78 protein-coding genes and 1 rRNA gene are annotated in these 49,128 nt (G+C 41.9%); 68 read left to right on the plus strand and 11 right to left on the minus strand.

Annotated elements, in window-relative coordinates:
* Both rrf and CSV76_RS14710 read left to right on the plus strand, forming a co-directional pair.
* Positions 1-96 (plus strand): 5S ribosomal RNA (gene rrf / locus CSV76_RS14705); the annotation flags it as partial.
* A gap of 595 nt (positions 97-691) precedes the next feature.
* Positions 692-1,723 (plus strand): YqgU-like beta propeller domain-containing protein, encoded by a 1,032-nt coding sequence (locus CSV76_RS14710; RefSeq protein ID WP_085426059.1) that lies wholly within the window; start codon positions 692-694, stop codon positions 1,721-1,723.
* A gap of 112 nt (positions 1,724-1,835) precedes the next feature.
* On the opposite strand, the gene CSV76_RS14715 is transcribed toward CSV76_RS14710, so the two are convergent.
* Entirely contained in the window at positions 1,836-2,018 is a 183-nt protein-coding gene (locus CSV76_RS14715; RefSeq protein WP_029054522.1) for a DUF2759 family protein, read from the minus strand.
* Positions 2,019-2,176: 158 nt separating this feature from the next.
* Between CSV76_RS14715 and CSV76_RS14720 the strand changes: the two genes are divergently transcribed.
* On the plus strand, positions 2,177-2,812 hold the full coding sequence (locus CSV76_RS14720; protein ID WP_099626034.1) for an MBL fold metallo-hydrolase: 636 nt from the start codon (positions 2,177-2,179) through the stop codon (positions 2,810-2,812).
* 62 nt (positions 2,813-2,874) lie between these two features.
* On the opposite strand, the gene CSV76_RS14725 is transcribed toward CSV76_RS14720, so the two are convergent.
* A complete protein-coding gene (locus CSV76_RS14725) occupies positions 2,875-3,117 on the minus strand; it encodes a DUF2626 domain-containing protein (protein ID WP_085426061.1) in 243 nt (80 codons plus the stop codon).
* A 343-nt stretch (positions 3,118-3,460) separates the two neighbouring features.
* On the opposite strand from CSV76_RS14725, the gene comGA reads away from it, so the two are divergent.
* From comGA to CSV76_RS17160, 3 genes are read left to right on the plus strand one after another with little or no spacing between them, the layout of a single operon-like run.
* Positions 3,461-4,465, plus strand: coding sequence for a competence type IV pilus ATPase ComGA (comGA, locus tag CSV76_RS14730; protein ID WP_085426062.1), 1,005 nt, complete (start codon positions 3,461-3,463; stop codon positions 4,463-4,465).
* Positions 4,452-5,504, plus strand: a complete 1,053-nt coding sequence (gene comGB / locus CSV76_RS14735) for a competence type IV pilus assembly protein ComGB (RefSeq protein WP_158232697.1) — start codon at positions 4,452-4,454, stop codon at positions 5,502-5,504. Before comGA ends, comGB begins: the two co-directional genes overlap by 14 nt.
* 14 nt (positions 5,505-5,518) lie before the next feature.
* Entirely contained in the window at positions 5,519-5,638 is a 120-nt protein-coding gene (locus CSV76_RS17160; RefSeq protein ID WP_143560376.1) for a prepilin-type N-terminal cleavage/methylation domain-containing protein, read from the plus strand.
* A gap of 31 nt (positions 5,639-5,669) precedes the next feature.
* Here CSV76_RS17160 and CSV76_RS14740 read toward each other — a convergent pair whose 3' ends face one another.
* The 7 genes from CSV76_RS14740 to CSV76_RS14770 all read right to left on the minus strand — a co-directional run bounded on the left by CSV76_RS14740 (position 5,670) and on the right by CSV76_RS14770 (position 10,927).
* A complete protein-coding gene (locus tag CSV76_RS14740) occupies positions 5,670-6,824 on the minus strand; it encodes a site-specific integrase (protein WP_158232818.1) in 1,155 nt (384 codons plus the stop codon).
* 81 nt (positions 6,825-6,905) lie between these two features.
* On the minus strand, positions 6,906-7,412 hold the full coding sequence (locus CSV76_RS14745; protein ID WP_158232819.1) for a hypothetical protein: 507 nt from the start codon (positions 7,410-7,412) through the stop codon (positions 6,906-6,908).
* Between the two features lie 41 nt (positions 7,413-7,453).
* Positions 7,454-8,083: a hypothetical protein gene (locus CSV76_RS14750; RefSeq protein WP_099626037.1), complete on the minus strand. Its 630-nt coding sequence runs from the start codon at positions 8,081-8,083 to the stop codon at positions 7,454-7,456.
* A complete protein-coding gene (locus CSV76_RS14755) occupies positions 8,043-9,203 on the minus strand; it encodes a hypothetical protein (RefSeq protein WP_099626038.1) in 1,161 nt (386 codons plus the stop codon). Before CSV76_RS14755 ends, CSV76_RS14750 begins: the two co-directional genes overlap by 41 nt.
* 16 nt (positions 9,204-9,219) lie before the next feature.
* Positions 9,220-9,792 (minus strand): ImmA/IrrE family metallo-endopeptidase, encoded by a 573-nt coding sequence (locus CSV76_RS14760; RefSeq protein ID WP_099626039.1) that lies wholly within the window; start codon positions 9,790-9,792, stop codon positions 9,220-9,222.
* Between the two features lie 13 nt (positions 9,793-9,805).
* On the minus strand, positions 9,806-10,393 hold the full coding sequence (locus tag CSV76_RS14765) for a hypothetical protein (protein WP_099626040.1): 588 nt from the start codon (positions 10,391-10,393) through the stop codon (positions 9,806-9,808).
* Between the two features lie 108 nt (positions 10,394-10,501).
* The gene (locus CSV76_RS14770; RefSeq protein WP_099626041.1) at positions 10,502-10,927 is read right to left on the minus strand and encodes a helix-turn-helix domain-containing protein; all 426 of its coding nucleotides are present in this window, start codon (positions 10,925-10,927) and stop codon (positions 10,502-10,504) included.
* 169 nt (positions 10,928-11,096) lie between these two features.
* Here CSV76_RS14770 and CSV76_RS14775 point away from each other — a divergent pair, with 169 nt between their 5' ends.
* From CSV76_RS14775 to CSV76_RS14785, 3 genes are all read left to right on the plus strand, one after another.
* Entirely contained in the window at positions 11,097-11,339 is a 243-nt protein-coding gene (locus tag CSV76_RS14775) for a helix-turn-helix domain-containing protein (protein WP_099626042.1), read from the plus strand.
* A 146-nt stretch (positions 11,340-11,485) separates the two neighbouring features.
* Complete coding sequence (locus CSV76_RS14780) at positions 11,486-11,776, plus strand: helix-turn-helix domain-containing protein (protein WP_099626043.1); 291 nt, start codon at positions 11,486-11,488, stop codon at positions 11,774-11,776.
* A 38-nt stretch (positions 11,777-11,814) separates the two neighbouring features.
* Positions 11,815-12,012, plus strand: a complete 198-nt coding sequence (locus CSV76_RS14785; RefSeq protein ID WP_099626044.1) for a hypothetical protein — start codon at positions 11,815-11,817, stop codon at positions 12,010-12,012.
* Here the strand turns inward: CSV76_RS14785 and CSV76_RS14790 are convergent.
* Positions 11,978-12,220 (minus strand): hypothetical protein, encoded by a 243-nt coding sequence (locus CSV76_RS14790; RefSeq protein WP_099626045.1) that lies wholly within the window; start codon positions 12,218-12,220, stop codon positions 11,978-11,980. The two genes, CSV76_RS14785 and CSV76_RS14790, sit on opposite strands and share 35 nt — an antisense overlap.
* Before the next feature lie 71 nt (positions 12,221-12,291).
* On the opposite strand from CSV76_RS14790, the gene CSV76_RS14795 reads away from it, so the two are divergent.
* The 19 genes from CSV76_RS14795 to CSV76_RS14870 all read left to right on the plus strand — a co-directional run bounded on the left by CSV76_RS14795 (position 12,292) and on the right by CSV76_RS14870 (position 22,473).
* Positions 12,292-13,053 carry a phage antirepressor gene (locus CSV76_RS14795; protein ID WP_099626046.1) on the plus strand — a complete coding sequence of 254 codons (762 nt, stop codon included), beginning with the start codon at positions 12,292-12,294 and terminating at the stop codon, positions 13,051-13,053.
* Between the two features lie 144 nt (positions 13,054-13,197).
* On the plus strand, positions 13,198-13,479 hold the full coding sequence (locus CSV76_RS14800) for a helix-turn-helix domain-containing protein (RefSeq protein WP_158232820.1): 282 nt from the start codon (positions 13,198-13,200) through the stop codon (positions 13,477-13,479).
* A 9-nt stretch (positions 13,480-13,488) separates the two neighbouring features.
* The gene (locus CSV76_RS14805) at positions 13,489-13,767 is read left to right on the plus strand and encodes a hypothetical protein (RefSeq protein ID WP_099626048.1); all 279 of its coding nucleotides are present in this window, start codon (positions 13,489-13,491) and stop codon (positions 13,765-13,767) included.
* 191 nt (positions 13,768-13,958) lie between these two features.
* The gene (locus tag CSV76_RS17400; protein ID WP_158232821.1) at positions 13,959-14,141 is read left to right on the plus strand and encodes a hypothetical protein; all 183 of its coding nucleotides are present in this window, start codon (positions 13,959-13,961) and stop codon (positions 14,139-14,141) included.
* Complete coding sequence (locus CSV76_RS17900; protein WP_255406953.1) at positions 14,131-14,253, plus strand: hypothetical protein; 123 nt, start codon at positions 14,131-14,133, stop codon at positions 14,251-14,253. Before CSV76_RS17400 ends, CSV76_RS17900 begins: the two co-directional genes overlap by 11 nt.
* A complete protein-coding gene (locus CSV76_RS17590) occupies positions 14,253-14,399 on the plus strand; it encodes a hypothetical protein (protein ID WP_199173076.1) in 147 nt (48 codons plus the stop codon). Before CSV76_RS17900 ends, CSV76_RS17590 begins: the two co-directional genes overlap by 1 nt.
* A 94-nt stretch (positions 14,400-14,493) precedes the next feature.
* Positions 14,494-16,476 carry an AAA family ATPase gene (locus CSV76_RS14815; protein WP_099626050.1) on the plus strand — a complete coding sequence of 661 codons (1,983 nt, stop codon included), beginning with the start codon at positions 14,494-14,496 and terminating at the stop codon, positions 16,474-16,476.
* Position 16,477: 1 nt separating this feature from the next.
* Positions 16,478-17,389, plus strand: coding sequence for a recombinase RecT (locus CSV76_RS14820; protein ID WP_099626051.1), 912 nt, complete (start codon positions 16,478-16,480; stop codon positions 17,387-17,389).
* Complete coding sequence (locus CSV76_RS14825) at positions 17,389-18,090, plus strand: MBL fold metallo-hydrolase (protein ID WP_099626052.1); 702 nt, start codon at positions 17,389-17,391, stop codon at positions 18,088-18,090. The genes CSV76_RS14820 and CSV76_RS14825 overlap by 1 nt, the downstream gene beginning before the upstream one ends.
* Before the next feature lie 16 nt (positions 18,091-18,106).
* Positions 18,107-18,955 (plus strand): phage replisome organizer N-terminal domain-containing protein, encoded by an 849-nt coding sequence (locus CSV76_RS14830; protein WP_099626053.1) that lies wholly within the window; start codon positions 18,107-18,109, stop codon positions 18,953-18,955.
* Positions 18,879-19,739: an ATP-binding protein gene (locus CSV76_RS14835; protein WP_099626054.1), complete on the plus strand. Its 861-nt coding sequence runs from the start codon at positions 18,879-18,881 to the stop codon at positions 19,737-19,739. The genes CSV76_RS14830 and CSV76_RS14835 overlap by 77 nt, the downstream gene beginning before the upstream one ends.
* 11 nt (positions 19,740-19,750) lie before the next feature.
* Complete coding sequence (locus CSV76_RS14840) at positions 19,751-19,900, plus strand: pilus assembly protein PilO (RefSeq protein WP_099626055.1); 150 nt, start codon at positions 19,751-19,753, stop codon at positions 19,898-19,900.
* Positions 19,897-20,124, plus strand: coding sequence for a hypothetical protein (locus tag CSV76_RS14845; RefSeq protein WP_199173077.1), 228 nt, complete (start codon positions 19,897-19,899; stop codon positions 20,122-20,124). Before CSV76_RS14840 ends, CSV76_RS14845 begins: the two co-directional genes overlap by 4 nt.
* Positions 20,121-20,588 (plus strand): single-stranded DNA-binding protein, encoded by a 468-nt coding sequence (locus CSV76_RS14850; protein WP_099626056.1) that lies wholly within the window; start codon positions 20,121-20,123, stop codon positions 20,586-20,588. Before CSV76_RS14845 ends, CSV76_RS14850 begins: the two co-directional genes overlap by 4 nt.
* A 189-nt stretch (positions 20,589-20,777) precedes the next feature.
* A complete protein-coding gene (locus tag CSV76_RS14855; RefSeq protein WP_369823347.1) occupies positions 20,778-21,140 on the plus strand; it encodes a MazG-like family protein in 363 nt (120 codons plus the stop codon).
* A 180-nt stretch (positions 21,141-21,320) separates the two neighbouring features.
* Positions 21,321-21,488, plus strand: coding sequence for a DUF6011 domain-containing protein (locus CSV76_RS17595; protein ID WP_199173078.1), 168 nt, complete (start codon positions 21,321-21,323; stop codon positions 21,486-21,488).
* Positions 21,488-21,997, plus strand: a complete 510-nt coding sequence (locus CSV76_RS14860; RefSeq protein ID WP_158232822.1) for a Holliday junction resolvase RecU — start codon at positions 21,488-21,490, stop codon at positions 21,995-21,997. Before CSV76_RS17595 ends, CSV76_RS14860 begins: the two co-directional genes overlap by 1 nt.
* On the plus strand, positions 21,994-22,179 hold the full coding sequence (locus tag CSV76_RS14865) for a hypothetical protein (protein ID WP_099626059.1): 186 nt from the start codon (positions 21,994-21,996) through the stop codon (positions 22,177-22,179). The genes CSV76_RS14860 and CSV76_RS14865 overlap by 4 nt, the downstream gene beginning before the upstream one ends.
* A gap of 111 nt (positions 22,180-22,290) precedes the next feature.
* Positions 22,291-22,473, plus strand: coding sequence for a DUF7336 domain-containing protein (locus CSV76_RS14870; protein ID WP_099626060.1), 183 nt, complete (start codon positions 22,291-22,293; stop codon positions 22,471-22,473).
* A gap of 130 nt (positions 22,474-22,603) precedes the next feature.
* On the opposite strand, the gene CSV76_RS14875 is transcribed toward CSV76_RS14870, so the two are convergent.
* Positions 22,604-23,029, minus strand: a complete 426-nt coding sequence (locus CSV76_RS14875; protein WP_099626061.1) for an NUMOD3 domain-containing DNA-binding protein — start codon at positions 23,027-23,029, stop codon at positions 22,604-22,606.
* Between the two features lie 87 nt (positions 23,030-23,116).
* On the opposite strand from CSV76_RS14875, the gene CSV76_RS14880 reads away from it, so the two are divergent.
* The 40 genes from CSV76_RS14880 (at position 23,117) to CSV76_RS15060 (ending at position 49,096) form a co-directional block, all read left to right on the plus strand.
* Positions 23,117-23,299: a DUF6877 family protein gene (locus tag CSV76_RS14880; protein ID WP_099626062.1), complete on the plus strand. Its 183-nt coding sequence runs from the start codon at positions 23,117-23,119 to the stop codon at positions 23,297-23,299.
* Positions 23,292-23,483, plus strand: a complete 192-nt coding sequence (locus CSV76_RS14885; protein WP_099626063.1) for a hypothetical protein — start codon at positions 23,292-23,294, stop codon at positions 23,481-23,483. The genes CSV76_RS14880 and CSV76_RS14885 overlap by 8 nt, the downstream gene beginning before the upstream one ends.
* The gene (locus CSV76_RS14890) at positions 23,473-23,790 is read left to right on the plus strand and encodes a hypothetical protein (protein ID WP_099626064.1); all 318 of its coding nucleotides are present in this window, start codon (positions 23,473-23,475) and stop codon (positions 23,788-23,790) included. Before CSV76_RS14885 ends, CSV76_RS14890 begins: the two co-directional genes overlap by 11 nt.
* Before the next feature lie 79 nt (positions 23,791-23,869).
* Positions 23,870-24,103, plus strand: coding sequence for a hypothetical protein (locus tag CSV76_RS14895; RefSeq protein WP_099626065.1), 234 nt, complete (start codon positions 23,870-23,872; stop codon positions 24,101-24,103).
* 17 nt (positions 24,104-24,120) lie between these two features.
* Complete coding sequence (locus CSV76_RS17405) at positions 24,121-24,294, plus strand: hypothetical protein (protein WP_158232823.1); 174 nt, start codon at positions 24,121-24,123, stop codon at positions 24,292-24,294.
* Between the two features lie 69 nt (positions 24,295-24,363).
* The gene (locus CSV76_RS14900) at positions 24,364-24,555 is read left to right on the plus strand and encodes an XtrA/YqaO family protein (RefSeq protein ID WP_369823350.1); all 192 of its coding nucleotides are present in this window, start codon (positions 24,364-24,366) and stop codon (positions 24,553-24,555) included.
* Between the two features lie 16 nt (positions 24,556-24,571).
* The gene (locus CSV76_RS14905; RefSeq protein ID WP_158232824.1) at positions 24,572-25,135 is read left to right on the plus strand and encodes a hypothetical protein; all 564 of its coding nucleotides are present in this window, start codon (positions 24,572-24,574) and stop codon (positions 25,133-25,135) included.
* Positions 25,135-25,491 (plus strand): hypothetical protein, encoded by a 357-nt coding sequence (locus CSV76_RS14910; protein ID WP_099626067.1) that lies wholly within the window; start codon positions 25,135-25,137, stop codon positions 25,489-25,491. The genes CSV76_RS14905 and CSV76_RS14910 overlap by 1 nt, the downstream gene beginning before the upstream one ends.
* Positions 25,492-25,635: 144 nt before the next feature.
* Positions 25,636-26,598 carry a DUF4238 domain-containing protein gene (locus CSV76_RS14915; RefSeq protein WP_099626068.1) on the plus strand — a complete coding sequence of 321 codons (963 nt, stop codon included), beginning with the start codon at positions 25,636-25,638 and terminating at the stop codon, positions 26,596-26,598.
* Between the two features lie 96 nt (positions 26,599-26,694).
* Positions 26,695-26,850, plus strand: coding sequence for a hypothetical protein (locus CSV76_RS17410; RefSeq protein ID WP_158232825.1), 156 nt, complete (start codon positions 26,695-26,697; stop codon positions 26,848-26,850).
* Complete coding sequence (locus CSV76_RS14920; RefSeq protein WP_099626069.1) at positions 26,847-27,038, plus strand: hypothetical protein; 192 nt, start codon at positions 26,847-26,849, stop codon at positions 27,036-27,038. The genes CSV76_RS17410 and CSV76_RS14920 overlap by 4 nt, the downstream gene beginning before the upstream one ends.
* 14 nt (positions 27,039-27,052) lie before the next feature.
* Complete coding sequence (locus CSV76_RS14925) at positions 27,053-27,553, plus strand: sigma-70 family RNA polymerase sigma factor (protein WP_099626070.1); 501 nt, start codon at positions 27,053-27,055, stop codon at positions 27,551-27,553.
* A 158-nt stretch (positions 27,554-27,711) separates the two neighbouring features.
* Complete coding sequence (locus CSV76_RS14930) at positions 27,712-28,038, plus strand: hypothetical protein (RefSeq protein ID WP_143560379.1); 327 nt, start codon at positions 27,712-27,714, stop codon at positions 28,036-28,038.
* A 69-nt stretch (positions 28,039-28,107) separates the two neighbouring features.
* Positions 28,108-28,890: a terminase small subunit gene (locus CSV76_RS14935; RefSeq protein WP_099626072.1), complete on the plus strand. Its 783-nt coding sequence runs from the start codon at positions 28,108-28,110 to the stop codon at positions 28,888-28,890.
* 8 nt (positions 28,891-28,898) lie between these two features.
* Complete coding sequence (locus CSV76_RS14940) at positions 28,899-30,200, plus strand: PBSX family phage terminase large subunit (protein ID WP_233204504.1); 1,302 nt, start codon at positions 28,899-28,901, stop codon at positions 30,198-30,200.
* Between the two features lie 3 nt (positions 30,201-30,203).
* Entirely contained in the window at positions 30,204-31,733 is a 1,530-nt protein-coding gene (locus CSV76_RS14945) for a phage portal protein (RefSeq protein ID WP_099626074.1), read from the plus strand.
* Complete coding sequence (locus tag CSV76_RS14950) at positions 31,730-32,644, plus strand: phage minor head protein (protein WP_099626075.1); 915 nt, start codon at positions 31,730-31,732, stop codon at positions 32,642-32,644. Before CSV76_RS14945 ends, CSV76_RS14950 begins: the two co-directional genes overlap by 4 nt.
* 14 nt (positions 32,645-32,658) lie before the next feature.
* Positions 32,659-32,847, plus strand: a complete 189-nt coding sequence (locus tag CSV76_RS14955) for a hypothetical protein (protein WP_099626076.1) — start codon at positions 32,659-32,661, stop codon at positions 32,845-32,847.
* A 7-nt stretch (positions 32,848-32,854) separates the two neighbouring features.
* Complete coding sequence (locus tag CSV76_RS14960; protein ID WP_099626077.1) at positions 32,855-33,961, plus strand: XkdF-like putative serine protease domain-containing protein; 1,107 nt, start codon at positions 32,855-32,857, stop codon at positions 33,959-33,961.
* A gap of 26 nt (positions 33,962-33,987) precedes the next feature.
* Complete coding sequence (locus CSV76_RS14965) at positions 33,988-34,926, plus strand: phage major capsid family protein (protein ID WP_099626096.1); 939 nt, start codon at positions 33,988-33,990, stop codon at positions 34,924-34,926.
* Between the two features lie 16 nt (positions 34,927-34,942).
* Positions 34,943-35,149, plus strand: coding sequence for a hypothetical protein (locus CSV76_RS14970; RefSeq protein ID WP_099626078.1), 207 nt, complete (start codon positions 34,943-34,945; stop codon positions 35,147-35,149).
* 4 nt (positions 35,150-35,153) lie between these two features.
* Positions 35,154-35,531, plus strand: a complete 378-nt coding sequence (yqbG, locus tag CSV76_RS14975) for a protein YqbG (RefSeq protein ID WP_099626079.1) — start codon at positions 35,154-35,156, stop codon at positions 35,529-35,531.
* Positions 35,528-35,881 (plus strand): DUF3599 family protein, encoded by a 354-nt coding sequence (locus CSV76_RS14980; protein ID WP_099626080.1) that lies wholly within the window; start codon positions 35,528-35,530, stop codon positions 35,879-35,881. The genes yqbG and CSV76_RS14980 overlap by 4 nt, the downstream gene beginning before the upstream one ends.
* Positions 35,878-36,378: an HK97 gp10 family phage protein gene (locus CSV76_RS14985; protein ID WP_099626081.1), complete on the plus strand. Its 501-nt coding sequence runs from the start codon at positions 35,878-35,880 to the stop codon at positions 36,376-36,378. The genes CSV76_RS14980 and CSV76_RS14985 overlap by 4 nt, the downstream gene beginning before the upstream one ends.
* A gap of 12 nt (positions 36,379-36,390) precedes the next feature.
* Positions 36,391-36,831, plus strand: coding sequence for a phage portal protein (locus CSV76_RS14990; protein ID WP_099626082.1), 441 nt, complete (start codon positions 36,391-36,393; stop codon positions 36,829-36,831).
* Positions 36,828-37,082 carry a YqzN/YkzM domain-containing protein gene (locus CSV76_RS14995; RefSeq protein WP_099626083.1) on the plus strand — a complete coding sequence of 85 codons (255 nt, stop codon included), beginning with the start codon at positions 36,828-36,830 and terminating at the stop codon, positions 37,080-37,082. The genes CSV76_RS14990 and CSV76_RS14995 overlap by 4 nt, the downstream gene beginning before the upstream one ends.
* Positions 37,079-38,473 carry a phage tail sheath family protein gene (locus CSV76_RS15000; protein WP_099626084.1) on the plus strand — a complete coding sequence of 465 codons (1,395 nt, stop codon included), beginning with the start codon at positions 37,079-37,081 and terminating at the stop codon, positions 38,471-38,473. The genes CSV76_RS14995 and CSV76_RS15000 overlap by 4 nt, the downstream gene beginning before the upstream one ends.
* Before the next feature lie 43 nt (positions 38,474-38,516).
* Positions 38,517-38,969, plus strand: coding sequence for a phage tail tube protein (locus CSV76_RS15005; RefSeq protein ID WP_233192542.1), 453 nt, complete (start codon positions 38,517-38,519; stop codon positions 38,967-38,969).
* A 110-nt stretch (positions 38,970-39,079) separates the two neighbouring features.
* Positions 39,080-39,529 (plus strand): phage tail assembly chaperone, encoded by a 450-nt coding sequence (locus tag CSV76_RS15010; protein ID WP_099626098.1) that lies wholly within the window; start codon positions 39,080-39,082, stop codon positions 39,527-39,529.
* 41 nt (positions 39,530-39,570) lie between these two features.
* Positions 39,571-39,732, plus strand: coding sequence for a hypothetical protein (locus tag CSV76_RS17600; protein ID WP_099626085.1), 162 nt, complete (start codon positions 39,571-39,573; stop codon positions 39,730-39,732).
* Positions 39,732-43,643, plus strand: a complete 3,912-nt coding sequence (locus CSV76_RS15020; protein WP_099626086.1) for a tape measure protein — start codon at positions 39,732-39,734, stop codon at positions 43,641-43,643. Before CSV76_RS17600 ends, CSV76_RS15020 begins: the two co-directional genes overlap by 1 nt.
* Positions 43,636-44,307 carry a LysM peptidoglycan-binding domain-containing protein gene (locus CSV76_RS15025; protein ID WP_099626087.1) on the plus strand — a complete coding sequence of 224 codons (672 nt, stop codon included), beginning with the start codon at positions 43,636-43,638 and terminating at the stop codon, positions 44,305-44,307. Before CSV76_RS15020 ends, CSV76_RS15025 begins: the two co-directional genes overlap by 8 nt.
* Positions 44,304-45,281 carry an XkdQ/YqbQ family protein gene (locus CSV76_RS15030; RefSeq protein WP_099626088.1) on the plus strand — a complete coding sequence of 326 codons (978 nt, stop codon included), beginning with the start codon at positions 44,304-44,306 and terminating at the stop codon, positions 45,279-45,281. Before CSV76_RS15025 ends, CSV76_RS15030 begins: the two co-directional genes overlap by 4 nt.
* A complete protein-coding gene (locus CSV76_RS15035; protein ID WP_099626089.1) occupies positions 45,281-45,664 on the plus strand; it encodes a DUF2577 domain-containing protein in 384 nt (127 codons plus the stop codon). Before CSV76_RS15030 ends, CSV76_RS15035 begins: the two co-directional genes overlap by 1 nt.
* A 14-nt stretch (positions 45,665-45,678) precedes the next feature.
* Positions 45,679-46,095: a DUF2634 domain-containing protein gene (locus CSV76_RS15040; RefSeq protein WP_099626090.1), complete on the plus strand. Its 417-nt coding sequence runs from the start codon at positions 45,679-45,681 to the stop codon at positions 46,093-46,095.
* Complete coding sequence (locus CSV76_RS15045; protein WP_099626091.1) at positions 46,095-47,141, plus strand: baseplate J/gp47 family protein; 1,047 nt, start codon at positions 46,095-46,097, stop codon at positions 47,139-47,141. Before CSV76_RS15040 ends, CSV76_RS15045 begins: the two co-directional genes overlap by 1 nt.
* Complete coding sequence (locus tag CSV76_RS15050; RefSeq protein WP_099626092.1) at positions 47,134-48,153, plus strand: putative phage tail protein; 1,020 nt, start codon at positions 47,134-47,136, stop codon at positions 48,151-48,153. The genes CSV76_RS15045 and CSV76_RS15050 overlap by 8 nt, the downstream gene beginning before the upstream one ends.
* Positions 48,150-48,272 carry a hypothetical protein gene (locus CSV76_RS17905; RefSeq protein ID WP_255406956.1) on the plus strand — a complete coding sequence of 41 codons (123 nt, stop codon included), beginning with the start codon at positions 48,150-48,152 and terminating at the stop codon, positions 48,270-48,272. The genes CSV76_RS15050 and CSV76_RS17905 overlap by 4 nt, the downstream gene beginning before the upstream one ends.
* On the plus strand, positions 48,241-48,624 hold the full coding sequence (locus tag CSV76_RS15055) for a hypothetical protein (protein ID WP_099626093.1): 384 nt from the start codon (positions 48,241-48,243) through the stop codon (positions 48,622-48,624). The genes CSV76_RS17905 and CSV76_RS15055 overlap by 32 nt, the downstream gene beginning before the upstream one ends.
* Positions 48,625-48,646: 22 nt before the next feature.
* Positions 48,647-49,096 carry a hypothetical protein gene (locus tag CSV76_RS15060; RefSeq protein WP_099626094.1) on the plus strand — a complete coding sequence of 150 codons (450 nt, stop codon included), beginning with the start codon at positions 48,647-48,649 and terminating at the stop codon, positions 49,094-49,096.
* The last annotated feature ends 32 nt before the right edge of the window (positions 49,097-49,128 follow it).

Below are 49,128 nucleotides of genomic sequence, written 5' to 3' on the forward strand. Positions count from 1 at the left end.
GGTCACACCCGTTCCCATACCGAACACGGAAGTTAAGCTCTTCAGCGCCGATGGTAGTTGGGGGTTTCCCCCTGTGAGAGTAGGACGTTGCTAGGCACGCGAAGCCATTCCCTTTGGGGAGTGGCTTTTTTGTGGTTTTAGGGGATCATGCATGTTTGCTGTAATAAGTGGATGATTCCTTCATTTCTTGTGTTATCTAGCTAGCTTGATATGATCAATCGTTCTTCGTAAGCGCTCTATCCGTAGCGTTGACCGCTCTATTGATGTTGCTGGGTGCTCTATCCCTCCCCGTGACTGCTCTATCCGCCGTGCTCACCGCTCTATCATCCCCCACAACCGCTCATAGCCTTCAATACGTAGCTAATTTTCACCAATAAATATGTATCGATCAATCTTTCTCCATAAGCGCTCTATCCACCGCGTTGACTGCTCTATTGGCATCGCTAAGTGCTCTATCGCACGCTGCGACCGCTCTATCAGCCGTGCTCACCGCTCTATAGCCTCCCGCAACCGCTCATCGCCCCCAATTTATAAAGTTATTAAAGCTTTCAACTGCTTTGTGGACGAACAAGTGGTATCATGAGTCCGATAGCTGATTGTGATTAATAAATTACAATTGCATATTATTCACTACATTTCAGCGTTTTATGTAGACCCTTTATAAGTATAAATAGTAAAGGAAGTGCAAGAAATGAGGAAAATACTTATACCAATAGCGTGTGCAGGTCTCCTCATAGGCTGTACGCAAACCAAAGATGCTAAAACTGAAATGCAAACAACAGAAAATGAAGTTCCACTAGAGGCACAAGATTTGAAAATATTAACTACTACTGAAGACGAGATTCGATTCGTTGTAGGTTGGTTAAATGAAACAACAATTATGTACGTGGATCATCATGCTGCAGATGATCGTCTTCAATCGTTTGAATTGAAGACTGGAGAAATACATACTATATTTACGAGTTCTTCCATAATCTCTGAGGTAAAAATTCACTCTTCTGTTCCGCAACTACTCGTCAAAACAGCAAAAGACTCAACTGAAGCGATTATACATATACTCGATCATGATGGGAATGCATTAAATGAAGTGTCAGTAGAATCTTCAGAACTTGAGATTCAATGGAATGATATCGATGCTTCGCAAATACTGATTACAGCTTTCGCTGAAGATTGGAGTTATGACATTATACGATATGATGCGAATGACGATACTTTGGTGGCAGTAGAACTTGCTGATCCATTTCCTGGCTGGTTAGGCACCGAAGAGCTGGTATATATGGAAGAGACGGACTTATTGAAAGAATCACTATCAACTGGTGAGAAAACAGTGCTCGCGAAAGATGTCAATCAGTTTTATTCAGCGGGTGGTCGAGTATTGATTGAAACGTTTGACGGTGAGCACATACGGTATTCCGTGCTAGATACAGTGGGAGAAGAGATGAACACATGGCTTGCAGAAGATGATTCTTTTATGATGGACCAAGTGGTGTTTATGGATGAAAATACGCTGATGATGACCGTCACCAATCAAACTGAAATGATGCCGACGAGTTTTCTAGTAGAAATACAGGATGGCAAGGAAGTGAAGCGTCAAGAGCTATCAGAAGGCGGCTCGCTTGATTGTAAAGGTAACAAGTGTCTAACGGGGTACAACTTGGATACGTGGATTGATGTAGAGACTGGTGAGGCTGTGAAGTGGTTGGAGATTGGACCATTGGAATAAAACTAGCTATAAAAGGTAAGTGAGTTTGATCGAAGTATGTGGCTGACGAAGCACTCTCCAACCAAAAAAATAAGGACATCCCCGATAAAGGGGTGTCCTTATTTTTTGGAACTTATTTGTGTAATTGTGGTGGGTATCCTGAATATATAACAGTAGCAATCGTAAATCCTCCGATAACTACAACCGTTACCACATTGAAAACAATACTTAAAAGATTCCGCTCTTTAAAAGCTTGGACCGTTCCAAAGACTGCTAAGATTGCAATCAATCCAAAAATGATGACTAATAAATTCATTGAGTAGACACTCCTTTCAACATTGAAAAAATGAATGCCATAAAGCGATATTCCTCTTCTATTGTACTGTTAATGAAACGTTTTGTCGAGATTAAATAATGAACAATATTTGAAATTTGTGTCCGTATTCATTAATATTAGACAAAGAGGTGAGATAAATGAGAGTACATATACATCCACTAGGTCCAATTCAGACGAATTGTTACATATTGGAAGACGAAAAAAAGAATTGTTTAATTTTTGATCCAGGCGAAGATGGGGAAGCTTTGCTTTCTGAATTGCGAAAGTTATCACTGAAGCCTGTTGCTATTATGCTGACACATGCCCACTTTGATCATATAGGTGCGTTGGAAAAAATTCGTACTGCATATGATATCCCTGTATATTTGCATGTGGCAGAAAAGAAGTGGCTTGCAAATCCCGAGTTAAACGGTTCAGCGAAATATCCGGTACTGCCAGATGTCATTTGTAATCCAGCTGACGTCCTACTTCATGATGAAAAATATTTAGAAGTAGGTCCTTTTAAGATGGAGACGCGTCACGTGCCTGGACACTCTCCTGGAAGCGTTTGCTATATCTTTGAAGAGGATGGATTCGCCATCGTAGGGGATACATTGTTCCAAGGAAGTATCGGTCGTACGGACTTGCCAGGGGGCGACACAGAAACATTGCTTACAGCGATCCATGAACAACTGTTGACACTTGACGATGAAATGTTGATCTATCCAGGACATGGAGCTGCAACGACACCTGGAAACGAAAAAGATCAGAATCCCTACTTGCACGGATTTTGATCAAAAGTAAAATAAACAAAAAACAGCTTTCCATTGAGGAAGCTGTTTTTTGTATGTACGGATTAGTGTCCTCCACCAGGTACGTGAATGAAGATTGAATAGTAACTGAAACCAACCATGAAGATCATCAGGTATGCTCCGAATAAGTAAATATACATACGCTCTGAAAGCTTCAAGTATCCAAGTAGAATAAAGAAGATAGTACCTGCGACCATAAGTAAAGAAGCTGGAATCATATTTCCTACATAGAACATTACAGCAAAAATACCTGACCAGAATCCTAAAAGTTTAAACATATTATCCATCTAAGAATCCCTCCTTCACAACATTACAATAAGCTCTTATCCATTATAATAGAACGTCAGCCTAAAAGTAAACTCCAATCGATTTTACATTGTGACAAAAGAGTGTACTTATGTGTACGGCTTTAGACAGTAGCTAGTTACAGTATAACAGAACATGAACTAAAATAATGTGAAAATTGATTTTTGATAGCAAATTCTTGATAAGAAATAAGTTTTGACTGAATATTGACTATCAAAAATGAATTAACACAAATGTAGTGTGTTTTTAAACAATTTAATTTCCCTATATACTTCTTTTTAAGATGAAAAGTGGTCTTTTGTCGAATGGAGAAAGGAGAAAACTATGGAAATTGATAAGAACCCTATAGAAAAAACATGTTTACAACTGCTTGAGAAAGCGATTGAGTCTGAAGCGACGGATATTCACTTTGTTCCCACGACACAAGGATATGACGTAACCATTCGCAAGCACTCGTACTTTTCAAAGATCGGTGAGTATCCACACACATTAGGTGGCCGTTTAATTTCATTCTTAAAATTTTTATCTTCATTAGATATTAGTGAACAGCGTCGTCCCCAAAGCGGTTCCTTTCATCGATCATTCTTCGACTGTAACTTCTCTTTTCGCATTTCAACAATCCCATCTATTCAATTGAGAGAAAGTGTTGCCATCCGCATTCAAAAACATGACAAGATCGTCCCGCTAAATCAGTTGTGCTTTAATCCTGACTGGACTGAACAATTAGTCGAAGCCGCTGCATGCAAACAGGGGCTGTTTCTTGTCACAGGACCCACTGGTTCAGGTAAAACAACTACACTTTACTCTTTGACATCGCATTGTGTAAGCGAACTTAAGCGTCATGTCATTTCACTAGAAGATCCTGTTGAGAATAATCACAGTCATCTACTGCAAATCCAAGTGAATGAGCGCTCGGGTATTACATATTCTGCGGGATTAAAAGCTATTTTACGACATTCGCCTGACGTTATTATGATCGGTGAAATACGTGATGCAGAGACGGCTAAGATCGCTGTTGAAGCAGCGTTGACTGGACATTTGGTTCTTAGCACCATCCATGCGAAAGATCCTGTCGGTTGCTTGTATCGTTTGCTGGATCTTGGCATTCATATGGAAGAACTTAGACAGACGATTATCGCAATATCCGCTCAACGCTTGATTACCCAACAGTCTGGAGAAACAGCAGCGGTTTTTGAGATATTACAAGAAGCAGAATTGCAATTAGTGACCGAAGCTATGGGTAATGGTCAAAGGTTTATAACGCCATTTGATAAGAAAATCGAAGTACAGCAAGCTTTGTATGAAAAGGTTCCTTATGATTCGGAATAAAATATTCAGTCAGTCTGCCAATAAAAAGTTAATAAAACCAGCCGAGTTTTTAGTGCGACTTTCCGTGTTAATACAAGAAGGCTATACATTCCATGAAGGTCTTATTTTGATCTTACCCTACCACACAAAGGAATATGAAGAGAAACTTCAACAAGTTGAAGAGCAATTAAAGATGGGATATGGGGTTTCACATATTTTGAAGGGTTTAGGATTCGGTAATAGTATTATGCTTCCTATTGTGATTGCGGAAGTAGATGGCAACTTGATACGCGCGTTGAAAGAAGTAGCGGATCGTGTCAATCGTAAAGTGGAGAAGCAAAAACAGATTCGTAAACTATTAGCTTATCCAAGTGTGCTGTTTTCTTTCTTACTACTTTTATTAGTAGCATTCCGACAGTTTTTTCTGCCGAATTTTGAAGCGTTGACTGTAATGCGGGCGAATGAAGAAGGTGGACTCGTTCAATTACTGCCAAAGCTTGTGTCTTCCATACCAGATGTATTGTTAGTGCTAGCAGTTATTTTAGGTGTTGTTTTTTTGTTAAGCCGAATATGGTTGAAAAAGTTGTCCCCATACGAGGCTTTACACTATATTTTGAAAGTTCCTGGGCTGAAGACATTCTATAGTGAAATGAAAACTAGAGATTTTGCGAGTGAACTCGGTAGTTTACTGCAGTCAGGATTATCGATGCAAAGCGCCTTAGCGGTTCTGAATGAACAGACAGAAGACCCTATATTATCTGTTATCACAAACGAACTGAGTCAACAAATTATTTATGGAGAATCTTTGCATGAAGCGATCCGTTTAACTGATGGGCTGTCACCGAGACTTGCAGATTTTGCGAAGCATGGTGCTGATACGGGCTATTTGTCGAAGGAACTTATGCTCTATAGCGAACATACGACGCAACAGCTAGAAGAGCAGGCTAGTAAATGGATTGCGATTCTACAACCCGCTCTATTTGGTGTGCTTGCCGTCTGTATCCTATTATCTTATTTATCTATTCTGCTACCAGTTTATAAAATGATCGACAGTATTTAAGAGGAGGAAAAACATTGCTAAAGAATGAAAGAGGTTTCACGTTAATAGAAATGATGATCATTTCAAACATAAATCAAAAGGAAGGCTATAACCGCAGTATTTTCCTGCGGTATGAGGTGTTGCCAGGAGAGTGAAAATCACAGAAAGACCACATTTATTTTCATTTTAGATAAATTGACGGAAATAGTCGTTGATTTTGTCATCGCTGTTCTGTTGCATTTTCTTAGTGACGTGAGTGTAAATGTCGAGCGTGATATTTATATTGGAATGTCCAACTCGCTCCATAATGACAGGAAGATCCACGCCAGCTTCAACTAACATCGTAATATGTGTGTGACGTAAAATATGCGTTCCGCTCACATCTTTGATTCCATACGCTTTATAGATTTTATTAAACACAGCACCTATCGTCACGGCTCGTACCGGCTGTTCACTTCTTCCAGTAAAGACTAAATCACACCACTCAGACTTGGGATCACGCAAACCTATCAGCTTTTCTTTATTGTATTGCACTTTCATTTTCTTCAGCTCTTCTGCCAGGTCCTTGTTAAACGATACGGTACGATTGGAGTCTTCTGTTTTGGGTGGAACAAATTCGAAACCACCTTCATCAGCCGATTTTTCAAACAAGGTTTTATTCACCACTAGCATGTGCTTGTCCAAGTCTATATCATTCCACGTTAGTGCTAATACCTCCCCGACACGTAAGCCTGTAGAAAGCATGGTGAGCGCCAATGAATAAGCGTTTCTTCTACCCGATGATTTTACACCAACCAGGAAGTTACGGATCTCATCTTTCTCCAGATACTTTTTCTTTGAGTTGCGCATTTGCAGTGATTTCTTATTCGCTTTAGGTATCACTGTATCTTTCACTATATTCTTTTCTACATAACCGTTTTTAAAAGCAAACTCAAACATTAAATTCAAAGCTGTACGAGTACCCGCAATGTGATTTTTCGATATATCTGTATCACGTCGCTCGACCAAAAAGTTCTGTATGTCGTTTATTTGCAGCATGCCAATCAAGTGATTGCCGTGCTTAACAATAAAAGGACGCAGAGCCACCATTCTCACTTTTACGGATGAAGCTTTTACCGTTTCCCTATAAACATTCAACCATTCGTCATATACATCCTGGACGAGCCTTTTTGTCGTTTGTCTTTCTTTAGATAATTCATGAGCTGCCAATTGTGCTCTGCGAACAGCTTCTTTCTTCGTATCTCCTCGACGTGTTACTTGGCGACGTTTGCCAGTCAGTGAATCGGGTGTAGCGTCCATAGTACATGACCACTTACCGTTTTTTAATGTTCTGCAGTACATTTTCATTTCTCCTTTCTTAGATAAATATCACTGGAATGTATGTTCTATTTTTGTTTAAAAAAATAATACTATATAAAAGCATTATTTTTTCTGTAATTCGACTTTAATTCTGGCTTCGACTTCAACACATTTACTATAAGTTTGTTGTATAAAATCGGACGTGTGAGAAAATCCTTGTTTAAGCATCGACATATTGTAATACAAAGTAGATGTTTCATTTAACAAGTCTTGATCAAGATTATGAATAACAATGAAAGAAGCTTGTTTCCATGTATCAATTATTAAATTTTTTTCCATCAATTTAGCAAGATCATCACTCTTGCTTTGAGCAACAGCTACATCCAAGACCTGTTTATTAAATTGAATTTCATGGGATAGCAATTGTAGAGCGCTTAGATACTCCAACTTTCTTTTCGTCTCAGAATCCTGAGCTTGGTGATTAAGTTGAAGACGAGCTACATAATACGCTACAGACGCTGCCAATACAGAAGAGATTATACTTGTTAATGAAGTAATGACGACATCAATAATAGGTTTATCGGACAAGTCTCTTATATTGAACAGCAATATTGTCGTTATTACTATCATAGAAAACAATATAATAGCCATAATAAAGTTCATTTTTAATTTCATGTTATTTTAAAATCCATCATACTTCGAGATAAACGCTCATCCAGCTCAGAGAGCGGTTTCGAAATAGCTTCTTTCTTAGACGTTGTGTTTAATGTCGTCAATGTATCTAGTGGAATTCCCGCTATATTCTTTTTCATTTCATCTTGGGCTATAGATGGGGATTGGAAAATAGCGGGAGATGGCTTTAAACCACTATCACTTCTTGTTAATATGTCATAGGTACAAGTTGGAGGTTTAGTAATAAAAAATTCGTCATTTTTTATAAACTTAACTTTAACCATTCTCATTATATCTTCTTTTAAATATTGTTCAGCACAATGTAAACAGGCAATATAATCATGCGACTGCCATTCATCTAGATAGATTGGTGATTTACAGTCAAGCTCCTGACAATCAACATACATCAACATATTTAACGGTGCGGGATTACCATCAGTGAAATATAAAAAAAGTTGTAAAGCAGTTTCAACATCGAGTTTGTTGTGATGAGCGAATTTATATGGATCCTTAATTCTATCTGTATCTAGAATGAAATCGTTTATTGATGATTTTAGAGCAGTGTTTAAAACTACATGTGAATCTTTATCAATTCGTTTGAAGTACTTCTCTAATTTTTTGTCTAACATAATTTTCTTTTTCCCTCCTTAAATAAGTGTACTGTCCTTTTTGGTAATAGTAGACGCTTAAATTCTCATTAGATACATCTAATCTAACATATATGTTAACGTTTTCTCCAAGAATAGTAGTCATCCAAACAAATCCGACGTCCAACAATTCATTTTTTCCTCTAATTAACTCTTTTAAATTCCAATATATTGGCGAGGTATAAATAGGTTCTAATTGATCTGTTCTGGAAGAAGCTCTTGTACAATCGCCATCTTGAAATAAAAATCTTGAAACCCAACCATCTGGATACAACTGGATATTATCTAGGCCAGACCTGTCTTGGTACAGGATTGCTGTAATTTGATTTAGGAATTTCTCGCTATATTCAACATTTATTTCATCCAAAAAGCGAGCAGTGATTGCTTGCATATCATCAGGTAAAAAACCTTCTAAACGTTCTTCAATGCGATCACTTAGTTCTGCGTACAAGTTAAAGAGTGCTTTTTTCAAAGTATATTCATTATGTAAAACAGGTATAATGTTAAAAACTCCGAAGACGTTACTCTCCAAATATGTCTTTACAGTATAAAGTAAGTTACCTATTTGAGCATCGACAAACTTCAAAGAGTTTTTTGAAAAATTAATATTAAAAAAAGAGTTTTTGAAATCAATATTGACCGTTACAAAAAAGTTCTTACTCATTTCGTCAGTTGTTTCTCCAACTTTAATTAAGAGAATAATATTTTCAAGATTCCCTTCTTCTTCATAAACCCTAGAGGTAAAGAGCCTAACATTACTACCTCCATTTATGTCGTCAAAGAAACTTTTATCAATATTTAAAGAGGATACATCATTCTCTTCAAGGAAATCAGCTTCAAGCGCATTAGTGATTCTGAAGCCATAGAGATAGTGTTGATTGCTTTTTTCTATAGCGATATTGTTGAAAATGAAATCATTCACTAATTTCCTATTTACTTCATCTTTAAAATATGAATGATTGTTCAAATATCGCTTCAAAGGTTCGTAAGATGCAGAACTAACATGAGGTGTAAACCCCTTAATCGAATTATCTTTGAAGAAATCAGTCCAATCTGCTTTTGTTATATTACTGATGGTTTTCACCGTAATTTTGCTCTCCATATTTCCAACTCCCTTATTATTGGTTTAACCACTCCAAAGTCCCCAACTTCCCACGCGACACCGCAAACCCATCCACCTTATGTCGAAACTCCAACTCCATGCGATACGCAGCGACTTCATCGCTCACCAGAAAGTAATCCGCAATATCCGAGATCACGACAGGCGCTTCATACGCGTCCGAATATACATCTTCAATGAATTGTCCTGGCATCAGCAGATAGGCGGCCATACGCTTCGCCTGATTCTCACACTTGCCAAGAGTGTATTGATCCACGCTTAATTGTGTTTGATGATGGGCATACAAGTGACAGAACTCTTCCGCAAGCAGCAGTTTCGTTTCAATAGCATCCAATCCTTCTTTAATGAAGATGGTCCCGCGTCGTGCATGATTCTTCGGTATGGAGAAAGCCTTTAAATGTTTATTAATTGCTATTCCTTCTATAGAAGGGGAGTCCAAGGGCAATACTCGTATACCGTAGCGCCAACAGATGTCATACAAATCGATTTCATCTGGATATGTATAAGAAAAATGGGAGAGGACCTTGTCGGCCCGTTCCTCCCAGTAGTCGGTGTGGTGTCTTAGCTGCATACGCTCACGACCTTTAAAATTCTAAGTTATAATCAGAAAGTAATTGCTCAATTTTTCTACCAAATTCTCTATCATTTTTTCTAACGTCATTTAATAGTGCGTTTGCTGAAGTGATTTTGGAAGAATCTCCAGTTTCTATCGCAGATAATATTTCTGTGAAAGCTAGTTGCTGGTTACCAATAGCTTCAATTAATATTTCATTAACCTCGGTAGTTTCATCGTTCGGCGTGCGAATTGCTTCTAGTTCTTCTAACAATGCCATATTTGCCGGAAGAACTTCTTCTTGAATTAATACTCCAAGCTCATAGTCGTCAATTTCACCGGTTGTCGAGGCTTCACGCAGTTCATCCCATCTAGCACCTAAATCAGATAGCTTTATATAAGATGTTTTGACTTCATCTAGATAACTTTTCACTTCTGCTTTATCGGATGGAATATTGGTTTCCACCTCGACTTTATCTCCCGCTGAGGAAGTAGTAGTTTCAAGTGGCGTTACATCCGCATCTACTTTTTTAGTTTCGGTGTTATCTGAACTGCTACCGCAAGCGGTTAAACCAATCACCGAAGTCATCATAACGATAAGAAAAATTAGTTTTTTCAAAATAAACCCCTCCTAATTAATTTGTCTCACATACATGACTTAGTGAGATACTCCTATATTATATGTAAAAATAAACACGGTTTGTTAAACCGTGGTATTACCTTGCCTTCAATCTTCCAAATCCCCAAATCCATCGCCCAGTTCTTCGTCGTCCTCCAAAAACATCTTCTTCATCTTATACATCTTCAGGAGCTCTTTCACTTTCTTCTCCGGATCAGACGCTAAGTCATGAAACATAACGGGGTGTTTTTTTAGTTCGTTGAAGAGTTGGAGTTCTTCTGTAGTTAGGTTGATTTCTTGGCCGGCGACCAAAACATCTTTACTTGATAACTTGTCGCCAGATATTCCATGAAGATATTCAGTAGAACAATCTAACTCGACGGCTAGCCTAGCTACATCATCATGGTTAGGATCACTGTATCCTCTCTCCCAATTCGAAATTACTTGAGAAGAAACGTTTACCAATTTTCCTAGCTCAGTTTGTGTTAACTTGGATTGTTTTCTTTTGGCTTTAATTCGTTCTCCTATACTCATAGTAATCTCCTTTATTATTAATTGAATTACCAAAATAATATCAGTAACTAACGGATATTGATACACAACTAACGGAATATGAGAATTTAATATTTAAAAGTGTTGACATTAACGGAATCTGTTAGTATAGTATTAATTAACGGAAGGCGTTAGTTATGGAGGTGAGATAATGGTTCATGAAAACTTAAAGAAAATCAGAATCGCAAAAGGTGTTACGCAAGTTCATTTAGCTAAGAAGTTAAATGTTACTCCAATGACTTACAGTCGAATGGAAAATGGAGACTCTAAAATAGATGTTGAAAGAATGAAAATCTTGTCTCAAGCACTAGAGACAGATATTGAAGTTTTTTTTAATAACAAACTAACGGAATCCGTTATATTGAAAATGAAGTTTCAAAAAGAAGTAGTTTAGTAAAAGATTCTCGCACCCAGCAAACTGCATTCGAATAGCCACCTGCGCCATGAACCAATTAGGAGAGCGACAAACAGAGTTAAAGAGCCGTGATTCGAGTTCAGTTTGATGGGTGTGAGAAAAGAAGTTGGATAGGAGGGAGAAAGATGTCAGAAGTGATTGTAACAAACGCAACAGAATTAAACGAGCTTATCAATGCAGCAGTAAATAGGGCGGTTGGCGAAGCGTTGAGAGAACGTCAACTACCAATCTTACTATCACTGCAAGAGGCTGCAGACTTGTTGGGTGTGAGTTACACAACAGTACACCGTGCAGCAAAAATTCAAGGTTTCCCAGTCACTCACGATTTCGGACACACCAAGATCGTGACAGATCAACTGCTCGAATGGATTAAGAAGCGCAGCAATTATGAGTTGGTTTATAACTTTAGCGGATGAACAGGGATGTGAATCTTCTATATAGGGAGGTGCAAGGGATGGACAAACAAACAATCGAAGAACTCGTAAATCTGTTGGACGGAATATCAAGTTCTGATTGGGCGAGGATTAAAGGGCAAGTGGATTGGACGTTCAGTAGCGAGGCTGCCAAGGTGAAGCTCGGCAACACACCGCAACTGAAACGAAGTCTAGAAGTCGAATTTAACCTTCGACGATTTGGAGATACATCGGATTGATTCGATAGTCTTTTCCTTTGTAAAGAATATGAACGTGGTCCAGTTGGTACATGGTGTGTTCAACAGCTCTTTTGAAAGGACTCCATATTTCTGCACCTTCTTCCCACCAAATTGAAGGTGACGATAAATTCCCACCCATCTTACAATCGGGATCATCGTTTAGATTTACCCAATTACCGCATAAGCAGGCATAAACGTTTGTAGCCATTAATATCACCACCCTCCAATGTCATTATTCGACATAGAGGAACAAATTACCTACTAAAAGGAGGAGATACTATGAATCAATTAACAAAGTTGTTTGACGGTCAAGAATTAAGAATTATCGAGAATGAAGAAGGACCGTTGTTTTTACTGAATGACGTATGCGGAATTTTAAATCTAGCGCCAAGAGTTGTGAAACAAAGGTTACTAGAGGATGTATGTGCAACATACCCCCTTGAAACAGCAGGCGGAACGCAACAAGCGACATTTGTAAACGAAGATGGTCTGTACGATGTGGTTCTGGAAAGCAGAAAACCAGAAGCGAAGAAGTTCAGAAAGTGGGTTACCGGAGAGGTGATTCCTTCAATTAGAAAGCACGGCGGTTATTTAACACCCGAAACAGTCGAGCAAGTCCTTTCTGATCCAGACACATTAATCAGACTGGCTACCGACTTGAAAGAAGAAAGGCTGAAGCGTCAGCAGGCTGAACTGCGGATTGAACAGCAGCAACCGAAAGTGCGTTTTGCAGAAGCGGTTGAAACGAGTGATACATCAATTCTAATTGGACAACTTGCAAAATTAATTACACAGAACGGTTTCCACGTTGGTCAAAATCGATTGTTTAAGTGGTTAAGAGAAAACGAGTTTCTCGGTAAAAGTGGATCACATTACAACGAGCCAACTCAGTATGCAATGGAACGAGGTTGGTTTGAAGTGAAAGAGCGGACCATCAACAATCCGGATGGTAGCGTGCGAATCACCAGAACAACAAAGGTGACTGGAAAAGGTCAAGTGTACTTTATCAATAAGTTTCTAAGTTTGAAAGATGTGATCTAGCGGAGCGGAGGGGTTTGCTCCACTAGATTCAGAGGTTTCTTACGAAGCGTAACACGAGGGTTATGAGTGGGTCTACAACTAGATTACAACATCCCAGATAAATAGAGTATGTCAATTCGACATATTGAAAAAGGGGGTGAGGACATGGACTATGGCGCAATACTACGAGCGTGCAGAAAGCGCAAAGGATGGACGCAAGAAGACTTGGCGGAAGCTTTATGTATCGAACAGGCAGATATATCACGCATCGAGAACGATCGCAAAGAACCACCGATGTCGCTGTTTCAGAAGTGGGCAATGGTGACAGGGTCAACGGACGTACTGGTCGCGTTTATCGCGGGTATGGAAGGCATGACAATCTTAGCCAACATTTTAACTATCACTGGGACAAGCATCATCGGCGGGTTTATCAACTACTTATTTTAGGAGGACACTATGAAACTAACAAATTATCGCAGACAAGATATTGAACGAGCTGCGGATCTAAAAAAGATGGCTATGCATCAGATAGAAGCGTTGGAGTTATGTAACTGGACAGATGACATGGAGGAAGCGGTATTCCGTGCGGAGACGTTGCTAGAAATGTTTAAGCAAGTTCGAGTAATGCAACACATGAAACGTATGGATAGCAGTACACACGCACTGGCAACCAAACTTATCGCACAAGGAATCAATGCACAGGCTATCAAATTTACGCACAAAAAAGCCGACTGACGCGTCCAACGTCAAATCGGCAAATCCAAAATTTATGTACTTTCAGTATAGCACAGAATAGGAGCTTTGGCTCCTATCAAGAAGCTCGGGTTGGTTGGTTAGCCATTGGATCATTTCCACTGTGATTGGAACTCACAGACCTGGTCTTCTTGATGGGATTCACATCCATCGAATAGAAAGGAGTTGATGACATGACGGAATACGGACATTTGTTATTGATCGCGTGCTTGCTTCCAGTCGTTGCATTCATGATCGGCACCTTATGGGCGGACGCAGGCCATCAACTTAGAAAGGAGCGTGAAGAAAATGACGACGTACCAGTGGGAAATAGTGTTTATGCAAGAAATCGATTCGGTCTACGTGATGACATTTGAAGACAGTGTGTTAGCTGCAGCTCAAACGTATTACGACAACTACGGCGATCACATGAAAGTCTATGCGATTCGTAAAGACGCGGAAATTATTCGTTTTGAGGAGGCAATCTAATGGGTGAATTTGCAGACATGATGATCGGTGGCGTACTTTGCCAGTTTTGCGGAGAGTATATCGGCGATGAGGTTGGCTATCCACAATCGTGCAATGACTGCCACCATGAGTTATCGGTTGCGGAAGTTGAAAAAGAACAAAAATAAAACCCGCTGTTAGAGCAGCGAGTTCGAGGTTCCGATTAATTAACTTACTTGAATTATAGTACGGAACCTCACAAATGACAAGGAGGCAATAATGATGAAGACAATAAAACTACTCAATTTAACACTGAAAAATTTTAAAGGCATTAAGGAATTCGAACTCAATGTGAATGGTAAGGATGCAACGATTTTCGGAGACAACGAAACAGGAAAGACTTCTTTGTACGATGCATTTCTATGGTTATTGTTCAATAAAAACAGCCAAAATCAAACGAAGTTTTCTCTTAAAACACTGACGCCTGAAGGTCAAGAGATGAATAATTTGGAACATGAAGTTGAAGCGTCGTTCCTGGTAGATGATCACCCGTTGGTATTAAAAAAAGTGCATTACGAGGATTGGACTCAAAAGAGAAACGCGCTTGAAGCAACATTTAAGGGAAACAAAAATAAGTACTTCATTGATGAAGTCCCGACACCAGAAAAGAAATACAACGAGACGATTAAAGAATTGATCGACGAAGAGGTATTTAAACTTCTGACTTCACCCACTTACTTCAATGAGCAGTTCAAGTGGGAGAAACGACGCGAAGTGCTTTTGGATATTACAGGAGATTTAACTGATGAAGAAGTTATTTCTGCTAACAAAAAATTGCAAGAATTGACCGGCATTCTGAATGGCCGAAAAATCGAAGACCACAAAAAAGTGATTGCTGCTAAAAAGAAGAAAATCAATGATGAAATCAAAAGCATTCCTACAAGGGTCAGCGAGATTAACAACATGCTCCCAGAAGGAAGTATCGATGTCTCTTCTATAGAAGCAGAAATCGCAAAAGTAGAAAAAGATATTGATGCAGCGTCTACTCAAATCAACAACATCAAAAACGGTTCGGCTGTTACGAATAAAAAGAATGATCTACGTCAGATTGAAATGGATCTCGAATCCATCAAGCGTGAACTGGAATCGGAAGCTACTGACAAAGGCTACCAGGTGACTGCAAAGATACAAGAAGAGAAATCCAACCAGGCGATTATGCAAAGAAAACTGGATGATGCAAAACATCAGATTGATGTAGGTAAAAAAGATGTGGCCGATTTTGACAAGAAGTTGGTCGCTCTACGAGAAGACTTTGCGACAGAGGACGCTAAACAATTTGAACATAAGGAAGCGTGCGAGTGTCCTACATGCGGACAAGCCTTACCAGAGGAGCAACTAACAGCCGCTAGAGATAAGGCGGTAGCGGAGTTTAACACCACGAAGTCTGGAAAGTTGGAGCACATCCAAAAGACAGGAAAAGCGATTGCCGCAGACAAAGAAGAAACACTGAATCGAATCATGGAATCAGAAAAAGTCGTTGCGCAACTGCAAGAAGATGTTACGAAGAAGGAAGAAGCGATTAACAAGCTAAACATCCAGCTCAATGAATTGCGCGATGAAGTGAAGAACGCGCGTATGAATTCGAAGTACACGGACAAGGTTGCAGAAATGTCCGCTGTTCAGGAAGAAATCAAATCTCTCGAGGCGAATGCAGCTGAAGTTGTAGCGGAAATCGAGAATGAAGTGGTTGCACTCAAAGCAAAGCGCTCTGAACTGAACGGAAAAATCGCAAAACATGAACAGGCCAAAACGTCCAAGAAGCGTATTGCTGAACTGGAAGAGCAACAGGAACAACTCGCGAAGGAATTCGAGAAAGTCGAAAAGGAATTATTCCTGATTGAAGAATTTACTCGAATCAAAGTAGATATGTTGGATGAGAAAATCAACAGCAAATTTAAGATTGCACGTTTTAAGCTCACTCACAAACAAGTTGACGGAACACTGGTTGACGTGTGTGAAACGACGTATAAAGGTGTTCCTTATGGTTCCGGATTAAACAATGCGGCGAAGATCAATGTCGGCTTGGATATTATCCAAACCCTATCAAATCATTACGGTTTCAGAGTCCCGATCTTCGTCGACAATGCCGAAGCAGTTACACGGATTGCAGATACGGATTCCCAACTGATCAGCCTGGTCGTATCGGAACCAGACAAAGAATTACGGATTGAAACGCAACAACAGACTATGAAGGAGGCAATTTAATATGACGAATCAGGTTCAGCAACAACAAAACCAACTAACAATCATTCAAAGAGATATTACAGACAGTGTAAATGGCAAAATCGAAGAATTACAGGCAGAAGGGCTTTCCCTTCCTCCGAATTACAGCTATAGCAATGCTCTAAAAAGTGCATTTTTCAAGCTGCAAGAAGTAAAGGACAAAAACGGCAGAGTGGCTCTCGATGTTTGCACAAAAGATTCAATCGCAAACTCTTTGCTGGACATGGTAGTACAGGGATTAAGCCCAGCCAAGACACAATGCTATTTCATTGTTTATGGCACACAACTTCAACTTAACCGATCATACTTCGGCACACAAGCCGTTCTAAAGCGACTCAACAACGTGAAAGACATATGGGCAAACGTAATCTATAAAGACGACGTATTTGACTACGAGAATGACCGTGGACGTGAGCGATTGATCAGCCATAAAACGGCATTCGAGAACCGAGACAAAGAAATTGTGGGAGCCTATGCAGTTGTCCTTACCGCGGACGATGAAGAGATCCTTACAGTCATGACAAAGAAGGAAATCGAAGCATCTTGGGGGCAGTCGAAGACAGGTCAAGCAGTACACAAAAAGTTCCCACAAGAAATGGCTAAACGTACCGTAATCAATCGAGCGGCAAAAGCCTTTATTAACACGAGTGATGACAGCGATCTACTTGTCCAGTCGATTAATAACTCTACCGAAAACGAGTATGACGAAGATCGTCCATTAAAAGAAATCAATCCACAGCATGAGATTGACCAAAACGCCAATAAGGAAGTACTGGACTTCACGCCAGAGCCTGAAAAAGAGCCTGTCTATGAAGAACCACAAGAAGAGTCGGAACCTGTTTTGGAGCCGGTTAGACAACCAGAACCAGTTACATCGAACGGACCGGGCTTCTAATGATCGAGATTACAACACTCGCAACAGGCAGTACGGGGAATTGCTATCACATTACAGACGGCCGTTCCTCGCTCCTCTTGGAGTGCGGCATTAAATTCAGGTCGATTCAGAAGGCGTTGAACTTTAAAACTAGCAGAATAGCAGGGGTACTGGTTTCGCACGAACACAAAGACCACTGCAAGGCGGTACAGGACGTTGCAGACCGAGGGCTAGACATTTACATGTCACAAGGCACGGCGGACGCTATTGGCATTCAGCATCACCGTATACGGCCTGTTACATGCAAAGAGACATTCAGAGTCGGTACGTGGACTGTATTACCGTTTGATGTCCAGCACGATGCAGCAGAGCCGTTCGGCTTCTTAATTGCTAACCAAGACGGTGACAAGTTGTTATTTGCAACAGATACCTACTATATCAAGTACAAATTTTCAGGTCTTACCCATTTGATGATCGAGTGTAATTACTCGCAAAAGATACTACAAGAAAACGTAGAAAGTGGACGTGTACCCGAGTTCCTGATGAACCGAGTTATGCAGTCGCATTTCAGTCTAGAAAATCTATTGGTTTTTTTGAAAGCTAACGATCTATCGAGAGTTCAAGAGATTCATTTGCTTCACTTGTCGGATAGTAATTCAAACGAAGAAGAATTTAAAAAAGAGGTACAAGCAACAACCGGAAAACTTGTTTTTGTGCCCTAAAGAAAGGTGATTGACCATGAGTAATGTGAAATGGATAAAGCTGAGTACGCAGATGTTTGAGGATGAAAAAATAAAGTTGATAGAACAGATGCCGGACGCTGATACCATCCTCATTATCTGGGTTAAATTGCTTTCTCAAGCTGGTAAAACGAACGGCAACGGCTACATTTACTTGAGCGAAAACATCCCTTATACGGATGAAATGCTAGCAACAATATTTGGTAGACCGCTCAATACAATTAGACTTGCGTTAGAGACTTTCAAGGCTTTCGGAATGATTGAAATAGACGACGAACACTTTATTAGTATAGCGAATTGGGAGAAACACCAAAATGTCGCTGGATTAGAAAAGATTCGTGAACAAACTAGAAAAAGAGTTGCTAAACACCGTGAAAATCAACGATTAGGAAGCAATCAAAAGGATGTAACGTTACCTGTAACGCAGAGTAACGCAACAGAACTAGAACTAGAACTAGAAGAAGAACTAGAAAGAGATAAAGATATATTGTCCGATTCTCCGAATCAGACCGCGGATCTCATTCCCTACTCTCAAATCATTGATTATTTAAATGAACAATGTTCAACGAAGTATCGAAGTTCAACCGCTAAAACAAAAGAATTGATTCGTGCCAGGTGGAAGGAAGGCTTCCGTGTTAAAGACTTCGAACAAGTGATTGACACTAAACGTACTGACTGGATCAACGATAGCTCGATGAATAAATTCTTACGACCAATCACACTATTCGGTACCAAGTTTGAAAGTTACTTGAACGAAAGGAGTGCAGCTGATGCGAAAAATGTCGGACGTAATGACAAACGTAATGCAAAATCTACAAAAACATACGCAGATGGAGTCAACTTCTAATTACTGCACTCACACGACATTGGTATTTGGTAAAGAAGTAACTAAACGACATCAAATGATTATGTTTGACGGCAAAGAAGTATGCCCGGTATGCGAGATTGAGCGTGACACAGAAGAGTTCGAAAAAAGAGAAGCATATCGGATCAAAGATGCAGAAAAGAGAGCGGAGTATTTGATTCTCGAAAGTAAGTCACTATTTAAAGACAAGACGCTGATCAACTCTGGATTCAAAAATTACGAAACGAAAGACATAGAAGAAATCACCAATAAGAAAAAAGCGATTAAAGCAGTTGAACAATATCGTGCAGGTGAAGTGTTCAACACATTCTTGCAAGGTGATCCAGGCGTCGGTAAGAGCCATCTGGCAATGAGCATCATTCGGACAATGAACGAAACGGACAACCAAGACAGATCGTGCTTGTTCATCGACATTGATGAAATGCTATCCAAAGTGAGAGACAGCTTCAACAATCGTGAAAGTATCTACACGGAACAGTATTTCATTCAGTTGCTATCAAGGGTTGATTTTCTTGTGTTGGACGACTTGGGGGCGGAGACAGGCTCGACGAATACAGAAAAGACCGCATCTGATTACACGATGCGGATTCTGAAAGGCATAGCGGATTCTAGGCAGGACAAGCCTACCATCTTCACGTCTAACTTAAACCGCGAAGCGTTAGGTCGCATGTACGACGCTAAGACGGTTTCCAGGCTATTGCGAAATACGTATGTAATCAAGTTTGAAGATACTACGGATAAACGAATCAAGAATATTGAGTTTTAGGAGGATGCAGAATGACTTGGACAAACAACAGCGGGATCTACACGGTTCCTATGCCGGATAAAGTCGACTGGCAGAAGATCCAGCACGAAATGGACGCATTGGAAATCAAGTTGCAGCAGGCAGAGGCGGCTATGGCTATGAGGAAGGGGATGACGGCGTGAACGAAAAACTGAAATGTTGCAATGCTTGCGATGACCCGTTCCATTGGGAAGACGAAGTCGTAATTGTGGACGACGAACATTATCACAAAGATTGTGTAGAACTTTATCCAACTGGTTACGTAGCGTTTCTAGATGGTAATTGTTTAGGTGAAACAGAAAACGATGATGGGCAGAGCGCCTATGAAATTCTGGACGATGAGGAACTGTTGGAGGTGCCGGAATGAATTCAGTGAATCTAATCGGCCGCTGGGTCAGGGAGCACGAAGTAATATACGGTAATACAACAGTCGTAAAGAACACGTTGGCTGTCGATCATCCATACAAGAAAGACGATGCGAGCTTTATCCGCGTAGTTATGTTTTCAAAAACTGGTGAATTAGCAAACCAGTACACAACCAAAGGATCGCAAGTGGCGGTCATAGGACATATTCAAACTGGCAGTTATGAAAAGTCGGACGGTTCGAAAGTTTATACAACAGATGTCATTGCGAGCAGCATTAAGTTCCTGGAACCAAGGGGCAACAGTTCGGTACAGCCGAATAGTTCACAGCAAGCTCCACAACCAACGAAAACACACGGACAGACAAATACTCAGTCTAACTATCAGACAGGGCAAGGTGGACAAGCAGGGCAACAATATGGGTATGATGTGCCGCCTGACGTCACAGATGATGATTTGCCGTTTTGAGACTATGAAACTTTGAAAGGGTGATAGTCATGACGTTGAAAACCAGAAGTGGAAACAGTAAGGCTATACGAGCAATCAAAGCGGAAGCAGCGCGTCATGTATCAAAAGAAATTGAATGCCGGATCTGCGGTTGCAAGGAAACGGTACAGAAACACAGTTATTGCAGTACCAGTCGTTTATGCATAAAGTGTGCGAATCGAGAATTTAACGGATGGCAGAAGGAGAGGGAAAAGTAAATTGAACATACAGCAGCTAACAGACGCGATCAGAACATGGGCGATCTATCGAGGATTAGATACAGCCGACAGCACTAAACAAGCACTAAAGCTCGGGGAAGAATTCGGTGAGTTGTGCCAGGGGTTGGCAAAATCAAGACCAGACGAAGTGAAGGATGCGTTGGGAGACATGTTCGTGGTGATGACGATACTCGCTATGCAAGAAGGTGTCGCTATCGAAGAGTGTGTGCAGATAGCTTACAACGAAATCAAAGACCGAAAAGGTGAGATGGTGAACGGTGTTTTTGTGAAAGAAGATGATTTAGTAAAGGGGTGATTCGGTGCTAACTATGTTCAAGGTCGATCACAAGAAAAAACTTTTTATCCACGGTGACTTAAACTCACGCGAAATAAGAGAGTTAAAAAGAGAGGGGTGGCGCGTTGATGTCAAAGCCAATCCCTCCATACCTAGCAAGGCGGTTAACAAAAACGGCATACCACAGGGAGGAAATACATCATGTCAAAGTGTAAGCGATGCAACAAGCCGCTCAAAACGTCGGAGAGCATCCAAGTCGGGTTCGGACCGATCTGCAAAAGGAAACACGACGAAGCGGAAGCGGAGTTCTTAAAACGGCAGATTACGTTGGACGAAGAAATCGAGTATCAGTTGAAGGTGGCGAGATGATGACGAAAAGTCGAACTCATGCAAATCGCGGCATGCAACTGGAAAAGTTAATTGATGCAACCAATAAAATGTATCGCGCCACAGGCTTTGCGGATGTAAAGAAAGTGCCTACGCCAGTAAGGATAACTAGCAATAATGGTGGTCGTATTAACGGCATGGTAGTTAAAGGTGATCTAGTCGATTTTGTTGGCGTATGCCAAGGTAGAGCAGTCATTTTTGATGCCAAACAAACATCGACAAGAACTAGCTTTTCCCTATCCAACATAGCAGCTCACCAGTATGAAACATTGATGTCCTGGTGGAAGCAAGGCGCTCACACGTTCATCCTCCTGTATTTTTCTGAACGAGGTGAACACTACATGTTGGACATGCCTACACTCAGCACGTATTGGCAGGACGCGCAGGAGGGTGGACGCAAGTCGATACCTTACGATGTGATTGCTAGCCAATGCGAACTGTTGCAAGCCGAAGAGGGCTATCCACTGCATTATTTGAAGGTGTTGGGATGAGCGATATGATTCTGGCGGGAAATATTATAGCGGCGGCATGGACGATCAGTCTGATACTTACATATCAGCACGCAAATCATAAAGGTTGGATTAGAGGTCACGAAGATACAAAAAGTATTACTTTCAAAGTGTTAGAAAATAAGAAAAGAAAAATCGAAGAGCAAGCGAGGAAAAAGGAATGACAGAAGTGTATCTGGCAGGCGGTTTGATCTTTATTACCGCGTATGTATTTGGATTTATCAAAGGGAAGCAGGAGTGACGTAGTAGACGGATAAAGCGAAGGAGGCGTTGGTATGAAATTGTACGTTCTTTACACATCTTACCCGTACGAGGGTGGGTATGTACACGGAGTATTCAGTACACGAGAACAGGCACAACAGGCTTTAGATAGCGATGATTTCGATTTCGGGCATAGTGAGACATACATCCAAGAAGTGGCGAAGGACAATTTCATATTTCAGCAGATAGAAATTTAATGAATCTGCTGCACATTCCGAACATGAAGCGCATTTAAAAAACAGACCGCAAAGCGCGGTCTACACTCACCATTTGGTGTGATTGCAGTTTTAACGTGTCCGACAGTTAATAAACGTGGCAAGTTTTGGGTTAAATATGCTTCCAGTTACGCCTTTGAATGATGGAAAGTATTGTCGGACTTTTAACGCCATATTCAGCAGCTAAGCCCCGGTAAATGTGAGCTTTGGTGTAGATCCCAAGATTAAACAGCTCTGAAAATTTATCGCGAATAGCGATTACGTCGGATTCAGTAAGCTTTGCTTTCGGATGTTTTTCACCGGTATTTATCTTGCTCATTTTCGCTTTGAATTCTTCAGTTGATCTTAATGCACAGGCTTCCTTTTTACTGCGAACGCCATAAACCAAAGCATCTCTGACTACATGGGTGGAGCAACCTAGCTCTCTTGAAACCTCTCTAATCGAGTATTTTTCAAGGTAATATAAATAAACAATTTTCATATCCAGAGTTTCAATTTTAATCTTCAATTCCTCTTCGATGGGTGTGAAATCAAACATTTAAAACACTCCTTTTTTGTCAGGATACTACAAAAAATTCCGACTGGAAAGAGCGAGCAAAAATAAATAGACAACAGGAGTTACACCATGGAACTAAATCCAATCTATGAAATTAATAAATTGCAAGACCAACTACCATTATCGGTAGTGCAAGACTTACACAAACGCATAGCGGACTGGCTATCATCTGGCGGTAACTATGATGATCCGTACATGTTTCAACAGTTGCGGTATGCGCAGTTGGTGGCTAGGAGGGTAAGAAATGGCTGAAAAGAATAATGCTCTTGGGCATCCGATTGGGAAAATAGAGTTCGAGGGGGCGTCTTATCATGTCAAAGAGGTTCAATTCTACGAAGACGGCAGCCAGAGAATGTTGTTAATAGGCGCTAAAGGTGAAGCGGTTATGACCTTTGAGCCGACTGAGAAGGAGGGAGGGATTTATTATGTCGACTGAAACGAATGTGGAGCGATTAACAGAAATAATAAACCGCTGGGAACACAGAAGATGTATTTATTTGCATGACGTTGAATGGCTGATAGGACAAGCCGAACTAGCGCGGGTTTTGGAAAGTGATAACAACTTGCTCCAAGCGATTCGAAACGGACAAGGCGGCATGATCCGGAAGCTTCATGAAGAAAACGCTCGTCTGCGGGAATCCTTGAGAGAAGTATTTGAGCTATCAAAGCATGATGGACACTCGCATTATCTAGATAAGTGCTATGTGGTTGCTCGTCAAGCCCTGGAAGGAGAATTTGAATGATATATATGGCGTTACCTATACTCACGGCAATAATAACAACTAGCATAACCATCTGCATCAACTGGAAGGAGTGGTCAACGTGGTCAGCGCAAGAAATGAACCGACAATCTTAATTCTGGATGACATTGAAATCAAGTGGACATGGAAAGAAAGTGAGTTACTTCATTTTCAGGAAGTGTGGGCTGACGGTGTGCCTATTAATGACTTGGCTAGGGAGCTGAAAACGAATAGACGAAGTGTGGCATTGCTCGTTATGGATCAGGAGATGAAGGGCGAGATTGAGCAGCGGAAATTTGGATTGTATGGGAATTGAAAGGGAGGGAAACTAACATGAAAAGTGGATGGCTACTTAATTTTAAAAATGGCAAACAATATATTTGCTCTGAAGAAGTCTATGCAGATGTAATTCGTGTAATTGACGTTGACGATTTAGAGTCGGAAGAACATTGGTTTTCTATCGAGAAAGCAAAAGAGAAAAATCCAACGGTTCGGGTATATGGGTAAATAAAAAAAGACAGGATCTCTCCCGTCATGGCTGACATTATTGTATCACATGGAGGGGTCCTGGTGAATATGGAAAATTTGTCGATTGATGGGCAAGGTAGGTTAAATATTGATATAATGGAATTACCAATGAACTGTGTTGTGGTGATTTCAGAGGGTGTTGCTAAGTTACGGGAATTGCCAGAGCATGGTGAGTATAAGATTGTGACGCATCAAGGAAAAGTCAGACGGATGCGGAGGGAAGAGGGAGAAGAGTTTTGAATATTTCAGAAGGTATTTGGCAAGGATTTATACTATGATGAATAAACGCACGTTAGTATATGACAGTTTCAAAGCATTGAAAAATAGCTTTTTGTACTCATTGTCGTTTTCAGTAGTGTTACCCTTACTTTTATGGGTGTGGAAGCCTAATTTAAACGTTCCCTTGTGGATTTGTGTAGTTATTCTTACACTGCTGCTGCTGCTAATATCATTGCTTTCAACTTCATTAAATTTATTATTCAATAAATTTAATGAAGTTAGAAATAAACTAAGTGGTTCACCTAAAGTTATCCGTGTCAAAGATGATGTTTTGTTACTGACCAAAGCAGATTTATTTACGTATAATATTTACGTTACAATTTTAATTGTAGATGATTACGAGTCGGAAGAGTTTTTCGGACTGGGAGAAGTAATTAATGTTCAAGATAATTTAATTCAAGTCAGAATCATAGAAATTAATAATAAGCATAGCCAGTTTGCAGAATTTATGGGCAATGACAAACATGTCATTACTAAAATTCGGGTAAAACCATCGGTTTCAAGAGATAAACTACATGAGATATTAGGAGGTACATTTTAATGATAAAAGTCGCTCAAATTATGGATGATGAATACAATAGTGTGGTAATTAATAAAGGGTCTGAACATGGTATAAGGATTGATCAAACGTTTTTGCTGTATGAAATAGGAGAAGAAATTTTTGATCCAGACACCAAGGAATCATTGGGAAAAGTAGAGATAGTAAAAGGAACCGGGAAAGTCACTCATGTTCAAGATAAAATTTCTACTGTAACTTCAGATGAGTACTATTATGAAGTCGAAAAGGCTGCATTAAGCCCTTTCTCAAGTGCTTTTGAAAGGCCGAAAGAAAAAAAGGTGAAAATTCGAAAACCATTTAAAAATCCCAAAGTAGGTGATATTGCAAAAAGAATATAAGTCCCCCTGGCCAACCAGAGGACAACATTTGATTGCAGCATTACGCTGCGTCATTTGTTGATCCTAATAGAATATGAGGTGTAAGATTATACGCACCAGGGAAAAGTCAGGCGGATGCGGAGGGATGAAGGGGAGGAGTTTTAGTTGTCTAGAGTAAAAAGAGAGCATTACGTGCCACAATCATACCTAATTGCTTTTGCAAATGAAAAGTGTCAAGTTAATGTATTCGATAAAAGCACTCAGAAGAAATTTATTTCGCACATCGATAAAGTTGCTGCCGAAGGTAAATACTTTCATTTTGAAAATTTCGATATTAATAACGAAGCTGTTAAAACAATGAATGATGAACAGCTTATAGAAAAGTTTTTTTCAACAGCAATAGAAGGAGAATACAAGCAAATACTGGATAGAATTAGATCCAGAATCACTCTAACGAATGAACCAACATTTAAGGTCGCTATTACAGACGAAGAAAAGCAAAAGTTAGCAGTGTTTTTAACAGTACAAATGTTAAGAGTAAAGGATTTTAGACAAACTCTAAAATCGATTTCCGAAAAATTCACACAAGCAATTTCAGAAAATGATACTTTTAGCGAAAAGAAAAGTGAATTCTTAAATGAAATAAATTCTTTAGATGAAAAAGTAACGCAAGCATCCATGATATTCGATACCGACACTATAAGAGACTTTACAGAGGTTATTTTAAATCATTCATGGATTTTTTATTTTAATACTTCAGATGTAGATTTTATTACCTCAGATAATCCGATCGTTAGAAATGCGCATCTTCAGGATCCGCCAAGAAGTTACGGTGGTATTGCATCGAAGGGAGTGGAAATAAATTTCCCTATCTCTCCTAAAATACTTTTGGCTATGTATGAAAAAAGTTATCATCAAGATTTGGTACCCTGCGATAACAGAATAATAATGTTGAGTGATAATAGGTTCGTTGATTATTACAACTTACTTCAAGTGAATAGATCTTTCAAACAAATATACAGTTTAAAAAGCCTAGACAATTTACTAAAGAATACAAGTAAGCATCATCCCAACTCATTAAATATGAAAAGTAAAGTTACTTTATACCATAACGGAAGAGAATACTAGTCCGCCCTGGCCAACCAGAGGACGACATTTGATTACAGCATTACGCTGTATCATTTGTTGTCCTCTTTTTTTATTTCGAAAAAGGAGTGAATGTGAATGGTTATAGCATTTGAAATTGTTTTACTGGTAATCATGTTGTTTTCCGCCGTGGTAGTTGCTGGTGAAAGAGAAAATTCTAATGCGAGAGATGCTGTACTTACAGTTTTTATAGCAAGCACTGCCGCTTTTATTGCGAGTGTGATGTTGTTATGAAAAGCATTCAGGAACAACTCATAGAAAAAGGGCTTGTACAGCCTGTTAAACGAGATATAGAGCAAAAGGATGCTAGGACAAGCAAGAGGCGGAATGAGCGATTGAGTGAGTGGGATTTACGGGATTTGATGGGTTCTAACATGCCAACATACGGACGAGCACGGGGCGGAGCATACAGACAACGATAAGAGGGGGATTTCACATGCTGGATTGGGCAAATGATTTGATAGAACAATATACAGTGGGTCAACTGGAACTAGAAAAGCGAGCAAACGCGCTAGATAGAAAAAGCCGTTCAGACATGGATGATCTAACACAGATCAACAGTATGATTGAAAGCATGTCGTTCTGTATCGATTGGATGGCTACCGGTCGGCAACCAGGTACGTATAGAGGTGCTGAAAAGCGTGCGGTCTATCAACGTCAGTACATCGAAGATATGGATACAATACCCGATATAGCAGAACAGCTTGAAGAAGACCATAAGCACCTGTACATCAGTAAAGAAGAACGTTTGATTCTAGCTGATATATTCGCATCCATGTCACATCGAGAACGTCAATGCTATGTACTGCATGAGGGGCAAGGCATGAGCATGGGAAAGATTGCAGATGAGGTTGGATTGAAGAAGCGGACTGTACAACAGTATATAGAGCGTGCCCGGCAAAAAGTAAGGGAACGAGTTACAGAAAATGTTTCATGACGTACGAAAGACGTACGAAGTCTACGTATATGAGGGGAACCATTAAAGGAGGGGTGCGTTCGTACGATGAATTGCATCCCAACAGCCCCATACATAACGAGTAATAAATAAGAGGATATTCACCTTCTTTGACGAATATTGTCAGTGGAGGTGATGAAATGCGTAGAGATATTGCTTACTCATTAGAGATTGTCGGATCAGGTATAAGAGAAGACTATTATTTTGAGGATAAAAAAGAAGCGTTTGATTCGTATTCAGCTATTGTTAATGCATTCGAAGGCAAGTTAATTACAGAAGTTCCGCCATCTGAAAACGCAGACAAAGTAATTGGCCTTTCGATAATGAAAACTTATTTCGGAGGAGTGCCAAAAGGAGAAATGGCTGATTTTTCTCCGCAATCATTGTTCAAGAGCACTGTTTACGAAGATGTAAATAAAATGGCTCGTGAGTTACATAGAACAAGTGAGAGCGGTATTTACAAATAAATGATTCAAGCATCTCTTCGGAGGTGCTTTTTCTATGCCTAAAAATAAAGGAGTGAGTGGTGATGTGATGTGCCAAACTGGGAAGAAATACAGAAGGAATGGGAAACAACCAAAATAACACTTGCTGCATTGGCCGAAAAGCACGGAGTGAAGCTCGGAACATTGAAGAGCAGAAAGAGCCGTGAAGCTTGGGTTAGAGGACAATCGAATAAAGATGCAACTAAATCACATAAGGATGCAACCCCTACGAAAAGGATGCAACCGAATATGAAGGAATTAGGGCTTGTTGTTGAGTCGGATAACCTGACTGATAAACAACGGCTATTTTGTATTTACTACATTAAGTACTTTAATGCGACCAAGGCTTATCAAAAGGCTTATGAGTGTGCCTACACAACGGCTATGGTTGAAGGGCATCGCCATCTAAGGAATCCTAAGATATCGGCTGTCATAGACCAGATGCGTGAAGAAAAGATGAACGAGAAGAAAATAAGCGCTAGTGACGTACTCCAGAAGTACATCGATATAGCGTTTGCTGACATAGGTGATTACGTAGAAGTTGATGGTGGGTACTCCGTCAAGGTTAGGCCATTAGAAGATATTGACGCATCGTTAATCAGCGAACTGAGTAACACTGAAAACGGAATCAAGTTAAAGCTTGCTGACAAAATGAAAGCACTAGACATGTTGGCCAAGTATACGGACCTACTCTCTGACAACGACAAGAAACGTCTGCAAGAAGAGAAGTTGAAAGTTAGCATCAACAAGACGAACGCTGAAATCGAGAAACTATCCGGCAATGATGATGACGGACCAATCGAAATCATGATTACTCGAAAGGATGATCGCTGATGGTGGCTATACAAAAAGAAGTGAATCCGCATTTTGACAACTTCTTATTCGACTGGGAACAGAAGTTTCAGTTCTTGGTCGGCGGCTATGGATCCAGCAAGTCGTATCATGCAGCGTTGAAAATCATTCTAAAGCTGATAGTAGAAAAGCGGACCGCATTAGTCATTCGGGAAGTCTACGACACGCACAGGGATTCAACGTTCTCTTTATTGAGCGAGATTGTCGAGGAGCTAGGGCTATCTGACCGCATTCGATGCGTAACGTCACCAATGCAAATCAGGTTCCCAAACGGTTCTAAAATCATCTTCAAAGGGATGGACCGTCCGGAGAAGCTGAAATCCATTAACAACGTCTCGCTGATATGGCTGGAAGAATGCTCAGAGGTCAAGTATGCAGGATTCAAAGAGTTGCTAGGGCGTTTACGGCATCCGTCATTGAAACTGCACATGATTCTATCTACGAACCCTGTAGGAGAAGATAACTGGACGTATTTGCACTTCTTCATAGACAAAATCAATAAGCGTTACGTATTGGATGACAAGAGCCTGTATAAGCAGCGCACGATGGTTGTTGGCGATACATACTATCACCATTCAACGGCTGACGATAATCTATTTCTGCCTGATAGCTATATTGAGCAACTAGAAGAAATGAAAGAGTATGATCCAGACCTTCACCGCATAGCGCGGAAAGGTCGTTTTGGCGTTAATGGAAAGCGTGTATTACCGCAATTCCAAATCATGCAGCATGAACAAGTTATGCAAGCGATACAGACAGTTAACAAGCCATTGCATCGAGTGGGCATGGACTTTGGGTTCGTTACATCTTTCAACGCGGTTCTCAGGATGGTTGTGGATTTAGAGAAACATTATCTATATATCTACTGGGAGTATTACAAGCGGGGCATTGATGACGTGCAGCTATTTGATGATCTAAAAGAGTTCGAAGTATCAGGAGAAAGAATTGTGGCGGATTCAGCAGAACCCAAGACTATCTACTATCTGAAAAAGCAGGGCTTGAATATCAAAGGAGCTCATAAGTTTCCTGGATCTCGTCTAGCCAACACGAAAAAGATGAAACGCTTCAAGAAAATCATCTGTTCTGACCGATGTGAGAATGCTATTCACGAAATGGAGAACTTGGTGTACGCAACAGACAAGTTAGGTAACATCATTCCTGACGAGTTCGGGATAGATCCACACACATTCGAAGCTATTTGGTATGGACTAGACGGATATGAGGTAACAGATATAAAAGGAGAAGCACAAGGACGGCCATCATCCACACGCCCACAAGGAAGGAGGAGATAAACTTTGTCAGAATCAACTGTACGAGCAAGAGTGGTCAAAGCTACTGTTTCACCTGAAACCAAACAAATTCATAAAGATGATTTCGAAGGATTATACGGAGCTGATATTCTAACCCCTCCATACAATCTGACTGAATTGAAGTTGATGGGCGAATACTCATCTATCTTGCAGCAGTGCATCGATGCATACAAGACAAACATTGTCGGCTTTGGTATCGAATCAGAATATAAGTTGGATATCAATTCGGATGAAGTCGAAAAGCGCGTTAGAGAAAAAGCGGAAACAGAAAATACACGACTAGGTGAATTCATTCGGTATTTGAATCTGGATGAATCACCTGAATTGATTCTAGGGTATGTGTTAGATGATCGTGAGAAGACAGGGAATGGTTACATTGAGATCATTCGTAACGGTGTAGGTTTGCCTGTTGGAATTGAATATGTAGATGCTCAGTATATGCGCGTCTGCAAAAAGACAGAGGCGGTACAAGTAGCTTACAACATCTTGGAGTATGGCGTAGAGAAGAAAGTGACACGCTCTAAACGATTCCGTCGCTATGTCCAGATGATTGATCAAGAGAAGGTGTATTTCAAAGAGTACGGAGATCCACGCATCATGAATGCTAAAACAGGGAAATTTGAAGATGACACACCTGAAAATTTAATTGCTACTGAAATTTATCATTTCAAGATAGGCAGCGATACGTATGGAAAACCGAGATGGCTTGGTAACCTGATTAGTTTATATGGCGCTCGTAAAGCAGAAGAACTGAATTTGATGTATTTCACGAATGGTCGGCATATACCCGCAGCTATCACTGTGAGTAACGGCCAACTGGATGATGCATCTTATGAAGCTTTACAAGGTTACATGGATGATTTATCCGGTACTAACAATGCACATAAGTTCCTGTTGTTAGAAGTACAGGGGATGGCAACGGAAACTGCATTGAATGGCGAAGAGAAAGTAACGCCTGCTAAAGTAGAAATCAAATCACTGGCCGAAGTGCTACAGCAAGATGCTCTATTCCTAGAATACGATGAAAACACACGGCAAAAGATTCGTTCCTCTTTCCGATTACCGCCTCTTTACACTGGGGAGTCACAGGACTTCAGTAGAGCGACAGCGGACACGGCTCGCAAGGTGACGGAAGAACAAGTATTCCAACCAGAGCGGAAGACGTTGGCACGTATCCTGAACACGTTATTCTTGGAGCCGCTTGAATTTAGTTATGTGAAGCTATCCATCAAAGGTGCCGACTTCCATGATCCAGTAGAGATTGCGAAGGTTTTAGGACCGTTCATACAAGCGAATGCTGTCGCTCCAAACGACTTGCGACCACTGCTAAGTCAGGTGCTTGGAAAGAAGGTTGACCTATTCCCTGATGAATACAACTTGCCGATTCAAGCAGCGCAAAGTCAGCCGAGCTCTTTTGGTGAACTGATTGGAATTACTAAATCAGAAGAACAACAAGAAAACCTGATTGACCTAATGAAAGATATGCGAGATGTCTTGGAGTCGATGCAATCATGACGAGAGTAGATAAGTTGCTTGCTAATATCAATGCATTCATTCAAAAGGCAGAAGAAGGCTCGGAGGATATCACAGCTATTTTGCCTGATGATATTCCCGAACTTCATGAATTGCCCAAGTTAGTAGAAGAATTTGAAGTGCTGACAGCAAAACTATTAAGACAGCAACGGAAGTTCTATCTGGATGCGTTTCAATCATTCGTATCAAAGGATGACGGACTGACACTGGAAGCTATGCTCAATTACTTTCAGAGCAATCTATTTGCTGCTGATGAATTTGCGACACTGTATGGAGTGGAAGCAGCTGTCTTTTTGACGTTAACGACAGAAGGGCTTGCTAAAGTTATCATGGAGTCGATTGATAAGGATGTTCCATTCCAGACACTATCCAAACGAACAACGAACTGGGTGGAATCTTGGTCGAAAGAATTGGCGGATATCATGCAGCTGAATACGCATAAAGCCATTGAATCTGAATTGATAGCCGCTATCCAAAACGGTGAATCGATTCAGCAGGCAGAGTTACGATTGAAGAACCTGCCCGGATTCGACCGCAAACGAGCGAGGGCAACAGCACGAACTGAAATACTGGCTGCATCCAGTCAAGCTAATTGGGAGTCGTTCATGCAATCACCTGCAGTAAAGAGCAAGAAGTGGAAGCATAGTGGCTCGAAAAAGAGCGTACCGCGTCCTACTCACGTTGCTATGGACGGCGAGGTAGTTGGAGTGGACGAGTTGTTCCTGGTTGATGGTGAGTTCGGGATGTACCCGAGAGACACGTCATTCAGTCCAAGGAATCGTGTGAATTGCGGTTGTGTGATTGGTCCTGTTGTGGATCAAGACATTATTCGATTGAGTCAGGAAGAAAAAGAAGAGATTCGGCAGCAGGTGCTTGCTGAATTGAATGAATAAAGGAGTGGCTATTCATGAGCGGTTATAGAAGTTTGCTAGAGAGTAATGAATTGGCAATGAATGTAGCTAGTAGAAAAATGAGTATTCCAAGATTTTTGCGTCGGATTGGACCTGGAACCATTCATGTAAATGGGGAACTTATTGGACAAGCGACGGAGATTGAAATTTGTGAAGACGACATTCGTAATGCTGAAAGGGGGTGAAAGATAAATGGCAAGAGAATTACTGAACGCACAAGTCACTCACGTATCGTATGTTGATAAGGGAGCAAATCAGAAACGATTCTTCCTAACTAAATCAGCCGAGAAACCTACCTTTCAGAAAGAAGTGAAAGTGTTCATTAACAAAGAAGATGAAGCGCAGAAACTTGTTTATGGTGTGGTGTACGAGCCAGATGTAGAAGATTCCCATGAAGACTTCATGACAGCGACTGAAATCGAAAAGGCGGCTCATGGATTCTTAAAGGATGCTCGGAACATTGACACTCAGCATGATTTCAATGCAGGTGTGGGTGAAGTAGTAGAATCCTATATTGCTCCTTCTGATTTAATGATTGGCGAAGAAGTAATCACGAAAGGTTCATGGGTACTCGTTACAAAGGCATCTGATGAAATCTGGGATGCTATTCAGAAAGGTGACTACACTGGATATTCATTAGCCGGAACCGCTGAAACAATCGAAAAGAAGGACCATGAAAAGCCAATTGCCAAAACATCTGATGAAGTTGAACAGGCGAAAGGCTTTTTTGATTTGATGAAAGCTTTCTTTACTGGTGAAAAAATTCAAAAGGGCGAAGTTAGTGATCGTTACGATGACAATCAAAAGCGACGCAACTTGTGGGCTGTTTGGGACGGTATGTCAGATACGTTCTATGATTCCGTTTGGGACAACAGAACTCCTGACGTTGCCGACTTCGAACGACTTGAAGCTGGTGTGCACGACTTCTTGACAATCTTGCAAGAAATTAAATCAACTGACGATATTGCAAAAGCATTGGAGAATAAACCTGGAAAAATTCGGAAGGGGGAAGATGAAATGAAAGCAGAAGACATTCAAAAAGCAGTAACTGAAGCACTTGCGCCTATCACTGAGCGATTAGATGCGATTGAGAAAGAGGTAACACCGAAAGAACCGGAAACGGTTGAAAAGAACGCCGAGCTTGATTCGTTCAAAGCTGTTCTGAAAGAAGCGATGGAGCCTATTTCAACTCGTTTAGAAGTGGTCGAAAAGGCAAGAGGTGTTTCAAATCAGGCAGATCCAGACAATTATCAAGGTGAAGCACCAATTCAAAAAGGATACATGCGCCATTTCGGCTAATGTAAAAGGGGGAAAATGATATGCCAATGAGCAATCAAACAATTTTAAACAAAGAGTCGACAGTAGCAAGCATTAAGAAGAATCTCGATATTCCAATGGCAATCAGTGATGCGGAAGCATTCCTAGTCGATACGATCAATATGGCTTCCACGTTACCAAAACTGTTGCCTATTTATCGCAATGTAGCTGCAGGTAACTTAGATGCGCTTAGTGTTGGGCGTCGTCGCATTCGTCAAGCAGGTAAGGATGACTTGCCAACAGGTACAGGATCCATTGCCAGCCGAAAGATCCCGTATGCAGTTAAGAAACTGAAGTGGGATGAATGGTTACAAAATGATGATGTGTTCTATTCGGTTTCTGCACGTGGTGACAATGCGGAACAGAAAATCATTAGCATGATTCAGCAACAATTCTCGGTGGATCTTCAAGATTTAATCTTTAATGGAGACACGGATGCAGAAGAACCAGTAGGTACACCAGACCCATTCCTTTCTATTCTTGATGGTTTTGTTAAGAAGATGAAAGCGTCGACGTTTAAAACGGAATTAGTTGCAGCAGAACCTACAATCATGGATTTTGTGAATCATATTCAATTGTTGCCGGAGCGTTTCAAGAGCTTCTCAGATGTTACTTGGTTTATTACGCAAAAGACCAACGACAAGCTCGTAGCGTTGATTTCGAATCGTCAAACTGGATTTGGTGACGCAGTATTGCAAGATGGTAAGATTACACGCTTGGCTGGTTATCCGGTAGAAGTTGTCGCAGAAATGCAAGGTGGTTTTGCTGCATTAACACCAAAATCTAACTTGAAGCCTGTTTTCACACGCCAATTGCGCTATATCCGTACAGCTGATGGTGCGACAGCAGCGGCAAAGGATGCGACATATCATGTGTTGTACTCATACTTGGATGCTGTTGTGCGCGAAGTAGAAGCTGTAGCTTATATGACTGGTGACAAGCTCTAAGAAAGGATGATGAATAATGGCTAAAGTACAATATAAACAAAAGACAGGCGTTTTGCACATTGGTGGAGGACGTTTTTTCTATGCTCAAGAACTGGTCGAAGTGACTGCAAAAGAGCGTGATAGTCTTTTGGAATTGTATTCTGACTTAGAAGAAGTAAAAGATTCTAAGAAGGAAGAGCAGGAAGAACAGAAAGAGACGAAAAGTAAGAAGCCGAAGGAGTGATTCCATGATTATTACTCCTCAGGATTTAAAAGATTACAGCGCGTTTGAAGCGGTGAAGGAGCGTGCTGATAACTTACTGAAGTTCGATATACTTGAAGCCGAAGCGAACGTACAGAAGCAAGTTGAAAAGCCGCTCGCTGATTATGTGCCTTTGCCTGCTGAAATACGCCTGGCTATATTGAAGGTGTCTCAGTACTTCGCCTTGATCAATAGTGATGAATCCATATCTAAGGGATACAAGTCGGAGAAAATCGGTGATTATTCTTACACGATTGGAGACGGCTCAAGTCTAACTCTACCGGATGTATCCGTCCTGCTCGAAGATTATGCAAAGGTTGGAGAATCTAAAACAGGCTTCTTCATGAGGGTGCGGCCGTTATGAGTTATTCAAAGCTATTGACTCATCGTTGTGATATCTATCATTTGCAAAAGAAACAGGGGACGGGAGATTTCGGCATTCCGGGTGCGGACTTAGAAGAATCTTACTCCTACGGAGACGCGCCTGATCACGTAAGTGCGCGTTGCTATTTCACCGAACGTAATCAATCGGTTATTCAAGGTGAGCCGAATCCAACGGTTGTTCAGTCATTCTTGGTTCATTTCTTGCCTAATGTTGATGTGAGAGTTAACGATAAAGTGATTTGGAATGAGACGGAATTCAAGCTGCAGATACCACGAAAAATCAAGAATCACCATATCGAAGTGGTGGCAGTCAGGAGTGGGAATCTATGAAGTTTGAAATTGACGGACTGGACGCTTTTCTAAAAGCACTGGATGATGCCTTTAATGGCGGATTAAGGGATGAGATGGCATTATGGCTGGATATGATGGGCATGGAGTTTTTGGACGTGGTACAGGATGAAATCATTGGCACTGGCACGGTCGATACTGGCCGACTGTTGAACTCGTTTGGGAAAGGTGACGGGGATAACGTATGGACCGTATCTGACGGCGGTTTGACGATTGACGTAGGGACAAATGTGAACTATGCCGTTTATGTCAACGATGGGCATATGACCAATCCTGACGGCGTCGAAACGCGATGGGTACCCGGCCATTGGAGTGGCAGTCGGTTTGTATATGAGCCAGGAGCCGATACAGGTATGCTACTCAAGCAACAGTGGGTACCTGGCACGCACTACTGGGATTTCGCATTTGCGATCTTCGAGAAAATGTTTGGTAAAAACTTAGATCAGAAGCTACAGCAGTGGATTGATTCAAATTTTTAAGGGGGTGAGCGGTTGAATCCTGAAGTAGGCTCCATCATGTCGTACTTTTATCAGCTTTTTCCTGTAAAAGTGTACACAAAAGAAGTGCCACAGAATTTCATGGTACCGTCCATGTATTTTCCGATTCCGCAGTCGTTTGATGGGAATGATTCCACTTCGACATTCCTAAAAACATACACGCTACCTGTGAAGCTATTCCACAAGGACGCACAGCAGGCCTATGCTGAAGCGGAACGGATTGCGGATACCGTGAGGTGGAAACGAGGACAAATCCCTCTGATCAATCCAGATGGCAGTTCAGCAGGTGGTTTTGTCCGGATCAACCGGATTGATGTTAGACAAACAGAAGGCGCAGTCACGTTGCTAGTCAATTGGGATAGCCGCTATCATTATGACCGTCCAGAGCATGTGCCGCTCGAACATTTCAAATTAAATAGTGGGGTGAAAAGATGACGAAAGAAAAAACAAAAAAAGAAGTCGTAGAAGAGGTTCCTGTCGCTGTTCAAAGCGAACCGCGGGAGTCTCTTTTTTATATCCATCAGTTGCGGGAACACAGCCGGGAATTATTTGGCGTGAAGCCGGAAGTGTTGGACGGTGTATTCCGAAATTATCCGACAAATCAAGTGACGAAATCGGTAGCTAAGAAAATGATTGATACGTTCCTAAATAAAAAAGTCGGAAAGAAAAAGGAGGGTGAACTATGAACGGTGGAACTTTTGAAAAAGGTGTAGAGAAGATTCTAGCAGGTATTTATTTCCGTTTTCGTTCTGCGGCCAAGAAACGTGCGCAGATCGGCGAACGCGGTACAGCAGCCCTGCCGTTTGTCTTGAGTTGGGGAAAGCCAAAAAGCTTTATTGCCATCAACGAAGACAAAGACACAGTGAAATATCTGGGTGCTGAAATTGACGATCCTTCCCTGCTACTTGTAAAAGAAGCGAAGAAGGAAGCGAAGACAGTCCTGGTCTATCGTCTGAATGAGGGGACACAGGCAACGGCTGAACTAGGAACAGGTGTTACTGCTACTGCAAAGTACGGTGGAGAGCTTGGAAACAAGTTGCAAATTCGAATTGCTGAAAACGTACTGGATCCTGCTAAAAAGGATATCACCGTATTCCTCGGTCTGCAGCGTGTCGTCAGGCAAACAATCGAAAATATCACTGATTTTCAGGTAAATGATTATGTTGAATTGTCTGGCGCCGGCCCGCTAGAGCTGACTGCAGGAAAATTTCTTGTTGGCGGCGCGAATGGCGAAGTGACAAACGAGGACTTCATGGATTTTATGGATGCTGCGGAAGTGGAGTACTTCGACACGATTGGTCTGCCAGTTGATGATGACGAAGAGCTAAAAGCAGTGTTTGCGTCATTTGTGAAGCGTCTTCGCGATGAGTCGGGCATCAAAGTGGGCGGCGTGATGGCGAATTACGCAGCTGACTTTGAAGGAATTACTAACGTGACGAATAACGTGGCAATTAAAGTTCCCGGTGCCGTGAAAGGGCAGTTCATTGAGCGTGAGCTGACAACTGCCGAATCAGTCGCTTGGGTTACCGGAGCCAGCGCAAGTGCTTCTTCTCTGAAATCACTAACGTTTGTGGAGTATGAAGGCGCAGTGGATGTGCCGGTGCGAATGGATACTTATGCGAAAGAAGATGCAATCCAGAACGGAGAATTCATTTTCTCTTATGATCCGAGGGACAAGGAAGTCACGGTTGAAATGGATATCAATTCCTTTACATCCTTCACAGACGAAAAGGATAAGCAATTCTCTGACAACAAGATCATGCGTGTGCTGGATGGCATCAACAATGATGTAACCCGTGAGATTAAACATGCGATTAAAACTCGCAACAAAGCAAACCGGAGCATTGGGACAGATGGCGATGGAGCCCAATATATTCGGACGTTAATCACTGTGTATATGAATGAGCTTCAGAAAGAAGGAGCTATCAAGAATTTTGATTCAAATACAGATATCGACATTCGCATTACGGAAGATGGCGACGGGTTCTATATTGGGGTTCATGCGCAGCCAGTTTATGCAGCGAAGAAATTCTATATCGACACCACTATTTCACAGGAGAGCGCGATTGCAGCATAATCGCCTCTCTTTTTTGTATGCAGAAAAAGGAGGGAAATGACTGATGACTAGCAAAATGAGATCGTTTAACACGATCAGCGGTAAAGAAGGCCGTTTGTTCCTAGATGGTGAAGAGCTCGCTTATATCAAGGAATTCGAAGCAACGATTGAAAAAAACAAGGTAGAAGTTCCGCTTATGGGCCGCCGCATGATGGGCCATAAGGCAACCGGGGGCAGCGGTACAGGAACGGCTACTTTCTACAAGGTAACATCCAAATTCGTTCGCATCATGATGGAATACGCAAAGGGCGGTCCGGATCCGTACTTTACATTCCAGTCCGTGCTGGATGATGAGGGTTCTGGTCGTGGTACGGAGCGTGTCACATTGTATGACGTAAACTTTGATAGCGCTAAAGTGGCCAGTTTGGCTGCTGAAGGTGATCCAGTCGAAGAAGAAGTGCCGTTCACATTTGAAGATATCGATATGCCTGAAGAATTGGAAGATGACTTTAACTGATCAAGAGCGAAGAAATTCGCTCTTTTTTACATACCAAAAACAAAGGAGAGATTGACATGACAGAAAACAAACAAGCAATTGAACATAACGAGGAAGTAGAACACGAGGAAATGGAACTATCACAGGTAGTGAATGACTTATCATTCTTCCTGCCAGAAAACGTGGAAGAAACGGAAGAAGTAGCGCGTCCTGTATCCAGACGTTTCAAAGATAAAGAAGGCAAGGTTATTCCATTCCGTTTTAAAGCTATTTCGACAGCCAGGGTAGAAGAAATCGAAAAGATGTGCATGGAGCCGGTTTACACTGGTTCCCGAAAGAAGAAAGTCGGAGAGCGATTGAATCAAGCTCGTTACATGGCGCTGATAGCGGTGGAAACTACATTGTATCCAAATTTCCGCTCTGCAGAATTACGTAAGGCTTACAAGCAACAGGACCCAATAGAAGTAGCGAAGAAGATGTTGCACGTAGCAGGTGAGTATGCAGAATGGCTTCACGCAGCAAACGAAATCAACGGTTTTGACGACACGCTTGAAGATCTGGAAGAAGCAGCAAAAAACTAATCGAGGAGGGGAATAAAGAAGCCGTCTATTTTTATTTTCTGATGATGGAAAAGAATTATGCCCCTTCTGATTTACAAGAATGGCGTGAAGCTCCACGCGGTTTTAAAGCGCTGATGAACGCTTGTATCAGCTATAAGCTCGAACAGCTAGAAAAAGAGCGCACTGAACTTGAAAAGATGAACAAGAAAGGAGGTAAAAAATAATGGCCAAACTGACTGCTCGTTTTGATATGAAGGACAATATTTCGGGCAAGATGCGGACGATTCGCGGCGAAACAGAACGACTGGCAAGGGCAAGGGACCGTTTAAATAAGCCAGTTCGCATGTTGATCACCGTGCGAGATCGGGCTACCTCTGCATTGAGAAGATTCGATACCTTTGCTGCTCGTAGATTTCCCAAAATGCGGTCTTTGACCATCCGGGCTATTGATCGGGCTTCGCCTGTTATTACGAAAGTTGGGCGGCTCGCTCGCTCTTCACTTGGGAAAGCATACCGAATTACAATACGGGCAAATGACTTGGCCAGCCGTACTATTCGAAATGTCTCCAATTTTACTCAGCGGAATGTGCCCAAAGCTGTCAGCACGTCAATTCGTGTAGTTGACCTTGCGACACGTCCACTGCGAGCAATTGCCAGTGCTGCGACTTCTACGCTTGGTCTATTAGGTGTAGCTGGAGGAATCGGCGGAGGTATCATCATACCAATCAAAATGGTAGCGGATAGAGAAGACCTGACCACCTCATTCGAAGTAATGCTAGGCAGTAAAGGCGCTGCAGATAAGCGAATGAAGGATTTAACAGAGTTTGCGGGAAGAACACCGTTAACGAGAGATGAAATATTCAAATCAAGTCGTATTCTTCAGACGTTTACTGGTGATGCATTGGCGACATCGAAAGGCATGGAGTTAATTGGTGACGTTGCGGTCGGGACACAAACTGATTTAGAAGAGACAGCTATGTGGTTCGGGCGGCTGTACGATGGTATCGATTCGGGACGACCAGTCGGTGCGGCTACAAGTAGACTACAAGAGATGGGTGCTATTAGTGGAGCAGCTAGGCAGCGAATTGAAGATCTAGCTGAAAGTGGCGGAGACATCAAGAAGTTATGGCCAAAAGTTACGAAGGAATTCGGCAAATACAATGGCATGATGGAAAAGATGTCTGGAAACATGAACAACTTGCTATTAGGACTGAAATCGTTTGTCGGTAACTCTATTCTGATGCCTTGGGGTGAAGGATTACGAGATGTATTCAAACCCGCATTACTTTCATTTAGGAAGTGGCGTGGAGAATATTCTTTCGTTTTATCTGATATGTCAAGACAACTGAAAAAGTCAGGATCTGTTTTTGCAAAGAACTTACTCAATCCGTTTAAGCCGGCTTTTAATTTCATTGGAGATCAAATGAAGATACTATTCCCTGGAGAAAATGCAGCTCAGGCTATGGCTAGGATGAAGCCGGAAGAGTTTAAAGAGTGGAACCAAACGATGAAATTGAAATTCGAGGAAGATCCGGCTTTTAAAGCTCGCTTTGACTCCTTGGAAAAATACCGTGATATGACATTTGAAACACGCTGGCGTTTGGTGGTCGATACCACGAAGGATGCTATTGGTGAATGGTGGGAAACAAAAGGTAGAGACAAAGCAGAGGGTGTTGGTGAAGGTATCGGTAGTGCGTATGGAGGTTTCATTCGTTCTGCGATTATCAGCGTGTTAGGCGGAGAAGCTGAAAAGACGGGGAATCCGTTTATTGATGCTGGTATTACTTCAGGTAAAAGTTTTATTACTGGATTCCTTGAAGCGATTGATCCGGTTGATCTTTCTATGAAAATCGGTGCGAAACTGAGAGATATAAATGTTGTTGCTGCTAAGTCTGCTTGGGGCCATGCGACGGGAAATGAAGAACTACAAAAGTCGGGTTCCATTGGCGGTGCGTTGATAGTAGATGCTATTGCACTAGGTATGGGAGCTACTATTTTAACAAAGTTCAAACCGATTAAAGACGTACTAAGTTGGGGCTTGGACAAGACGATTAGAAGAGGGAAGGGCAAAAATGGCGTCGATAAAGCAGGAAATGCATCGGGGGGAAATACCGGTGGCAGAACTACACCTACTCCTATAGTAACTCCTACAAGAGATCCTTATGCGGAAGCAATGAGGGATAGGAAGAATAACCCTAAGCTTAAGAGTAAAGGTCCTTTTCAACGACAAAATTGGCCAGGAGCAGCACCACAGTCTGCTCCATATCCTAAGTGGTTTGACAAATTGCTTGATAAACGAAGTAAGAAAATGAAACTGCCAAAGCAAACGACTGTGCAAAGTCAATCTCCATCTCAAACAGTGGTTAATGATATTCCTAAGAAGTCACCTCTTTCTAAGCTGCCGAAAAGCCTAGATAAATTCAGTAAGTTAGGAAGACGAATACCCTTACTTGGTGGAATTCTTGGAGGAGCCTCTATTTTAGCGGCACCAGAAGGAACAAAAGCTAGAACTGCAGGTGGCGTTGGTGGAATGCTTGCAGGAGGAGCGGCAGGAGCGGCTGGTGGAGCAGCTTTAGGTTCTGTAGTCCCTGTAATAGGTACTGGTATCGGTGGTATCTTGGGCGGTCTTGGTGGAGGAATCTTAGGTGGTATTGGCGGCGAAAAGATAGGTGATTGGGCAGGCAAAAAATTTGGTGCTAAAAAAGCAAAAGCGAATGAATTAGAACCTGCTACTGACGGAGTTGGTGGTAAAATGCCAGACTTTACAGCAATGAATCAACACGTCCAAACACTCACTGCTACATTGGCAGGGATGTCAGATAAGGCTCAAGGCGCTGCTCATAATATTGAAGCTTTGACCATGACCACTGGTGAAGCATCCGGCTGGATCGCCGGAGCATTCTATCCGTTGCAAGGTGCCACTGATGGGTTGAGTCATAATCTCAATGCTATTACTATGGTGACCGGAGAAGCGTCTGGGTGGGTTGTAGGAGCTTTCTATCCTCTCCAAGGAATGACAGACGGCCTGCAACACAATATTAGTGCGATCACCATGGTAACAGGCGAGGCATCCGGTTGGATTGTTGGTGCCTTTTATCCGTTACAGGGAGCAACGCAGGGACTCGTGCACAACATTAGTGCAATGACAATGGTCACTGGCGAAGCGTCTGGCTGGGTAGTGGGCGCATTCTACCCGCTACAAGGCACGACAGCAGGATTGGTTCATAATATCAGTGCATTGACCATGACAACAGGAGAAGCAGCAGGCTGGATTGCAGGCACATTCTTCCCGCTACAAGGCGCAGGGGCAATGCTAACGCAGAACACTTCTGCCTTGGGTCTCATACTCGGAGAATCTACGGTGATTGTAGCTGGAGGATATCTACCGCTGGCTGCTTCGGGGGCCATGGCTAATCAAAACACTATGGCTCTCGGTATGGTACTGGGTGTAGCATCCGTTATAGTGGCTGGGGCATTCATGCCTTTGGCTGGATCCGGTCCCATGTTACACGGCAATACCATGCGACTTGCTTCCATCCTTGGACAGGCCTCTGGCTGGGTATCCACACTGAACGGAATCCAGAGCGGGGCGGCTGCAGTTAAATCCGCCCTGAGTAACTTAGCTGCTCGTATCGCCAGTGTACCGACTCCTACAGTCAGTGCCCCAGGCGGTGGCCCTAAAGCATACGCAAAGGGTACCAAGTTTCACCCTGGTGGTGACGCAATCGTCGGTGACGGTGGCGGAGAGGAATTAATGCGATTCCCAAGCGGACGCATGGCGCTCTCGCCGGCGACTGATACCCTCCTGAACCTACCTAGAGGAACAGAGGTGCTTTCACACCGTGATACGGTCGCTTATTTGAATCAAGCCCCTGCTTATGCGGAAGGTATTGGATTTGAAGAAGAGCGAGCTGCACTTTCTGAAGGTCAGGTTCGTGCTGCTACATCCTCTTCAACAGGAGGGGGCGGCTCATCAAGAGGCGGTATCCGTGATGTCAAGGTAGAAATCACCGGTGACAACTATTATTCAAACGATATGGATGCTGAGAAAGTCGGGAAAACGGCTTATGACTATATTCGAAAGGCTTTATTGGCCGAAGAATTCGAGGGAGGAGAGATGGTGATCGATGTCTAAAAGCAAATATGAAATGTGGCTGACGTTTGGCACCGGGAAAGAAAAGTTACGCTTTCCCGTCATGCCAGGCGTTTTAAACGTGAGTAACGGCTCTGATAACGAAAGCGTGATGATTTCAAAGCTTGGCGAAGTGACGATTATTCAGGATCCTACCGCAAAAACTTTTCATTTCAGCTCGTTCTTTCCGCGTGGGGAATCCCCTTTGACAGAATATACAGGGATTCTATATCCATGGGATTATATCAAAATGATTGAACGATGGAAGAACAGCGGCAAGCCCGCTCGCTTCATCGTGACAGGCACACCAATCAACTATGCTGTCTCTATCGAGGATTTTCCGTATCGCGAAGGTGAGAAGGATGTAGGGGATTATGATTTCGAGTTGTTGCTCAAGGAGTACCAATTTATTGAACGGCGCAAGATGCCGAGAACGCAGAAGAAACCGACTAAGACCAGGCCGAATACCAAAAACGTTCCTAAATCACACACCGTGAAAAAGGGAGAGACACTGATTACGATTGCTCGAAAGTACTATAACGACAGTAAGCGTTGGAATGACATCTGGAAGCTGAATAAGGCCGCGCTGATCAAGCGGGATAAACGCAATCAGAAACAGCCCGGCCGCTGGATCCATATTAGTTTCAATCTGAGGTTGCCGTCATGATGGAGCTATTTTTGGTTACACCTAAAGAAGTAGTGGAAATTCCGACAGAGTCTATTAAGTGGTCTGGGAAGCGTTACAATGCCGCTCGAAAAATCGAAGCCAGGATACTTGTCAAGCATAATACAGGACACAAGATTGTGAAAATCGAAGAGGGTGACACGCTGCTGTTCAAGTGGTTCAAAAAAGAGCTGTTCCGCGGAACTGTCTTTGCAAGGGGCCGAACTAAAGGTGGCATGATGACCGTGGTAGCTTATGACATCATGCAGTACCTTTTGCTCAATGAGACAGCACGTGTATTTGTCAATAAGCGAGCAGACCAGATTGCCACCACTCTGCTGAAAGAATTCGAAATACCGATCGGATCTATTGTAAATACAGGGCACGTCATGAAAACACGGACTCACAAAAACGAGACCAACCTGTATGACATTATCCTGGATGCAATGATCGAAACGCTGAAGTCCTCCAGCAAGCGATTTCGCATGTATTCGCAAAAGGGCAAGTTTATGCTACGTCCGCTCGAACTGCCGGATGATGTATGGGTCCTAGAAACAGGCGTAAATATTGAAGATTATAACTACACGACCAGCATCGAGGAAACAGCTACGCAGGTAACTATGGTGGCCGGCGAAGAGAAAAAGCAGATCTCTGTAACCGTAAAAGACGAAGAAGGAAAGAAAAAATACGGTGTCCTTCAGTACTATGAGAAGGTTACGGACAAGGTCAACAAGGCGCAGCTGAAGAATCGTGCAGATAAAGCGCTAAAGCGCAAGAAAGGCGTCAAGAAGGAACTAACGATTGAAGCTAGAGGGATTCCTGATCTAATAAGCGGCGAACCAGTGCGCGTCATTGAGAAGGAAATTGAACTGAACAAGATCCTCTATATTGATAGCGATGTGCACGAGTTTTACGGTAATCGCCACGTCATGTCACTTGTTCTGATCGACAATAAAGCCATGCCGGAGGGATCCTGATGTTAGATATTATTAAAAGAAATGCGTTGAAAGGCGTAAATGCTAACAGCCCGGTCGAATTGATGGGAGCTATTGTCACGCAGGCGCCACCTGAATTGACCATTCAATTAAAAAACGATTCCAAGCTGCCAATCCCGAAAGAAATCATCATTGTAGCAGAGCATCTTACCCGGCATAAACGCAAAGTGCAGATAAAAAGCAGTGATATCAAAGATTTTACAATGTCGCCCGATAAAGATGTCCATGGATACGAAGCAATCGACATAACAGAAGCCGAAGTCACATTCTTAGATGAGCTAAAAGCGGGTGATGAAGTGCTGGTTACCGCTTTGCAAGGCGGCCAGGCTTATTACATTGCAGATCGGGTGGTCAGGTATGAATAAAAGAGGTGATAGATATGAGTATTTCGCCTGAAATTGATGTAGATGGCTTTGAGTTTGACGAAAATAGTCCACCGGAACCGTCTGCCACTTTTCGTTACGACTTTAAAACAAATCGAATTACAAGTGAAATCATAGACGGAATAGAAGCGATTGAGCAATTTATCTACTTAACACTGCGGACCCGGCGCTTTATTCATCCGGTCTATCCAGATGAAATCGGCGAAGAGGTCCACGAATGTGTTGAAAATCCAGAGAATACAATCGCCTTCAAAAAATCTGAAATTCCTCGCTTAATTGAAGAAGCATTGATTTATGATGACCGAATCGAGCGGGTGTATGAATTCAGTATTACGGAAAAAGAAGATTCGTTATATGTGAGTTTTGAAGTCGATACGGTAGAGGGCTATCTATCGATCCAGGAGGTGTATTGATGTTCGAGCATAAGACATTTGAGCACCTGATGGAGAAGTCTTTACCCGAGATTCCACTGCACTTGGACAAGCGGACCAGCAGTATTATCTATGCAGCTGTTGCCGTCAATAACATGGAAATGGCAGAGATGTATATTTGGCTGGATCGGATACTAAAATTAGCCTTTGCGCAAGATTCTAGCGGCGAATGGCTGGATAAAAGAGCGCGTGAAGCGGGAGTCGAGAGAAATCCGGCGGTAAAGGCAAAAAGAAGAGCATCGTTCAACATTCTGGTAGAGAATGGGGAACGTTTTTTTGTTGATGATTTGTTTTACCGGGTTATCGAGAACGGAATGGTTGAATGTGAAGAAGAAGGTACGATTGGCAACCAGCCGCCGAATGATTCGGAACTTTTGCCAGTCAGTAATATTCCTAAGCTCGAAACTGCGATTCTTGGAGAAGTCGTTATTCCAGGAGAAGAAGAGGAATCAGACCTGTCTCTAATCGAACGTTTTTTGATTGAACGAAGACGCAAGGCTACCAGTGCCAACAAGGCTCATTATAAGAAGTGGGCTGAAGAAGTCGAGGGAGTAGGCAAGGCCAAAGTCTTCCCGTTGTGGGCAGGAGATGGCACCGTGAAAGTCATCATTGTAAATTCCGAAATGAAGCCTGCTTCTCCTGAGTTGGTTCAGGATGTCAATGACTATATTGATCCAGTACCAGGCATGGGAGAAGGTCAAGCGCCTATTGGAGCGACCTTGACAGTCGAAAGTGCGAAGAATAAAGAAATCACTATTCGTGCGAAGGTTTCTTTACGTGGAAACACGATTGAAGCTGTTTCTGCTGAAGTGGCAGAAGAATTGAAGTTGATGTTTAAAGGCTTGTCATTTAAGGACTTGCCCTTAAGCGAAAAAGCTACTGTTAATGTAGCAGCAGTCAGCAATATTCTTTACGCAAACAAGTGGATCAGCGACTATTCAGATGTGTTGATCAATGGACTTGCTGCTAACTTGGAGCTCGAAAACGTAGAAATACCGTACTTATTGGCGGTGGATCTCTATGAATAGATTGGAGCGGATGAAATCTTATCTTCCCGAACATTTTGCGAAGTCGCCTGAAATCATAGCGATTTTAGAAGATGGTGACCGGCGTTTTAACGAGATGGATAGCGCGATGGATGATGTGCTAAATCAGTTTTTTGTTGAAACGGCTACATGGGGGTTGGATAAGTGGGAAGAAGAGTTGGAGATACTGCCTTCTGGCACTGAATTTGAGGAAAGACGTAAGCGGGTATTCAGTAAATTAATCAGCCAAACGCCGACGCATTACAAAGCAATTGAAAATGAAATCAATCGCTTTTTAAGTGAATCGACTTCTGTAGTTCGTTTGATTAAGGGAAGATATGCAATGCGTATCTCAGTTCCTTTGGCAGAATCAATCGATCATTCTTATTCTGATATAAAAAACAAAGTTGAAGAGATTAAACCTACACACCTAAGGGCTCTTTATTATTTCAATGAAACAGTCAAGCTTCCTAAATTACCAAGCATTCTTTCTACCTGCTTGGTGAAAATGGCTTTTTCGTCTGTTCCTTGGATGCAAGCGGGCTTTGGTTCGCAAGGCGAAACTATTCAATTAGACGGTTCTTACTTATTGAACGGAGAAAGGTTTTTAAATGGATTTTATAACAAAGACGGCCCGGTGCATCTACAACGGATCAAACTGAAGCTGAATGTTCGGCATGGTTTCGGCTCCTATCTAGTCAACCTGACTCCTTCTCTGGATGGCGAGTTTCACTTAGATGGGAAAATTCTACTTCAGAATGAGCCACAAACAGCAAGATTGCCCATCTTGCATGATACCAACATGCGCTACCAGCAGCGAGAAGTCATCAATGTATCGCAACGACATGCAGCGCCTATAAAAATTTCTTCGGCTTGCCGAACCGGTATTACTACATTAAATGGCCAAGTCGCGATGGATGGCTCCATCCCCTTAGACCAAGCCCTGTCAACGCACGGCGGATTATTTCGCGTTAAGAAAGCAGGAGCCGTAGTAGAGGAGGTGGCAATAGGATGAACGTAAAGAATGAACCGGTATTCCAGTCAGAACTACGTGTGGTCAAAAATGGAAAAGTCACAGAAAAAGAAAGAGGTGAAGTGAAAGATGACAAATGCGATCACAACGATAAAGGCTAGAGAAAAATTTGCAAAGGCACACGGTGGCACTACTCCATTGCCTGCCATTACACATGTGGGATGGGGGACAGGTGGTCATGATCCAGTGACCCGACAACCGATAGTTCCTACTGCTGATGTGAATGCAATCCCTGGCGAAGTTATTAAAAAGGAAATCAACGGCATTGAATACCCGGTACCCACAACATTACGAATATTTGTGGATCTGCAGTTTTCCGAAAGCGGAGATGCAGATATTTCTTGTTGCGGCCTGTACGATGCAGCAGGCGACTTGGTAGCTTGGAAAACGTTCAAACCCAAAGGGATGGATGATGAAACGACATTAGAAATCGATTGGGACGAACAGTTCTAATTTCTAGAAAGGAGAGAATCACATGGCAAATCAAGAAATTCATGAACCAACAAATTACAGTCAAGAAATTCGTAAGTTGCTAACAACTGATCCTTCACACGCAGATGTATTTAACCCATTGTTTGAGCGGCTGATTAATAATGATGTGTTCCTAAAGACTTTGACTGAACGCTTGATTCAGGAACATACCCACAGCGGAGCGGATGGTGAAGGCTCACAAATTCCTTTGGCCAATATTAAAATGCCGGTCGGTGAAGGAGAGATTGTAACCGACAAAGAATTAGCTCATCATATTAACGAACGGAATCCTCATGGTACTCGAGCTGTTGATGTAGGGGCTGCTTCTTCACAAGAGGTTGCTACGCATTTGGCGGAAAGTATGCCACACCGAACAGCAGATGGAAACTACAAATACGGATTTAAACCAAACGCAAATGAAGATGGTTTAATTTTTGTTTATGAGGAGGTTTAATAATGCCGGAAATTAATTTACCTACATCCGAC

It is taken from the genome of Sporosarcina sp. P17b (assembly GCF_002743115.1).
Lineage (GTDB): Bacteria > Bacillota > Bacilli > Bacillales_A > Planococcaceae > Sporosarcina > Sporosarcina ureae_C.

Excerpts from the sequence above, each read along its gene's own strand:
- CSV76_RS15025 (WP_099626087.1), top strand. The coding sequence starts at position 43,636 with ATGTCTAAAAGCAAATATGAAATGTGGCTGACGTTTGGCACCGGGAAA.
- CSV76_RS14835 (WP_099626054.1), top strand. The coding sequence starts at position 18,879 with ATGCGAAAAATGTCGGACGTAATGACAAACGTAATGCAAAATCTACAA.
- CSV76_RS14885 (WP_099626063.1), top strand. The coding sequence starts at position 23,292 with ATGGCTGAAAAGAATAATGCTCTTGGGCATCCGATTGGGAAAATAGAG.
- CSV76_RS14740 (WP_158232818.1), bottom strand. The coding sequence starts at position 6,824 with ATGTACTGCAGAACATTAAAAAACGGTAAGTGGTCATGTACTATGGAC.
- CSV76_RS15020 (WP_099626086.1), top strand. The coding sequence starts at position 39,732 with ATGGCCAAACTGACTGCTCGTTTTGATATGAAGGACAATATTTCGGGC.
- CSV76_RS17905 (WP_255406956.1), top strand. The coding sequence starts at position 48,150 with ATGAACGTAAAGAATGAACCGGTATTCCAGTCAGAACTACGTGTGGTC.
- CSV76_RS14950 (WP_099626075.1), top strand. The coding sequence starts at position 31,730 with ATGACGAGAGTAGATAAGTTGCTTGCTAATATCAATGCATTCATTCAA.
- CSV76_RS14760 (WP_099626039.1), bottom strand. The coding sequence starts at position 9,792 with ATGCAGCTAAGACACCACACCGACTACTGGGAGGAACGGGCCGACAAG.
- CSV76_RS14970 (WP_099626078.1), top strand. The coding sequence starts at position 34,943 with ATGGCTAAAGTACAATATAAACAAAAGACAGGCGTTTTGCACATTGGT.
- CSV76_RS15035 (WP_099626089.1), top strand. The coding sequence starts at position 45,281 with ATGTTAGATATTATTAAAAGAAATGCGTTGAAAGGCGTAAATGCTAAC.
- CSV76_RS14880 (WP_099626062.1), top strand. The coding sequence starts at position 23,117 with ATGGAACTAAATCCAATCTATGAAATTAATAAATTGCAAGACCAACTA.
- CSV76_RS15005 (WP_233192542.1), top strand. The coding sequence starts at position 38,517 with ATGACTAGCAAAATGAGATCGTTTAACACGATCAGCGGTAAAGAAGGC.
- CSV76_RS14995 (WP_099626083.1), top strand. The coding sequence starts at position 36,828 with ATGACGAAAGAAAAAACAAAAAAAGAAGTCGTAGAAGAGGTTCCTGTC.
- CSV76_RS14780 (WP_099626043.1), top strand. The coding sequence starts at position 11,486 with ATGTCAGAAGTGATTGTAACAAACGCAACAGAATTAAACGAGCTTATC.
- CSV76_RS14890 (WP_099626064.1), top strand. The coding sequence starts at position 23,473 with ATGTCGACTGAAACGAATGTGGAGCGATTAACAGAAATAATAAACCGC.
- comGA (WP_085426062.1), top strand. The coding sequence starts at position 3,461 with ATGGAAATTGATAAGAACCCTATAGAAAAAACATGTTTACAACTGCTT.
- CSV76_RS15045 (WP_099626091.1), top strand. The coding sequence starts at position 46,095 with ATGTTCGAGCATAAGACATTTGAGCACCTGATGGAGAAGTCTTTACCC.
- CSV76_RS14820 (WP_099626051.1), top strand. The coding sequence starts at position 16,478 with ATGACGAATCAGGTTCAGCAACAACAAAACCAACTAACAATCATTCAA.
- CSV76_RS15040 (WP_099626090.1), top strand. The coding sequence starts at position 45,679 with ATGAGTATTTCGCCTGAAATTGATGTAGATGGCTTTGAGTTTGACGAA.
- CSV76_RS14900 (WP_369823350.1), top strand. The coding sequence starts at position 24,364 with ATGGAAAATTTGTCGATTGATGGGCAAGGTAGGTTAAATATTGATATA.
- CSV76_RS14800 (WP_158232820.1), top strand. The coding sequence starts at position 13,198 with ATGGACTATGGCGCAATACTACGAGCGTGCAGAAAGCGCAAAGGATGG.
- CSV76_RS14870 (WP_099626060.1), top strand. The coding sequence starts at position 22,291 with ATGAAATTGTACGTTCTTTACACATCTTACCCGTACGAGGGTGGGTAT.
- yqbG (WP_099626079.1), top strand. The coding sequence starts at position 35,154 with ATGATTATTACTCCTCAGGATTTAAAAGATTACAGCGCGTTTGAAGCG.
- CSV76_RS14955 (WP_099626076.1), top strand. The coding sequence starts at position 32,659 with ATGAGCGGTTATAGAAGTTTGCTAGAGAGTAATGAATTGGCAATGAAT.
- CSV76_RS14930 (WP_143560379.1), top strand. The coding sequence starts at position 27,712 with ATGCGTAGAGATATTGCTTACTCATTAGAGATTGTCGGATCAGGTATA.
- CSV76_RS14925 (WP_099626070.1), top strand. The coding sequence starts at position 27,053 with ATGCTGGATTGGGCAAATGATTTGATAGAACAATATACAGTGGGTCAA.
- CSV76_RS14715 (WP_029054522.1), bottom strand. The coding sequence starts at position 2,018 with ATGAATTTATTAGTCATCATTTTTGGATTGATTGCAATCTTAGCAGTC.
- CSV76_RS17405 (WP_158232823.1), top strand. The coding sequence starts at position 24,121 with ATGAAAAGTGGATGGCTACTTAATTTTAAAAATGGCAAACAATATATT.
- CSV76_RS14815 (WP_099626050.1), top strand. The coding sequence starts at position 14,494 with ATGAAGACAATAAAACTACTCAATTTAACACTGAAAAATTTTAAAGGC.
- CSV76_RS14825 (WP_099626052.1), top strand. The coding sequence starts at position 17,389 with ATGATCGAGATTACAACACTCGCAACAGGCAGTACGGGGAATTGCTAT.
- CSV76_RS15010 (WP_099626098.1), top strand. The coding sequence starts at position 39,080 with ATGGAACTATCACAGGTAGTGAATGACTTATCATTCTTCCTGCCAGAA.
- CSV76_RS14830 (WP_099626053.1), top strand. The coding sequence starts at position 18,107 with ATGAGTAATGTGAAATGGATAAAGCTGAGTACGCAGATGTTTGAGGAT.
- CSV76_RS14850 (WP_099626056.1), top strand. The coding sequence starts at position 20,121 with ATGAATTCAGTGAATCTAATCGGCCGCTGGGTCAGGGAGCACGAAGTA.
- CSV76_RS17900 (WP_255406953.1), top strand. The coding sequence starts at position 14,131 with ATGACATTTGAAGACAGTGTGTTAGCTGCAGCTCAAACGTATTACGAC.
- CSV76_RS14775 (WP_099626042.1), top strand. The coding sequence starts at position 11,097 with ATGGTTCATGAAAACTTAAAGAAAATCAGAATCGCAAAAGGTGTTACG.
- CSV76_RS17595 (WP_199173078.1), top strand. The coding sequence starts at position 21,321 with ATGTCAAAGTGTAAGCGATGCAACAAGCCGCTCAAAACGTCGGAGAGC.
- CSV76_RS14910 (WP_099626067.1), top strand. The coding sequence starts at position 25,135 with ATGATAAAAGTCGCTCAAATTATGGATGATGAATACAATAGTGTGGTA.
- CSV76_RS14980 (WP_099626080.1), top strand. The coding sequence starts at position 35,528 with ATGAGTTATTCAAAGCTATTGACTCATCGTTGTGATATCTATCATTTG.
- CSV76_RS14720 (WP_099626034.1), top strand. The coding sequence starts at position 2,177 with ATGAGAGTACATATACATCCACTAGGTCCAATTCAGACGAATTGTTAC.
- CSV76_RS14960 (WP_099626077.1), top strand. The coding sequence starts at position 32,855 with ATGGCAAGAGAATTACTGAACGCACAAGTCACTCACGTATCGTATGTT.
- CSV76_RS17590 (WP_199173076.1), top strand. The coding sequence starts at position 14,253 with ATGGGTGAATTTGCAGACATGATGATCGGTGGCGTACTTTGCCAGTTT.
- CSV76_RS14920 (WP_099626069.1), top strand. The coding sequence starts at position 26,847 with ATGAAAAGCATTCAGGAACAACTCATAGAAAAAGGGCTTGTACAGCCT.
- CSV76_RS17600 (WP_099626085.1), top strand. The coding sequence starts at position 39,571 with ATGATGGAAAAGAATTATGCCCCTTCTGATTTACAAGAATGGCGTGAA.
- CSV76_RS14755 (WP_099626038.1), bottom strand. The coding sequence starts at position 9,203 with ATGGAGAGCAAAATTACGGTGAAAACCATCAGTAATATAACAAAAGCA.
- CSV76_RS15030 (WP_099626088.1), top strand. The coding sequence starts at position 44,304 with ATGATGGAGCTATTTTTGGTTACACCTAAAGAAGTAGTGGAAATTCCG.
- CSV76_RS14805 (WP_099626048.1), top strand. The coding sequence starts at position 13,489 with ATGAAACTAACAAATTATCGCAGACAAGATATTGAACGAGCTGCGGAT.
- CSV76_RS15060 (WP_099626094.1), top strand. The coding sequence starts at position 48,647 with ATGGCAAATCAAGAAATTCATGAACCAACAAATTACAGTCAAGAAATT.
- CSV76_RS14860 (WP_158232822.1), top strand. The coding sequence starts at position 21,488 with ATGACGAAAAGTCGAACTCATGCAAATCGCGGCATGCAACTGGAAAAG.
- CSV76_RS14745 (WP_158232819.1), bottom strand. The coding sequence starts at position 7,412 with ATGATAGTAATAACGACAATATTGCTGTTCAATATAAGAGACTTGTCC.
- CSV76_RS15055 (WP_099626093.1), top strand. The coding sequence starts at position 48,241 with ATGACAAATGCGATCACAACGATAAAGGCTAGAGAAAAATTTGCAAAG.
- CSV76_RS14790 (WP_099626045.1), bottom strand. The coding sequence starts at position 12,220 with ATGGCTACAAACGTTTATGCCTGCTTATGCGGTAATTGGGTAAATCTA.
- CSV76_RS14725 (WP_085426061.1), bottom strand. The coding sequence starts at position 3,117 with ATGGATAATATGTTTAAACTTTTAGGATTCTGGTCAGGTATTTTTGCT.
- CSV76_RS17410 (WP_158232825.1), top strand. The coding sequence starts at position 26,695 with ATGGTTATAGCATTTGAAATTGTTTTACTGGTAATCATGTTGTTTTCC.
- CSV76_RS14985 (WP_099626081.1), top strand. The coding sequence starts at position 35,878 with ATGAAGTTTGAAATTGACGGACTGGACGCTTTTCTAAAAGCACTGGAT.
- CSV76_RS14865 (WP_099626059.1), top strand. The coding sequence starts at position 21,994 with ATGAGCGATATGATTCTGGCGGGAAATATTATAGCGGCGGCATGGACG.
- comGB (WP_158232697.1), top strand. The coding sequence starts at position 4,452 with ATGATTCGGAATAAAATATTCAGTCAGTCTGCCAATAAAAAGTTAATA.
- CSV76_RS14875 (WP_099626061.1), bottom strand. The coding sequence starts at position 23,029 with ATGTTTGATTTCACACCCATCGAAGAGGAATTGAAGATTAAAATTGAA.
- CSV76_RS14750 (WP_099626037.1), bottom strand. The coding sequence starts at position 8,083 with ATGTTAGACAAAAAATTAGAGAAGTACTTCAAACGAATTGATAAAGAT.
- CSV76_RS14840 (WP_099626055.1), top strand. The coding sequence starts at position 19,751 with ATGACTTGGACAAACAACAGCGGGATCTACACGGTTCCTATGCCGGAT.
- CSV76_RS15050 (WP_099626092.1), top strand. The coding sequence starts at position 47,134 with ATGAATAGATTGGAGCGGATGAAATCTTATCTTCCCGAACATTTTGCG.
- CSV76_RS15000 (WP_099626084.1), top strand. The coding sequence starts at position 37,079 with ATGAACGGTGGAACTTTTGAAAAAGGTGTAGAGAAGATTCTAGCAGGT.
- CSV76_RS14710 (WP_085426059.1), top strand. The coding sequence starts at position 692 with ATGAGGAAAATACTTATACCAATAGCGTGTGCAGGTCTCCTCATAGGC.
- CSV76_RS14965 (WP_099626096.1), top strand. The coding sequence starts at position 33,988 with ATGAGCAATCAAACAATTTTAAACAAAGAGTCGACAGTAGCAAGCATT.
- CSV76_RS14795 (WP_099626046.1), top strand. The coding sequence starts at position 12,292 with ATGAATCAATTAACAAAGTTGTTTGACGGTCAAGAATTAAGAATTATC.
- CSV76_RS14770 (WP_099626041.1), bottom strand. The coding sequence starts at position 10,927 with ATGAGTATAGGAGAACGAATTAAAGCCAAAAGAAAACAATCCAAGTTA.
- CSV76_RS14785 (WP_099626044.1), top strand. The coding sequence starts at position 11,815 with ATGGACAAACAAACAATCGAAGAACTCGTAAATCTGTTGGACGGAATA.
- CSV76_RS17400 (WP_158232821.1), top strand. The coding sequence starts at position 13,959 with ATGACGGAATACGGACATTTGTTATTGATCGCGTGCTTGCTTCCAGTC.